At 49.2% G+C, this 57,671-nt stretch carries 47 protein-coding genes, 4 pseudogenes and 1 other annotated feature (2 of these 52 running past the window's edge); of the genes and pseudogenes, 32 read left to right on the forward strand and 19 right to left on the reverse strand.

Annotated features, from left to right (window positions below):
* Nucleotides 1-797 carry the 3' portion of a two-component system sensor histidine kinase CreC gene (gene creC / locus J4685_RS05305; protein WP_001219547.1) on the forward strand. It extends 628 nt beyond the left edge of the window, so 797 of the gene's 1,425 nt are visible here — the last part of the coding sequence; its start codon lies off the left edge, out of view; its stop codon occupies nt 795-797.
* Between the two features lie 57 nt (nt 798-854).
* Nucleotides 855-2,204, forward strand: a complete 1,350-nt coding sequence (creD, locus tag J4685_RS05310; protein ID WP_000920379.1) for a cell envelope integrity protein CreD — start codon at nt 855-857, stop codon at nt 2,202-2,204.
* A 57-nt stretch (nt 2,205-2,261) separates the two neighbouring features.
* Here the strand turns inward: creD and sthE are convergent, their stop codons facing one another.
* The 8 genes and pseudogenes from sthE to arcA all read right to left on the reverse strand — a co-directional run bounded on the left by sthE (nt 2,262) and on the right by arcA (nt 10,532).
* Nucleotides 2,262-3,347, reverse strand: a complete 1,086-nt coding sequence (gene sthE / locus J4685_RS05315) for a fimbrial major subunit SthE (RefSeq protein ID WP_001253778.1) — start codon at nt 3,345-3,347, stop codon at nt 2,262-2,264.
* A gap of 40 nt (nt 3,348-3,387) precedes the next feature.
* Nucleotides 3,388-3,945 carry a fimbrial protein gene (locus J4685_RS05320; protein WP_001056980.1) on the reverse strand — a complete coding sequence of 186 codons (558 nt, stop codon included), beginning with the start codon at nt 3,943-3,945 and terminating at the stop codon, nt 3,388-3,390.
* Between the two features lie 17 nt (nt 3,946-3,962).
* Nucleotides 3,963-6,500 (reverse strand): annotated as a pseudogene (locus J4685_RS05325) (fimbrial outer membrane usher protein).
* 45 nt (nt 6,501-6,545) lie between these two features.
* Nucleotides 6,546-7,229 carry a fimbrial biogenesis chaperone SthA gene (gene sthA, locus J4685_RS05330; RefSeq protein ID WP_000680528.1) on the reverse strand — a complete coding sequence of 228 codons (684 nt, stop codon included), beginning with the start codon at nt 7,227-7,229 and terminating at the stop codon, nt 6,546-6,548.
* A gap of 70 nt (nt 7,230-7,299) precedes the next feature.
* The gene (locus J4685_RS05335; RefSeq protein WP_000482244.1) at nt 7,300-7,845 is read right to left on the reverse strand and encodes a fimbrial protein; all 546 of its coding nucleotides are present in this window, start codon (nt 7,843-7,845) and stop codon (nt 7,300-7,302) included.
* 333 nt (nt 7,846-8,178) lie between these two features.
* Nucleotides 8,179-8,850: a winged helix-turn-helix transcriptional regulator gene (locus tag J4685_RS05340; protein WP_000811638.1), complete on the reverse strand. Its 672-nt coding sequence runs from the start codon at nt 8,848-8,850 to the stop codon at nt 8,179-8,181.
* A gap of 384 nt (nt 8,851-9,234) precedes the next feature.
* Entirely contained in the window at nt 9,235-9,549 is a 315-nt protein-coding gene (locus J4685_RS05345) for a hypothetical protein (protein ID WP_000749515.1), read from the reverse strand.
* Nucleotides 9,550-9,815: 266 nt separating this feature from the next.
* Nucleotides 9,816-10,532, reverse strand: coding sequence for a two-component system response regulator ArcA (gene arcA, locus J4685_RS05350; protein ID WP_001194359.1), 717 nt, complete (start codon nt 10,530-10,532; stop codon nt 9,816-9,818).
* A 95-nt stretch (nt 10,533-10,627) separates the two neighbouring features.
* On the opposite strand from arcA, the gene yjjY reads away from it, so the two are divergent.
* The 6 genes from yjjY (at nt 10,628) to thrC (ending at nt 16,898) form a co-directional block, all read left to right on the forward strand.
* Nucleotides 10,628-10,768 carry a protein YjjY gene (yjjY, locus tag J4685_RS05355; RefSeq protein WP_001541509.1) on the forward strand — a complete coding sequence of 47 codons (141 nt, stop codon included), beginning with the start codon at nt 10,628-10,630 and terminating at the stop codon, nt 10,766-10,768.
* Between the two features lie 399 nt (nt 10,769-11,167).
* Nucleotides 11,168-11,854 carry a tRNA/rRNA methyltransferase gene (locus J4685_RS05360; RefSeq protein WP_001266767.1) on the forward strand — a complete coding sequence of 229 codons (687 nt, stop codon included), beginning with the start codon at nt 11,168-11,170 and terminating at the stop codon, nt 11,852-11,854.
* A 213-nt stretch (nt 11,855-12,067) separates the two neighbouring features.
* Nucleotides 12,068-12,133 carry a thr operon leader peptide gene (gene thrL / locus J4685_RS05365; RefSeq protein WP_001575544.1) on the forward strand — a complete coding sequence of 22 codons (66 nt, stop codon included), beginning with the start codon at nt 12,068-12,070 and terminating at the stop codon, nt 12,131-12,133.
* Nucleotides 12,069-12,189: a sequence feature (Thr leader region), on the forward strand. Its footprint overlaps the gene before it by 65 nt.
* A 25-nt stretch (nt 12,190-12,214) precedes the next feature.
* On the forward strand, nt 12,215-14,677 hold the full coding sequence (gene thrA, locus J4685_RS05370) for a bifunctional aspartate kinase/homoserine dehydrogenase I (RefSeq protein WP_001264676.1): 2,463 nt from the start codon (nt 12,215-12,217) through the stop codon (nt 14,675-14,677).
* Between the two features lies 1 nt (nt 14,678).
* Nucleotides 14,679-15,608, forward strand: coding sequence for a homoserine kinase (gene thrB / locus J4685_RS05375; protein WP_000241685.1), 930 nt, complete (start codon nt 14,679-14,681; stop codon nt 15,606-15,608).
* Nucleotides 15,609-15,611: 3 nt separating this feature from the next.
* Complete coding sequence (thrC, locus tag J4685_RS05380; protein ID WP_000781098.1) at nt 15,612-16,898, forward strand: threonine synthase; 1,287 nt, start codon at nt 15,612-15,614, stop codon at nt 16,896-16,898.
* 93 nt (nt 16,899-16,991) lie between these two features.
* On the opposite strand, the gene yaaA is transcribed toward thrC, so the two are convergent.
* Entirely contained in the window at nt 16,992-17,765 is a 774-nt protein-coding gene (gene yaaA / locus J4685_RS05385; RefSeq protein ID WP_000906175.1) for a peroxide stress protein YaaA, read from the reverse strand.
* A 78-nt stretch (nt 17,766-17,843) separates the two neighbouring features.
* Nucleotides 17,844-19,274 (reverse strand): alanine/glycine:cation symporter family protein, encoded by a 1,431-nt coding sequence (locus J4685_RS05390; RefSeq protein ID WP_001113813.1) that lies wholly within the window; start codon nt 19,272-19,274, stop codon nt 17,844-17,846.
* A 268-nt stretch (nt 19,275-19,542) separates the two neighbouring features.
* Between J4685_RS05390 and tal the strand changes: the two genes are divergently transcribed.
* Both tal and mog read left to right on the forward strand, forming a co-directional pair.
* Nucleotides 19,543-20,496, forward strand: a complete 954-nt coding sequence (gene tal, locus J4685_RS05395; RefSeq protein ID WP_000130175.1) for a transaldolase — start codon at nt 19,543-19,545, stop codon at nt 20,494-20,496.
* A gap of 110 nt (nt 20,497-20,606) precedes the next feature.
* On the forward strand, nt 20,607-21,197 hold the full coding sequence (gene mog / locus J4685_RS05400) for a molybdopterin adenylyltransferase (protein WP_001094676.1): 591 nt from the start codon (nt 20,607-20,609) through the stop codon (nt 21,195-21,197).
* Between the two features lie 56 nt (nt 21,198-21,253).
* Here the strand turns inward: mog and satP are convergent, their stop codons facing one another.
* From satP to J4685_RS05415, 3 genes are all read right to left on the reverse strand, one after another.
* Entirely contained in the window at nt 21,254-21,820 is a 567-nt protein-coding gene (gene satP, locus J4685_RS05405) for an acetate uptake transporter (protein ID WP_000528528.1), read from the reverse strand.
* A 149-nt stretch (nt 21,821-21,969) separates the two neighbouring features.
* Nucleotides 21,970-22,683: an acidic protein MsyB gene (gene msyB / locus J4685_RS05410; RefSeq protein WP_001103477.1), complete on the reverse strand. Its 714-nt coding sequence runs from the start codon at nt 22,681-22,683 to the stop codon at nt 21,970-21,972.
* A 35-nt stretch (nt 22,684-22,718) separates the two neighbouring features.
* Nucleotides 22,719-23,123: a DUF2541 family protein gene (locus tag J4685_RS05415; RefSeq protein WP_001258093.1), complete on the reverse strand. Its 405-nt coding sequence runs from the start codon at nt 23,121-23,123 to the stop codon at nt 22,719-22,721.
* A gap of 349 nt (nt 23,124-23,472) precedes the next feature.
* Here J4685_RS05415 and dnaK point away from each other — a divergent pair, with 349 nt between their 5' ends.
* From dnaK to J4685_RS05435, 4 genes are all read left to right on the forward strand, one after another.
* Complete coding sequence (gene dnaK, locus J4685_RS05420; RefSeq protein ID WP_000516126.1) at nt 23,473-25,389, forward strand: molecular chaperone DnaK; 1,917 nt, start codon at nt 23,473-23,475, stop codon at nt 25,387-25,389.
* An 85-nt stretch (nt 25,390-25,474) separates the two neighbouring features.
* Nucleotides 25,475-26,602, forward strand: coding sequence for a molecular chaperone DnaJ (gene dnaJ / locus J4685_RS05425; RefSeq protein ID WP_001119012.1), 1,128 nt, complete (start codon nt 25,475-25,477; stop codon nt 26,600-26,602).
* A gap of 283 nt (nt 26,603-26,885) precedes the next feature.
* On the forward strand, nt 26,886-27,833 hold the full coding sequence (locus J4685_RS05430) for a LysR family transcriptional regulator (RefSeq protein ID WP_000534903.1): 948 nt from the start codon (nt 26,886-26,888) through the stop codon (nt 27,831-27,833).
* A 126-nt stretch (nt 27,834-27,959) separates the two neighbouring features.
* Nucleotides 27,960-28,304 (forward strand): phage holin family protein, encoded by a 345-nt coding sequence (locus tag J4685_RS05435; RefSeq protein ID WP_000026889.1) that lies wholly within the window; start codon nt 27,960-27,962, stop codon nt 28,302-28,304.
* A 60-nt stretch (nt 28,305-28,364) separates the two neighbouring features.
* On the opposite strand, the gene J4685_RS05440 is transcribed toward J4685_RS05435, so the two are convergent.
* Together J4685_RS05440 and J4685_RS05445 are read right to left on the reverse strand one after the other, a co-directional pair.
* Complete coding sequence (locus J4685_RS05440) at nt 28,365-28,898, reverse strand: glycoside hydrolase family 108 protein (protein WP_001068126.1); 534 nt, start codon at nt 28,896-28,898, stop codon at nt 28,365-28,367.
* Nucleotides 28,899-28,914: 16 nt separating this feature from the next.
* Nucleotides 28,915-29,358 carry a transcriptional regulator gene (locus J4685_RS05445; protein WP_000860683.1) on the reverse strand — a complete coding sequence of 148 codons (444 nt, stop codon included), beginning with the start codon at nt 29,356-29,358 and terminating at the stop codon, nt 28,915-28,917.
* A 380-nt stretch (nt 29,359-29,738) separates the two neighbouring features.
* Here J4685_RS05445 and J4685_RS05450 point away from each other — a divergent pair.
* The 12 genes and pseudogenes from J4685_RS05450 to J4685_RS05505 all read left to right on the forward strand — a co-directional run bounded on the left by J4685_RS05450 (nt 29,739) and on the right by J4685_RS05505 (nt 44,317).
* Nucleotides 29,739-31,838 (forward strand): annotated as a pseudogene (locus J4685_RS05450) (glycosyl hydrolase family 18 protein).
* A 91-nt stretch (nt 31,839-31,929) separates the two neighbouring features.
* Nucleotides 31,930-34,926 carry a hypothetical protein gene (locus tag J4685_RS05455; RefSeq protein WP_000155791.1) on the forward strand — a complete coding sequence of 999 codons (2,997 nt, stop codon included), beginning with the start codon at nt 31,930-31,932 and terminating at the stop codon, nt 34,924-34,926.
* Between the two features lie 280 nt (nt 34,927-35,206).
* Nucleotides 35,207-35,911 carry a winged helix-turn-helix transcriptional regulator gene (locus J4685_RS05460; RefSeq protein ID WP_000738614.1) on the forward strand — a complete coding sequence of 235 codons (705 nt, stop codon included), beginning with the start codon at nt 35,207-35,209 and terminating at the stop codon, nt 35,909-35,911.
* 429 nt (nt 35,912-36,340) lie between these two features.
* The gene (locus J4685_RS05465; RefSeq protein WP_000743355.1) at nt 36,341-36,883 is read left to right on the forward strand and encodes a fimbrial protein BcfA; all 543 of its coding nucleotides are present in this window, start codon (nt 36,341-36,343) and stop codon (nt 36,881-36,883) included.
* A 100-nt stretch (nt 36,884-36,983) separates the two neighbouring features.
* Nucleotides 36,984-37,670, forward strand: coding sequence for a fimbrial biogenesis chaperone BcfB (gene bcfB / locus J4685_RS05470; RefSeq protein WP_000742559.1), 687 nt, complete (start codon nt 36,984-36,986; stop codon nt 37,668-37,670).
* A 4-nt stretch (nt 37,671-37,674) separates the two neighbouring features.
* On the forward strand, nt 37,675-40,296 hold the full coding sequence (bcfC, locus tag J4685_RS05475) for a fimbrial usher BcfC (RefSeq protein ID WP_001245843.1): 2,622 nt from the start codon (nt 37,675-37,677) through the stop codon (nt 40,294-40,296).
* Nucleotides 40,297-41,304: a fimbrial protein BcfD gene (locus J4685_RS05480; protein WP_000701249.1), complete on the forward strand. Its 1,008-nt coding sequence runs from the start codon at nt 40,297-40,299 to the stop codon at nt 41,302-41,304. It begins immediately after the preceding gene.
* The gene (locus tag J4685_RS05485; protein ID WP_001082042.1) at nt 41,305-41,850 is read left to right on the forward strand and encodes a fimbrial protein BcfE; all 546 of its coding nucleotides are present in this window, start codon (nt 41,305-41,307) and stop codon (nt 41,848-41,850) included.
* A gap of 15 nt (nt 41,851-41,865) precedes the next feature.
* A pseudogene (locus J4685_RS05490) lies at nt 41,866-42,384 on the forward strand (fimbrial protein BcfF).
* Nucleotides 42,350-43,081, forward strand: a complete 732-nt coding sequence (gene bcfG / locus J4685_RS05495; protein WP_001135023.1) for a fimbrial chaperone BcfG — start codon at nt 42,350-42,352, stop codon at nt 43,079-43,081. Before J4685_RS05490 ends, bcfG begins: the two are co-directional and overlap by 35 nt.
* A gap of 64 nt (nt 43,082-43,145) precedes the next feature.
* Nucleotides 43,146-43,991, forward strand: a complete 846-nt coding sequence (locus J4685_RS05500; RefSeq protein WP_000291399.1) for a DsbA family protein — start codon at nt 43,146-43,148, stop codon at nt 43,989-43,991.
* Nucleotides 43,992-44,029: 38 nt separating this feature from the next.
* On the forward strand, nt 44,030-44,317 hold the full coding sequence (locus J4685_RS05505; RefSeq protein WP_000839833.1) for a hypothetical protein: 288 nt from the start codon (nt 44,030-44,032) through the stop codon (nt 44,315-44,317).
* Nucleotides 44,318-44,416: 99 nt separating this feature from the next.
* On the opposite strand, the gene J4685_RS05510 is transcribed toward J4685_RS05505, so the two are convergent.
* Nucleotides 44,417-44,866 (reverse strand): transcriptional regulator, encoded by a 450-nt coding sequence (locus J4685_RS05510; protein WP_001250359.1) that lies wholly within the window; start codon nt 44,864-44,866, stop codon nt 44,417-44,419.
* Nucleotides 44,867-45,235: 369 nt separating this feature from the next.
* Between J4685_RS05510 and J4685_RS05515 the strand changes: the two genes are divergently transcribed.
* Nucleotides 45,236-46,231 (forward strand): LysR family transcriptional regulator, encoded by a 996-nt coding sequence (locus J4685_RS05515; protein ID WP_001247397.1) that lies wholly within the window; start codon nt 45,236-45,238, stop codon nt 46,229-46,231.
* Nucleotides 46,232-46,247: 16 nt separating this feature from the next.
* Here J4685_RS05515 and J4685_RS05520 read toward each other — a convergent pair whose 3' ends face one another.
* Nucleotides 46,248-46,685 (reverse strand): transcriptional regulator, encoded by a 438-nt coding sequence (locus J4685_RS05520; protein WP_000158345.1) that lies wholly within the window; start codon nt 46,683-46,685, stop codon nt 46,248-46,250.
* A gap of 522 nt (nt 46,686-47,207) precedes the next feature.
* On the opposite strand from J4685_RS05520, the gene J4685_RS05525 reads away from it, so the two are divergent.
* Complete coding sequence (locus J4685_RS05525; protein ID WP_001035852.1) at nt 47,208-48,926, forward strand: aryl-sulfate sulfotransferase; 1,719 nt, start codon at nt 47,208-47,210, stop codon at nt 48,924-48,926.
* Nucleotides 48,927-48,971: 45 nt separating this feature from the next.
* On the opposite strand, the gene J4685_RS05530 is transcribed toward J4685_RS05525, so the two are convergent.
* Together J4685_RS05530 and J4685_RS05535 are read right to left on the reverse strand one after the other, a co-directional pair.
* Complete coding sequence (locus tag J4685_RS05530) at nt 48,972-50,543, reverse strand: bifunctional metallophosphatase/5'-nucleotidase (protein WP_000262866.1); 1,572 nt, start codon at nt 50,541-50,543, stop codon at nt 48,972-48,974.
* 98 nt (nt 50,544-50,641) lie between these two features.
* Nucleotides 50,642-51,403 carry an outer membrane protein OmpK gene (locus J4685_RS05535; RefSeq protein WP_000791534.1) on the reverse strand — a complete coding sequence of 254 codons (762 nt, stop codon included), beginning with the start codon at nt 51,401-51,403 and terminating at the stop codon, nt 50,642-50,644.
* Nucleotides 51,404-51,996: 593 nt separating this feature from the next.
* Between J4685_RS05535 and J4685_RS05540 the strand changes: the two are divergent.
* From J4685_RS05540 to J4685_RS05555, 4 genes and pseudogenes are all read left to right on the forward strand, one after another.
* Nucleotides 51,997-53,469 (forward strand): annotated as a pseudogene (locus J4685_RS05540) (sulfatase).
* A 98-nt stretch (nt 53,470-53,567) separates the two neighbouring features.
* Nucleotides 53,568-54,758: an anaerobic sulfatase maturase gene (locus J4685_RS05545; protein WP_000971148.1), complete on the forward strand. Its 1,191-nt coding sequence runs from the start codon at nt 53,568-53,570 to the stop codon at nt 54,756-54,758.
* 18 nt (nt 54,759-54,776) lie between these two features.
* A complete protein-coding gene (locus tag J4685_RS05550) occupies nt 54,777-56,030 on the forward strand; it encodes a hypothetical protein (RefSeq protein ID WP_001055828.1) in 1,254 nt (417 codons plus the stop codon).
* Nucleotides 56,031-56,156: 126 nt separating this feature from the next.
* Nucleotides 56,157-57,671 carry the 5' portion of an aryl-sulfate sulfotransferase gene (locus J4685_RS05555; protein WP_001094804.1) on the forward strand. 201 nt of this gene lie beyond the right edge of the window, so 1,515 of the gene's 1,716 nt are visible here — the first part of the coding sequence; the start codon lies at nt 56,157-56,159; its stop codon lies beyond the right edge, outside the window.

Below are 57,671 nucleotides of genomic sequence, written 5' to 3' on the forward strand. Positions count from 1 at the left end.
TCGCCCGGTTGACGCGCTATGCGGATTCCGTCACCGAAAACCGCCCGCTTGCGTTACCTGCATTAGGCAGCAGCGAGCTGCGTAAACTGGCGCAGGCGCTGGAGAGTATGCGCATTAAGCTGGAAGGCAAGAATGAGATTGAGCAGTACGTGTATGCGTTGACTCATGAGCTGAAAAGTCCACTGGCGGCGATACGCGGCGCGGCGGAGATTCTGCGTGAAGGACCGCCCGCGGATGTGGTTACCCGCTTTACAGAGAATATACTGGCGCAAAATACGCGAATGCAGGCGCTGGTAGAAACCCTGCTGCGCCAGGCGCGGCTGGAAAACCGGCAGGATATCCCTCTCGCGCCGGTTGCTGTTGATGAGCTATTTACGCAGCTTAGCGAGGCACGCAGTATTCAGTTGGCGGCAAAAAATATCACCCTTACTCTACGGCCTTCCTCGCTGGTTGTCGTCGCCGACGCGGAGCTTCTGGCGCAGGCGCTGGGCAATGTGTTGGACAATGCCATCGACTTTACGCCTGAAAATGGCGTTATCACATTAAGCGCTCAGCCGATGGGAGAGAAAGCGATCCTGCAGGTGACGGATTCCGGCTGTGGTATTCCTGATTTTGCGCTGCCGCGCATTTTCGACCGATTCTATTCGTTGCCCCGTGAAAACGGGCGTAAAAGCAGCGGGCTTGGGCTGGCGTTTGTCAGCGAGGCGGCGCGGCTCCTCAACGGTGAGGTGACGTTGTGCAACCGTCCCGAAGGCGGCGTGCTGGCCTCGTTGACACTTCACCGTCACTTCACATAACTTCAAATTCTCCCCACATCGCGTTCTTACACTGCTGGCATTGCAAAGGAGAACGCTATGTTGAAATCCCCCCTGTTGTGGAAAATGATTACGTTAGGCGGCGCCATGATCCTGCTGTTAATTCCCCTGATGATGGTACGGCACACCATCGTGGAGCGTGCTGATTATCGAAGCCATGTAGAAGCCGCTATTCGTCAGAGTACCAGCGGCCCGCAAAAGGTTGTCGGCCCGCTGGTGGCGGTTCCGGTGACAGAGCTCTATACCGTGCTGGAAGAGGAGAAAGAGGTCCAGTATAAGCGCAGCTATCTCTATTTTTGGCTGCCGGAGTCGCTATTGGTCGAAGGCAATCAAAACGTTGAAGCGCGAAAAATAGGTATTTATCAGGGGCAGGTGTGGCATACCGATATGGCGATAAAGGCGGAGTTTGATGTGGCCCGTCTGCATGAGCTGAACAGACCGAACATTACCCTTGGAAAGCCCTTTATCGTCGTGGGCGTCGGCGATGCGCGCGGTATCAGCGCAGTAAAAGCGCCGCAGGTGAATGGTGAAATGCTCACTGTAGAACCGGGGACCGGCTTACTGGAAAGTAGAGAGTGCATTCATATCCCGCTGCCGGACAGTCAGTGGGCGACGCGTAACCTGACGTTGGCGATGTCGTTAAATTTAAGCGGAACCGGCAGCTTTTCACTGGTTCCCGTCGGGCGTAGCAGTGAAATGACCCTGACCAGTAACTGGCCGCATCCGAATTTTGTGGGGGATTTTCTTCCCGGTAAACGCGAAATCAGCGGTTCAGGATTTCAGGCCCAGTGGCAAACCAACCAGTTTGCCACGAATCTCGGCGAACAGTTTGCTGATGCGCAAAAGGTGGATTGGGACAACTTACCGGCGTTTAGCGTCGCTGTATCGACGCCAGCCGATCAGTATCAACTGACGGACAGAGCGACGAAATATGCCATTTTGTTGATTACGCTAACGTTTATGGCTTTCTTTGTCTTCGAAACCCTGACGGGACAGCGGTTACACCTGATGCAGTATCTGCTGGTGGGGTTATCGCTGGTGATGTTCTACCTGCTGTTGCTGGCACTGTCGGAACATATCGGTTTCACGCCAGCCTGGATCGCCGCCAGCCTGGTGGGCGCGTTGATGAATAGCGTTTATTTGCAGGCGGTGCTGAAAGGATGGCGCAATAGCGTGCTGTTTACGTTAGCGTTATTGGCGCTGGATGGCGTGATGTGGGGATTGCTGCGTTCGGAAGATAGCTCGTTGCTTCTGGGTACCGGCGTTCTGCTACTGGCGCTTGGCGGCGTGATGTTCCTGACGCGCCATCTGGACTGGTATTCGCTCTCTTGTCAGCAACGTAAGTCATTACCGCCAGTAAAAGATGACGAATTACGTTTGTGGAAATAAATCTAACGGGCGCGCGCGTTAACATTTTCCCGCGCAGCGCCAGAAAATGTGATGCCGTTAGTTATAGGTCAGGTTTAATGTTGCCGTGGCATTCGCTTGCCCGGCCGTTACCGTGGCGGCGGTTTTATAGTAGCGCGCGCTAATTTTCAGGGTGGTCGACATATTCATGGTTCCGCCGTTAACCGTCTGGCTGCCATCGGCATTGGTGGTAATCGTGTGAGTAAAGAGATCAATTTTTTGATTGATTGGCAAACTGTCGGTAAAGAAACCGGCGTCCGGCGCCTGAATACCCAACTGTACGCCAACGCCGGTTGCGCTGGTTGGCGCGCTTGCATTGCTCAACTGGATGACTGAATTATCAGGATTATTTCCGCTGGCCGGTTGGGCGCTTAACGATGCGGAAATAGCGGTGCCTTGTTCGCAGGTCAATAAGATATCCTGCTCGCCTGTGCCCGCGGTTTGACTGTTAGCGAAACTGCCTAAATTGACGCTGCCTAAATCCACGGTGATGGCAGGTGTTTCTACCCGACATCCCATCGCTTTCATAATCAATTGCGTATTCCCCAAATACAGATGGGTCAGGATATCGCCGCCGGAGTCTTCCGTTGCGCTATCGCGGAAAGATACGCGCGCCAGTGGGCTTTGGAATGTCGCGGTATCGGAGGTGATCGGACCGCCTAAGGCGACCAGTTCAACATTGTAGGCGGGAGCCATCGCATGGTGTGTTTTATTGCCATCGCCATTATGGTAGGTATTATCGATTGGCATAACATTATCGTAAGGGCCAGCATTCGTTTGGGTTTTAATCGCAATGTCCACGCCGGAAATCCCTGTGCTAAATACCGGCGTGTTGTTCCCGTCATTCGCATTGATTGTCGCTGATGTATTTGACTGCGCGCTACCGGGTTCATATAAAAAACCGACCTTATAATCGCGACTACAGCCATCCATTGTGACTTCGGAGGTGGAAACCCAGCCCGATTGCCACAACACTTCGCCTGCGGTATAGGCGTGGCTATCCACCACAAGCTGCGACGGCGGGGTGATAGTGATCGCGCCTTCATTACCGGAACGCCGACAAGAGGCGTAACCATGACTGGAATACGCGAACAGCAGAATAAGCGCCAGATATAACCTTCTCATGAAAAATTCCTGCTTTTATATCAGGTGAAATAGAAAGATGTTATTGCCATGCGATAGTGATCGTCACAACGGACGTGAAATCCCCTGCCGTGACTTTTCCATACGGGGTATACATCCTTGCGGCGACAGGCAAATTGGCTTCATGGGTATTACTGTTGATATCCACCGTGTAAGTGACATTGTTGGCCAGATTGACCAGACTTTTGCCGTCCAGGTTAAAAAGCTGTAATCCTAAATCCTGCGCCGGATTGGCCGCGCTGTTTGCATAAATCGCAGAAGCATAATTCGGATCGGGATAAGGTACGCCATTAAATGAAATCGCGGCTTTTGTGGTCGTTGCCGGGCAATTCGTCATTTTTATGGTGAAAGGAATGGTGGCGGTATTGCCACCGGCCACGGCGATATCCGCCCGGGCATATTGTCCAAGAGAGATCGTGTCGGGGACCGTCACGGTACACGGATCGGCATAAATTAATCCCGTAACGTTAATGTCTACGGCATCTGCGGTATTGTATGCCGCGCTGATCGAGGGCGACCATAATGCCAGACCCGTGAACGTTAACAGGGCGGCTAATGCAGCAAATCTGTTCATATTCATCTTTTATCCCACCAGAATCACTGGCATTGCTCGTGTAAGATTTCTACGCCAGAAGCGGAGGGGGAGCTCGGTATACGATAAGAGACCTGACACCGGTCTGCTGCTGTTGGCCCCCACTTCACTAATAACCGCCCTTGTTTTTCCAGTCCGGTTAACCAGGCTTGCCCCGCATCACCAACAAAACTGCTGTGATTGTCTGGTTTTGTTAAAGACGAGACGGTCGCGCCAAAAGGAACAGGCAGATTGTTTATGCGGGTTAATACCATCAATGCCTTGTAGCCAATATTGGTTTTATATTCAGCCCTGACCACCGCGCCACGGGTAGGCACCAGCGTTTTACTGGTATCAATGAGCTCAATATTTTTTCTAATACCTGTCGTATCTAAAGACACTTCATTACGATGGTAAGGCGAAGCATAAGGTACGACGGCATAACCCCGAAAATCGGTGTCCACGCCCGTTTCGTTATTCACGGGGACACCCGCTGCGCCAGGGGCTTTAACCAATATGATGGCGTCGTCCATTGGCTGGGATAGTGTCAGGCCATTTCGATGTAGCAGTACGCCGCCCTGAACGCCATAATTCAGGCGACGAATATGATTATCGTAGCTATACCCGCCGTTAATATCCGCATACGTCCCGTTATAGGTTGCGCTCACATTACCGCTGGTGGCTTTCTCTTGAGAGGAATAACCTTCCTGAACGCTCCATGAGAGATTTTTCTGTGCCAGCGCAGTGCCGTTTAAACCGACAGTATGCGTGGTATCGCCGTCTTTCGCGGAGTTCATATTGTAGGTGGCATACGTTGACGGCATAAAGGCATCTAACGGAATACTAATATTGATTGAAATTTGCTGGTCATTACTGTCTTCCGTATCGTCGTCTTCATCCTGAGAATTATCGGCGTTCAGCGTATAAGAATAGTTAATGCCATAGCTTACGTTATGCCATGTGTTGTTATAGCCAATACCTAATGATGTGGTATGAGTGTCATTCCAGTAATCTTCATTATATAAAGTGAGTGAAATGGAACCGTAGATAATGTCTTGCGACAACGACAGGTCGGTGCGATTACGTACATGATCATAGTGACTATTATCGCTATAGGTATCCAGCACATCCTCAAGAGCGTAGTAATCTTTGGTCGAATAACGGTAACCGGCGACAGTGAAATTGGTGCCTGTTGACTGAATATCTTTGCTGTAACGAATACGCTAGGACTGTCCGGTAAGCGTATCGCTAACCACATCGCCTGCTTTAATTTTTGACCATGAGTTGGTGACGTCTAAAGACAATGCGCCCAGATCGCCAAGGTTTAAACCTGTCCCGATGAGCGCCGCATGATAAACATCATTGCTCAGCGTACTCTCTATTCCGCCATAGGAGGTTATGCCGCCTGCTAATCCGTATAAGGCCGTCAGTTCTGCGAAATTTTGTTGTGCGGAATGCGTATCTGATGAACGCGTGCGGCCTACCGTCAGGTCGTATTTCAGGTGGCCTTCACGCTGTAAGACCGGAACGCTGGCGTAGGGCACAATGAAATGCTGTTCAGAACCATCGGATTCTTTGATGGTGACGTACAGGTCGCCCGAACCGCCGGTTGGATAAAGATCATTAATGGCGAATGGACCCGCCGGAACGTTAGTTTTGTAGATGGTATAACCGTTTTGTTCAACGGTTACCTGCGCGCTGCTTTTGGCCACCCCGCGAATGACCGGGGCGAACCCTTTCATACTGTCCGGCAACATATCGTCATCAGAAGAGATCTGTACGCCCTTAAATGAAATACTGTCAAAGACGTCCGCGGGCGTGTTATTTTCCCCGGCGATCAGCTGTCCTTTTAAAAATTCGATATCGCGAGAAACATAGGTGTAGGCAGAATCCCAGCTATTTTGCCCATCGCTATCATGATTCCAGGTTGAGTAGTTGCGAAAACGCCATGCGCCAATGTTAATACCAGGGCGCAGGTTAGCGTATTCGCTATTTTCCGTCCGGTTTTCATCAATATCGTGATCCTGCGATCCGGTAAAACTGTAGTTCAGCAAAAAAGCATTAATGCCTTCATCCCATTCGCTGGTAGGGACGAATTCTCGCGGGTCGGCGATCAACGCAATTTGAGGGATCGCTAAATCCAGCCGGTTACCGATGACATTAAACTTTGCTACAGCGCCAGCCAGCAGACTAAGATCGGTACACCCGTTTGGGTCATTTTTAAGCTCGGGGAAGTTTTCTGTTTTTACGCCCCACTGCTTGAGTTGTTCAACGCTAAGACACGGCTGTAGGGAGAGCTTATTATCTGCTGATTTTTTATTTTTAAAGGCAATATTTTTTGTTTCAACACTGGTGTTATTAATATAAATATCAACATTATAGGTGCCTTCTGCCTGCCCCCCCTTTTCGAAAACCGATAGATCGACATTCTCCACGCCCGGTTCATCATTTTCCAACGATAATGGATTAAAATGATCATGCGCTAACGCTGGTTTTATGGAACAGCATATAAAGAGAAACGATAACGCTAATTGAGAACGGGGCTCTACTCTGGAGAATTGCACAGTAAAAGTCCTGAAAGGGTAAAAGTAAAGTGAAGTCGTTAATGGCTAGAATGAACCGGAATGCGGCTCTAAACTCATCCCATAATCGCTGATTAATCGCCACGTTACCGTGCCATGAGGGGCGGCAGTAGAACCCAATTTAAATGACGCTGATGATTTTGGCGGAACGAAGGTCGCTGATTTCACTTCATGGCTGTTAAGCGTCACACTGGCAAAGTTCATATAATAGGGAGTGGGGTTATTTACGGTAATAACATCACCTGCCGTCTGCCATTTTAATTGTTGGCTCTGGCTATCAGGCGTTGATTTTGTTAATGCTGGCGGTCGATATATAAGCTTTATTTGGGTATTAATGGAGATTTCCACGCGGTTCGCGGAGGCATTATCATCAATAGAAGGAATACCCTTAATATTGAGCCAGTACATAGACTCCCGATCTGCAGGTAGGGGGGCGCCAGAGCGAATAACCCGAATACTGTTCTTTTGCCCGGCATCAAGGCGAAAAAGAGGCGGGGTGATAATAAACGCCTGCTTATTTGTGACCTGGGGATCGACAACCGATAACCATGACTGAACAAGATTCGCTTTGCTGTCTTTATTCTCTACATTGATTGACGACTCATCATTATTGCCGTCGAAAACCAGTCGGGTTCCGCCAACAACAATGCTGGCATGGGCAACATGGCTTGTCAGTAATACGACCAACACGGATTTCTTTATGTGTTTCATTTTTTACTCTGTAAAGATGTTTTACGCTATGGACTGGCATCCTGCCTGTCCACATCAGGATGAGAATGCCTTACTGATACGAAACGGTATACGTAACCTGAGTGCTAACATCTCCACCGGTTACGGTTGCGGAACCATCGTTTGCCATGGCGGCGTAATAGGTAAAGGCTGCTGTCGATCCGTCGGTTGGCAGGTTTACTGCAGCATCATCCGTGTTATCTGTCACATCGCTATGTGAAGCGTTCTGAATAGAAATACCGACACCCGCGGCGCCCGTTTCCGATCCTTCGTCCGCGTTTTTGAAGTACGTTGGGTTGGAATCATCTGTTGCGCCGTGGAAGCGGAACATGGCCTGGGTTGGTACGCCAGTCCCTGCTTCCGGGCAGCTAACCAGGCTTACGGTAAACGGCACGTAATCGGTGGTGGCGCCTTTTTCCGCGATGCGTTCTTTGCTGTAATTACCTAAATCAATGGTGGTATCCGTGGAGCCATTAACCTGAACCGTACACGCCTGATCGTAAATTTTGCCATTGAACGTAATCGTGTTCTGGGCAAATACCGGTGCGGATGCTACGGAAGTTAACATTGCCAGGATGATAATTTTCTTATTAAACATATTAATTGCTGCCTGATTCTATTCGCTGAAAAATAAAGATAGCTATATAAAATATTATATTTTACTCTGTATGCGCTTCTTTCTGTTCTGTAGATAAGCAGGCGGCTATTCTACGTATATCAACTATGAACTCAATAAAAATTCTGATGCAATATTGAACGGCAGTCCAGTTTCGGACCCGGTAACAAAGTTTAATAAAATACCACTAAAGAAGTATGGTTGATGACTGGATTTATAGAGCAAGATCTCTTTTTTGATAATAGTTATTATTTCCTGGAGGATTTATTTAACTCTATATTGCTTTATTTTTAAGAATATACGACGCTTGTCCGTTTAAAATGAAACCGGCAGGTTTCGAAGCTCTAACAGTCTTCCATGCAGTATTTTTATATAGTCCCCCGCTTTTAGTTCTGAAAGTACCTGCATGATACGGCTGCGTGAAAGCCCGGTTCTCTGCTGTATGAAGTTCTGTGCGTTGATCTCAAATCGTGAGCTTTCAGGATACGACCACAGTTCAAGTAACAGCGCTTTTATCTGGCTATAGGCGTCCTGCCCGATAAGGTTTCTGTCACGGTTAGTCATGAAAGCAATGCGGTACATCAGGATGTTCGAAATGTCACGCCAGAGATGCTTTTCATCGGCTATTTCCACAAAATCTTTTACTGGGACAGGATAATATTCACAGGTGGTTTCGGCGATAAAAAAGACGTCTGAATTCTCTTCTAACTGGTATAAGTCAGCATAGGCATCTACAAGGCCTAAAATCATTGGTGAGACACCGCAGCCCATTACAATGCTGTCGATACGCCGACATACTTTAATAGCGCCTTTAGTGATTAACAGGATGTGGGATCGATTATCAATCTTGATATCCAGTGTTTTACCGGCCGTAATAGTGACAGGGGAGATGTTTTGAATAACGTGCCGATGAATATTTAAAATGGCTTGCAGGTTTTTTTCTTTCCCTGTGGGACGATACACATTCCCGCCGTTTAACTGCTTCATATCTTCCCCATTATTATGGCTGATAAAGTGGTTGACTATTAAAAGGTAAACATAAATTTAATATTCACTTAAAATTATAATTAAGTAAATTAAAATAGCCAACAAGAATATTTAAGTCAATGTATTCACCTTATCAATGCATGAGCGACAACGCTGTTTGTAAGGTTAACCATAGTAAATGTGATGATTTTATTTGCAATCATTTTATGACAGCTATCATAGGTACCGTGCTTAACGAGCGCGTAGAGCGTACAGGATAGCGAAGCGATGAACATCGCTGTTGGAGGATACGAATGAGAGAAAAGTACAAAATGCAGGCGGGCGGCGTTTTACTGAGCGCAATCGCCGCCTGCCGGAACTCCTCCCGGCGGGAGCCATAAGCGGTTAGCGGTACTGGACGATCAAACTTTGAATCTCCGGATGATCTTTTAACGACACGTGTCGTACCGTGGCGATTCCATTCATCAACGAAATAGCGTTTCCAGACGGTGTGGCGACTGTCTGCAAATGGGGGATATTATTCCGCAAACATGATACCTCGATATTGCGATCGTGAGGCGCAAGATTACAACCATATTCGACAATCTGGCCTTTGAAATGAATAACGCCTGCGGAGACCGGCGCGGTAGCAGCCAGCGCGGCTGATGAAGCTGACATCGCTGCACAAAACAGGTAGCAGCATAATGGTGATTTTTTCATCCTTTGAAACCTCACGTCCTGTGAGCATCCCCTTATTTTTTGGGGACTAACAAATCCCGTGTATTACTCTTTAATGTAAATACACAAACTACCTTAACTTTCGCAAGCTGAGATAAACAGCGCTATACGACAATTTTTATGTAAAAGAGTACGTCATAACGGCAGGTCAGGAGGGAAAGCGAGGCCGCTTAGCGGAAGGGGGACATAAGAAACAGCCAGTAAGAATAACTTACCGGCTGTTTTTACGGTTTGGCGCCTGGGCCGAATTAATCCTGCAGGTCGCCGCAGAAGCGATAACCTTCGCCGTGAATGGTGGCGATGATTTCCGGCGTATCCGGCGTGGATTCGAAATGCTTACGAATACGACGAATGGTAACGTCAACAGTACGGTCATGCGGCTTCAGCTCGCGGCCGGTCATTTTCTTCAACAGCTCTGCGCGCGACTGAATTTTGCCAGGGTTTTCGCAGAAGTGCAGCATCGCGCGGAACTCGCTGCGCGGTAGTTTATACTGCTCGCCGTCCGGGCCGATCAGTGAACGACTGTTGATATCCAGTTCCCAACCGTTGAACTTGTAGCTTTCAACGCTACGACGCTCTTCGCTGACGGTACCCAGGTTCATGGTACGGGACAGCAGGTTGCGGGCACGGATGGTCAATTCGCGTGGGTTAAACGGTTTGGTGATGTAATCATCCGCGCCGATTTCGAGGCCGAGAATTTTGTCGACTTCGTTATCGCGGCCCGTCAGGAACATCAGCGCAACGTTAGCCTGTTCACGCAGTTCACGCGCTAACAGGAGACCGTTTTTCCCTGGCAGATTGATATCCATGATCACCAGGTTGATGTCATACTCAGAGAGGATCTGATGCATTTCCGCGCCATCTGTCGCTTCGAATACATCATAGCCTTCCGCTTCGAAAATACTTTTCAACGTGTTGCGTGTTACCAACTCGTCTTCAACGATAAGAATGTGCGGGGTCTGCATGTTTGCTACCTAAATTGCCAACTAAATCGAAACAGGAAGTACAAAAGTCCCTGACCTGCCTGATGCATGTCGCAAATTAACATGATCGGCGTAACATGACTAAAGTACGTAATTGCGTTCTTGATGCACTTTCCATCAACGTCAACAACATCATTAGCTTGGTCGTGGGTACTTTCCCTCTGGACCCGACAGTGTCAAAAACGGCTGTCATCCTAACCATTTTAACAGCAACATAACAGGCTAAGACGTACCGGACACCTAATAAAACTACGCTTCGTTGACATATATCAAGTTCAATTGTAGCACGTTAACAGTTTGATGAAATCATCGTAGCTAAATGCTAGCTTTCATCACAAATTTGCAATATTCCAACTAGTTACGTAAGCCAACTAATAAATGTGATGAATCCAAAGAACAGGATCTATTTTAAATTAAATTATCCTAAATAAACAGCAGGATAACGATGTTCTGTTAACATAAACAGCAATAGTACAGATACGCAATAGTGTAGCGTCTTTTACGAAATCAAAAATGCTTTTTCAGTGATATCCGTTAAAATTTTGTAAATTTGCGAAGCGTAATATGCTTACAAACGCCAGCTAATTTCCTGTAAATTAGTCAAAAAGAGTAATGAAATGCGTGTAACAATCGTTCTTGTCGCTCCCGCCAGAGCGGAAAATATCGGCGCAGCCGCCCGGGCTATGAAGACCATGGGATTTACTGACCTGCGTATTGTCGACAGCCAGGCGCACCTGGAGCCCGCCACCCGTTGGGTCGCACATGGATCTGGAGATATTATTGATAATATTGAGGTTTTCCACACCCTTGCCGACGCGCTCCACGATGTGGATTTTACCGTAGCGACGACAGCCCGCAGCCGGGCAAAATTTCATTACTACGCTTCGCCCGCTGAACTGGTTCCCTTATTACAGGAAAAATCACGCTGGATGCGTCATGCCGCGCTGGTTTTTGGCCGTGAGGATTCCGGTCTGACCAATGACGAGCTGGCGCTGGCGGATGTATTGACCGGCGTGCCGATGGCGGCGGATTACCCTTCGCTCAATCTGGGACAGGCAGTCATGGTGTATTGCTATCAATTAGCAGGTTTAATGCAACAGGCCACTGAATCCGTTGATATTGCTGATGAATCGCAGTTACAGGCGTTACGCGCGCGCCTTTTACGTCTGTTAACGACTCTGGAGGCGGCCGATGACCACAAATTAACCGACTGGCTACAACAGCGAATCGGCCTGCTGGGACAGCGAGATACGGTAATGTTGCACCGTTTGGTTCATGATATTGAAAAAAAACTAACAAAATAACGTGCTGTAATTTTTAAAATAATAAGAGATTACGTCTGGTTTCAAGAGATCATAACAGAGGGAATTGGTTGAAAATAAATATATCGCCAGCAGCACATGAACAAATTTCGGAATGTGATCAATTTAAAAATTTATTGACTTAGGCGGGCAGATACTTTAACCAATATAGGAATACAAGACAGACAAATAAAAATGACAGAGTACACAACATCCATGAACCGCATCAGCACCACCACCATTACCACCATCACCATTACCACAGGTAACGGTGCGGGCTGACGCGTACAGGAAACACAGAAAAAAGCCCGCACCTGAACAGTGCGGGCTTTTTTTTCGACCAGAGATCACGAGGTAACAACCATGCGAGTGTTGAAGTTCGGCGGTACATCAGTGGCAAATGCAGAACGTTTTCTGCGTGTTGCCGATATTCTGGAAAGCAATGCCAGGCAAGGGCAGGTAGCGACCGTACTTTCCGCCCCCGCGAAAATTACCAACCATCTGGTGGCGATGATTGAAAAAACTATCGGCGGTCAGGATGCTTTGCCGAATATCAGCGATGCCGAACGTATTTTTTCTGACCTGCTCGCAGGACTTGCCAGCGCGCAGCCGGGATTCCCGCTTGCACGGTTGAAAATGGTTGTCGAACAAGAATTCGCTCAGATCAAACATGTTTTGCATGGTATCAGCCTGCTGGGTCAGTGCCCGGACAGCATCAACGCCGCGCTGATTTGCCGTGGCGAAAAAATGTCGATCGCGATTATGGCGGGACTTCTGGAGGCGCGTGGGCATCGCGTCACGGTGATCGATCCGGTAGAAAAACTGCTGGCGGTGGGCCATTACCTTGAGTCTACCGTCGATATCGCGGAATCGACTCGCCGTATCGCCGCCAGCCAGATCCCGGCCGATCACATGATCCTGATGGCGGGCTTTACTGCCGGTAATGAAAAGGGAGAACTGGTGGTGCTGGGCCGTAATGGTTCCGACTATTCCGCCGCCGTGCTGGCCGCCTGTTTACGCGCTGACTGCTGTGAAATCTGGACTGACGTCGATGGCGTGTATACCTGTGACCCGCGCCAGGTGCCGGACGCCAGGCTGTTGAAATCGATGTCCTACCAGGAAGCGATGGAGCTCTCTTACTTCGGCGCCAAAGTCCTTCACCCTCGCACCATAACGCCTATCGCCCAGTTCCAGATCCCCTGTCTGATTAAAAATACCGGCAATCCGCAGGCGCCAGGAACGCTGATCGGCGCGTCCAGCGACGATGATAATCTGCCGGTTAAAGGGATCTCTAACCTTAACAACATGGCGATGTTTAGCGTCTCCGGCCCGGGAATGAAAGGGATGATTGGGATGGCGGCGCGTGTTTTCGCCGCCATGTCTCGCGCCGGGATCTCGGTGGTGCTCATTACCCAGTCCTCCTCTGAGTACAGCATCAGCTTCTGTGTGCCGCAGAGTGACTGCGCGCGTGCCCGCCGTGCGATGCAGGATGAGTTCTATCTGGAGCTGAAAGAGGGGCTGCTGGAGCCGCTGGCGGTTACTGAGCGGTTGGCGATTATCTCTGTTGTCGGCGACGGTATGCGCACGCTACGCGGCATTTCAGCGAAATTCTTCGCCGCGCTGGCGCGGGCCAATATCAATATCGTGGCGATCGCTCAGGGATCTTCTGAGCGTTCCATTTCTGTGGTGGTGAATAACGACGATGCCACCACCGGCGTGCGGGTAACGCACCAGATGCTGTTCAATACCGATCAGGTGATTGAAGTATTTGTCATTGGCGTCGGCGGCGTCGGCGGCGCGCTACTGGAACAGCTTAAACGTCAGCAAACCTGGTTGAAGAACAAGCACATCGATCTACGTGTGTGCGGCGTGGCGAACTCAAAGGCGTTGCTAACCAATGTGCATGGCCTGAATCTGGACAACTGGCAGGCGGAACTGGCGCAAGCGAACGCGCCGTTCAATCTGGGACGCTTAATTCGCCTGGTGAAAGAATATCATCTACTCAATCCGGTGATTGTTGATTGTACCTCCAGTCAGGCGGTGGCCGACCAGTATGCCGACTTCCTGCGTGAAGGATTCCATGTGGTGACGCCGAACAAGAAAGCGAACACCTCGTCGATGGACTACTACCATCAGCTACGTTTCGCCGCCGCGCAATCACGGCGCAAATTCTTGTATGACACCAACGTCGGCGCCGGTTTGCCGGTAATCGAAAACCTGCAAAACCTGCTGAATGCGGGTGATGAACTGCAAAAATTTTCCGGCATTCTTTCCGGGTCGCTCTCTTTTATTTTCGGTAAACTGGAAGAGGGGATGAGTCTCTCACAGGCGACCGCTCTGGCGCGCGAGATGGGCTATACCGAACCCGATCCGCGCGACGATCTTTCCGGTATGGATGTGGCGCGTAAACTGTTGATCCTCGCCCGCGAGACGGGTCGCGAGCTGGAGCTTTCCGATATCGTGATTGAACCGGTGTTGCCGGACGAGTTTGACGCCTCCGGCGATGTGACCGCCTTTATGGCGCATCTGCCGCAGCTTGACGACGCGTTTGCCGCCCGTGTGGCGAAAGCTCGTGATGAAGGTAAGGTATTGCGCTATGTGGGCAATATCGAAGAGGATGGCGTGTGCCGCGTGAAGATTGCCGAAGTTGATGGTAACGATCCGCTCTTCAAAGTGAAAAACGGTGAAAACGCGCTGGCGTTCTACAGCCACTATTATCAGCCCTTGCCGTTGGTGCTGCGCGGCTACGGCGCAGGCAATGATGTGACGGCGGCGGGCGTGTTTGCCGATCTGTTACGGGCCCTCTCATGGAAGTTAGGAGTTTAACATGGTGAAAGTGTATGCCCCGGCTTCCAGCGCGAACATGAGCGTCGGTTTCGACGTGTTGGGCGCAGCCGTCACACCCGTTGACGGCACGTTGCTGGGCGATGTGGTATCCGTTGAAGCAGCGGACCATTTCCGTCTGCATAACCTGGGGCGATTTGCCGATAAACTGCCGCCGGAGCCGCGTGAAAATATTGTTTATCAGTGCTGGGAACGTTTTTGCCAGGCATTGGGGAAAACCATCCCGGTGGCGATGACGCTGGAAAAAAATATGCCGATTGGTTCCGGGTTAGGGTCCAGCGCCTGTTCCGTCGTCGCCGCGCTGGTCGCGATGAATGAGCACTGCGGCAAACCGTTAAACGACACGCGTCTGTTGGCGCTGATGGGCGAGCTGGAAGGCCGTATCTCCGGCAGCATCCATTACGATAACGTCGCGCCGTGCTTTCTTGGCGGTATGCAGCTGATGATTGAAGAAAACGGCATTATTAGTCAGCAGGTGCCGGGCTTTGATGAGTGGCTATGGGTACTGGCTTATCCGGGCATTAAAGTTTCCACCGCAGAAGCACGGGCCATTTTGCCTGCGCAGTATCGCCGTCAGGATTGCATTGCGCATGGACGGCATCTGGCCGGTTTTATTCACGCCTGTTACTCGCGGCAGCCGCAGCTTGCCGCCGCGCTGATGAAAGATGTTATTGCCGAACCATACCGCGCGCGTTTACTGCCGGGCTTTAGCCAGGCGCGGCAGGCGGTGTCGGAGATCGGCGCGCTGGCGAGCGGGATTTCAGGATCGGGGCCGACGCTGTTTGCGCTATGCGATAAACCGGAGACGGCGCAGCGCGTCGCGGACTGGCTGAGCAAACATTATCTGCAAAATCAGGAAGGCTTCGTTCATATTTGCCGGCTGGATACGGCGGGCGCACGAGTAGTGGGATAATCAATGAAACTCTATAATCTGAAAGACCATAATGAGCAGGTCAGCTTTGCGCAGGCCGTCACGCAAGGACTGGGCAAACAGCAGGGACTTTTTTTTCCGCACGATCTGCCGGAGTTTAGCCTGACGGAAATTGATGAGATGCTCAACCAGGACTTTGTCAGCCGTAGCGCAAAGATCCTCTCGGCATTTATTGGCGATGAAATACCGCAGCAAATTCTGGAAGAGCGCGTCCGCGCGGCGTTTGCTTTCCCGGCGCCGGTAGCGCAGATAGAGAGCGATGTCGGCTGCCTGGAGCTGTTCCATGGTCCGACGCTGGCCTTTAAAGACTTCGGCGGGCGTTTTATGGCGCAAATGCTGACGCATATCAGCGGCGACAAACCGGTGACGATTCTGACCGCAACGTCAGGCGATACCGGCGCGGCGGTGGCTCACGCGTTCTATGGCCTGGAAAATGTGCGGGTCGTCATTCTCTACCCGCGCGGTAAAATCAGTCCGTTGCAGGAAAAACTGTTCTGTACGCTGGGCGGCAACATTGAAACCGTGGCGATCGACGGCGATTTCGACGCTTGCCAGGCGCTGGTGAAACAGGCATTTGATGACGAAGAACTGAAAACGGCGCTGGGGCTGAATTCGGCTAATTCGATTAATATCAGCCGCCTGTTGGCGCAAATTTGCTACTACTTTGAAGCCGTGGCGCAACTGCCGCAGGGGGCGCGTAACCCACTGGTGATCTCCGTACCCAGCGGCAACTTTGGCGATTTGACGGCAGGACTGCTGGCGAAGTCGTTAGGCCTACCGGTGAAACGCTTTATCGCCGCCACCAACATTAACAATACGGTGCCGCGTTTTCTGCATGACGGGAAGTGGGCGCCAAAAGCGACGCAGGCGACCCTGTCGAATGCGATGGATGTCAGCCAGCCGAATAACTGGCCGCGTGTGGAGGAGCTATTCCGCCGTAAAATCTGGCGTCTGACTGAGCTGGGCTATGCGGCGGTGGATGATTCTACGACACAACAGACGATGCGCGAGCTGAAAGCGAAAGGTTATATCTCGGAACCTCATGCGGCGGTGGCGTATCGGGCATTACGCGACCAGTTAAACCCTGGCGAGTATGGCTTGTTTCTCGGAACGGCGCATCCGGCGAAGTTTAAAGAAAGCGTGGAGTCCATTCTGGGAGAAACGCTGGCATTGCCTGAAGCGCTCGCCGAACGCGCCGATCTGCCGCTGCTTTCACATCATCTGCCTGCGGATTTTGCCGCCCTGCGTAAGCTAATGATGACCCGCCAGTAACCATTGCGCCCGGTGGCGCTGTCGCTTACCGGGCCTATGGGGTGGCGCCGATTTGTAGGCCGGATAAGGCGTAACCGCCATCCGGCGATGTCGTTACTGCTCGTAGCGTTTAAAGACCAGCTCGTCTTGAGTGGAGGTTTCTTCATCAAAGAAATACCCTTCACGGTCAAACGCGGTAAGCTGTTCCGGCTTCGTTAAGCGGTTTTCAATAATAAAACGACTCATCAGTCCGCGCGCTTTTTTGGCGTAGAAGCTTACCACCTTAAACTTGCCGTTTTTCTCATCAAGGAATACGGGCTTAATCAGTTCGGCATTCAGTTTCTTCGGCTTCACTGATTTAAAATATTCCTCGGAGGCCAGATTCACCACCACCCGATCGCCCTGCGCTTCAAGCGCTTCGTTGAGCTTATCGGTAATGATATCGCCCCAGAATTGATAAAGATCTTTGCCGCGCGGATTCTCCAGGCGAATCCCCATCTCCAGACGATAAGGCTGCATTAAATCCAGCGGGCGCAATACGCCATACAAGCCAGAGAGCATGCGCAGATGCTGTTGGGCAAAATCAAAATCCGCGTCGTTGAACGTTTCCGCCTGTAGGCCGGTATAAACATCGCCTTTGAACGCCAGAATCGCCTGGCGTGCATTATCCGGCGTAAAATGAGGCTGCCAGTCATGAAAACGCGTGGCGTTGAGATCCGCCAGTTTGTCGCTAATTCCCATTAGCCTGGAAATTTGCGGCGCCGAAAGCTGGCGGGCCTGTTGAATAAGCTGCTGGCTGTGATCCAACAGCTCCGGCTGGGTATAGCGGGTCGTGGCCAGCGGGCTTTGATAATCAAGCGTTTTTGCAGGTGAAATCAGAATCAGCATATCCAGTCCTTGCAGGGAATTTTCTGCGACTTTAGCAAAAAAACGCCGCAGAGTTGACCGATGGTTGCGATTGTCGGCTTAATCGCGCGATGTCGCATCCCAGGTATCTGGCGCCAGTTGTGGTTCGATATCCGGGAAGCGCCGCGGATCGAACTGCGGTCTTACGCCCAGTTTCCGTTGTCGCAGATAATCGCCGGCAAGGGTATACACCACCGGTGAGAGCAACAAAATCGCCGTCAGATTGGTAATGGCCATACAGGCCATGATCATGTCAGCGAGCTGCCATATCAGCGGAAAACTGATAAGCGTACCGGCGATAACCATGCCAAGCGTCGCAAGACGTAATAGCCAGATAGCCTTTGCGTTATGTAACCGCAGAAAAAACAGATTGTTTTCGGCGTAAATATAGTTGGCGACGATAGAACTGAACGCGAACAGAATGACGATAAGCGCGACAAAACTGGCGCCCCATTCACCGGTCAACGAAACCATTGCATGTTGGAGAAGCTGAATGCCTTCTGTTGACGAGTGGGACGCGTGATTCCCCGCCAGCAGGATAATCATCGCGCTGGCGGTACAGATGATAATGGTGTCGCTGAATACGCCAATCATTTGCACAATCCCCTGCGCGACAGGGTGAGGGGGATACGACGTTGCCGCTGCGGCCGCATTAGGCGTTGACCCCATTCCCGCTTCATTAGAGAACATCCCACGCTGAAAACCGCTGGTAATAGCCTGGGTGAGCGTATATCCGGCTGCGCCTGCCGCGGCTTCCTGCCAGCCAAATGCGCTTTTGACTATCGAGGCGATAACGCCAGGCATTTGCTCAATATGCCAGAGGCAAATGAATACGCTGCCAGCGACCCACAATAACGCGATGATGGGAATCAGCCATTGCATCAGGCGGGCGACGCCTTTTATGCCGCGGATGATAATTAACAGGGCACAGAACGCCAGAGCAATGCCGGAGATAAGCGGCGGAATGTTGAAGGCGAAATGGAGCGCGCGTGAGACGGCATTCGCCTGCACACTATTAAAAATCAACCCGTAGGCGACGAGCAGAAAGAGGGCGAAAACCACGCCCATCCAGCGCATTCCCAGCCCGCGCGCCATATACCACGCCGGGCCGCCGCGGAACTGGCCTGTCGGGTCACGTTCTTTATAAAGCTGGGCAAGCGAACACTCGGCGAAGGAGGTCGCCATACCAATGATGGCCGAGACCCACATCCAGAATACTGCGCCGGGACCGCCTGCGGCGATAGCCAGCGCCACGCCGGCCAGATTACCGCTGCCAATCCGCGCCGCGAGGCTGGTACACAGCGCCTGAAATGACGTCAGGCCGCCTGGCTGCGGGCTAAGGCTGCCTTTCAGACTGCGGCTAAATTGGCGAATATAACGAAACTGAATGAATCCGGTACGCCAGGTAAACCAACATCCTGCGCCGAGCAGCAGGTAAATCATTACCGAGCCCCAGAGTATTTCGTTAATAAAACTGAAAAACTCAGGCATTAACGTCCCTCTTGTTGATGCCGACACGCTTTGATGATCCTGTATAAGCGTGACCCATGATGTAGATGACCTTGTCAGGCTAATATTAACGGTAGCTTACCATAAATACGGCGGTATCCTTTAATTGCGCATCAACCGTCGGCAGATACGCAAACAGTTCACAAGGGCAGCCAGGTGCATGTAGGCGGTTGCGCTGTGAGTGCGTCGTGTTATCATCAGGGTAGACCGGTTACATCCCCTAACAAGCTGTTTAAAGAGAAACTCTATCATGACGGACAAATTGACCTCCCTTCGTCAGTTCACCACCGTAGTGGCTGATACCGGAGATATCGCGGCAATGAAGCTGTACCAGCCGCAGGATGCTACAACTAACCCTTCTCTCATTCTTAACGCAGCGCAAATCCCGGAATATCGTAAGCTGATTGACGATGCTGTCGCCTGGGCGAAACAGCAGAGCAGCGACCGCGCGCAGCAGGTTGTTGACGCGACCGATAAGCTGGCGGTGAATATTGGCCTGGAAATCCTGAAGCTGGTGCCGGGGCGTATTTCTACCGAAGTTGACGCGCGTCTGTCTTATGACACTGAAGCGTCTATCGCCAAAGCAAAACGTATCATTAAACTCTACAATGATGCGGGTATCAGCAACGATCGTATCCTGATCAAGCTGGCGTCCACCTGGCAGGGCATTCGCGCAGCCGAACAGCTGGAAAAAGAAGGCATCAACTGTAACCTGACGCTGCTGTTCTCCTTCGCGCAGGCGCGTGCGTGCGCCGAAGCGGGCGTCTACCTGATCTCGCCGTTCGTAGGTCGTATTCTTGACTGGTATAAAGCCAATACCGACAAGAAAGACTATGCGCCAGCTGAAGATCCGGGCGTGGTTTCCGTAACGGAAATCTACGAGTACTACAAACAGCATGGTTACGAAACCGTCGTTATGGGCGCAAGTTTCCGTAACGTAGGCGAAATTCTGGAACTGGCGGGCTGCGACCGTCTGACTATCGCGCCGGCATTGCTGAAAGAACTGGCGGAAAGCGAAGGGGCGATTGAGCGTAAGCTCTCTTTCTCCGGCGAAGTCAAAGCGCGTCCGGAACGCATTACCGAAGCCGAGTTCCTGTGGCAGCATCACCAGGACCCCATGGCGGTGGACAAACTGGCGGATGGTATCCGTAAGTTTGCGGTAGACCAGGAAAAACTGGAAAAAATGATCGGCGATCTGCTGTAATCATTAACGCGTGGCCCTGATATGGGTCACGCTACCTCTTCTGAAACCTGTCTGTCCTTCCCTTCGCAGTGTATCATTCTGTTTAACGAGACTGTTTAAACGGAATAATCATGAATACTTTACGCATTGGCCTGGTTTCCATTTCTGACCGTGCTTCCAGCGGCGTTTACCAGGATAAAGGTATCCCGGCCCTTGAAGAGTGGCTGGCATCTGCCCTTACCACCCCTTTTGAGCTGCAAACGCGATTGATCCCGGATGAACAGGCGATCATCGAACAGACCTTATGTGAACTGGTTGATGAGATGAGCTGTCATCTGGTGCTGACCACTGGCGGTACCGGTCCGGCGCGTCGCGACGTCACGCCGGACGCGACCCTTGCCATCGCCGACCGTGAAATGCCAGGTTTTGGCGAACAGATGCGCCAGATCAGCCTGCGCTTTGTGCCGACCGCCATTCTTTCCCGCCAGGTGGGCGTTATCCGTAAACAGGCGTTAATTCTTAATCTGCCTGGACAGCCAAAATCGATCAAAGAAACGCTGGAAGGCGTAAAAGCGGACGATGGCAGCGTTAGAGTGCCGGGCATTTTTGCGAGCGTGCCGTATTGTATACAGCTGCTTGACGGGCCGTATGTCGAAACCGCGCCGGAAGTGGTTGCCGCTTTCCGTCCGAAGAGCGCCAGACGTGAGAATATGTCGTCCTGACCGGAGGATACTGATAGTAGGGTTATTCCTCCCGGTGCGGGAGGAATAAAAGAGATTTAGTGCGCCTCGCCGATTGGCAGAATAGTGCGGCCAAATTGCTCGTTTAGCACTTCACCCATCGCCAGATAAATAGCGCTGGCGCCGCAAACCAGACCAACCCAGCCTGCGATATGGATAATGGCTTCGTTACCGGTGATATTGCCGACCGCCAGCAGAGCGAACAGTACGGTCAGGCTCAGGAAAACAAATTGCAGCGCGCGGGCGGCTTTCAGCGTACCGAAGAACATAAACAGCGTGAACACGCCCCACAGACCTAAATAAGCGCCGAGTAGCTGAGCGTCAGGCGCATCCGACAGACCCATTTTCGGCATCAGCAGGATAGCGACCAGCGTCAGCCAGAACGAACCGTAAGAGGTAAAGGCCGTTAAACCAAAGGTATTGCCTTTTTTGTACTCCAGCAGACCGGTAAAAATTTGCGCGATACCGCCGTAGAAAATCCCCATCGCCAGAATAATACCGTCCAGGGCGAAAAAACCGGCATTGTGCAGGTTAAGCAGAATGGTGGTCATGCCGAAGCCCATCAGGCCCAGCGGTGCCGGATTAGCCAACTTAGTGTTGCCCATAATTCCTCAAAATCATCATAATTGAATGGTGAAATAGTTTCCCAAAATAACGAGTTCCGTATTCGGGGCGCGGCATAATAATCAGGGGGAAGAGGACTGTCTATGATCTAATAAGGGGGAAAAGAAAATATTTCCCCCTGTGAGGGCATTCACGCCTGAACGGCTGCCATCATTCGTCGCAGGCAGGCTATTTGCAATACCGCCGGAATAGTCACGCGATACGCGCTGCCGCTCATCGCTTTGACGCCGTTTAACGCCGCGCCGACCGGGCCGCCAAGACCTGCGCCGCGCAGCAATCCGTGACCCAGGATGCTCATTGCGGCATGGGTACGCAAAATGCGGGTAAGCTGGGTGGAAAGCAGGTGGGAGACCCCTTTTGCCAGACTGCGATCTTTCATGAGCAGCGGCAGCAGTTCTTCCAGTTCAGAAACTTTGGCGTCTACGGCTTGCAGAAATTCCTGCTTATGCGCCGCGTCCATCTTCTGCCAGGTATGACGTAAAAAATGCTCCAGCAGTTGCTGTTCTATTTCAAACGTCGACATGCTTTTATCTGCTTTGAGTTTTAGCCGTTTTGCGACATCCAGCAGAATCGCGCGGTACTGTTTTCCGTGTCCGCGCAATTTGTTGGCGATACTGTCGCCGCCGTAATGCTGAAACTCGCCGGCAATGAGCTGCCAGTTACGGCGGTGTTGCTCCGGGTGACCTTCCATCGCTTTGAACAGCTCGTTATGACTAAGGACGCTCGACAAGCGAGCCTTGCCCTTTTCGTTATGCGTCAGCAAACGGGCGAAATCGGCGAGTTGTTCTTCGCTGCAATGCTGAAGAAAGTCTAAATCCTCGTCGTGTAAATAGGTGACGTTCATTTTCAGTCTGGCTTTTGGAATAGAAATAACAGCGATTAATCGTCGCCAATGACTTTAAGTCTCGCCATATCGGAAGAATTTACCGTATGACCTGAGAAGGTAATCTTTGATACGCAGCGTTTGTTGTCGTTATCGCTATTAATATTGATCCAGCCTGTCGTCTGGCCTTCTTTGATTGAGGAAGGGACGTTCAGGCTTTGGCTGGCGCTACGCGCAGTTTTAAAATAGACGGATGCGCCGCTAAGTTCGATATCGCCGTGATCCGCCGTGAGTTGAATGCGCTTCACGATGCGGCAGACGGGAATTTTCAGCGCGAGATCGTTCGTTTCATTTCTGGGCATGGCAATAACACCCAGTATTTTATGGTCGTTCGCGTGCGCGACGCTACTTAACGCCAGGCCGAAAAGCAGGCCGACGGAAATCGTTAACACAGATCGCATGAAATTTCTCTTTGACGGGTTCAATAAGCAATTACCGTCTATCATACTCTGCTCATGACAACGATTCAGTTTTGTAATCTTTTCTTTTTATTACAATTTTTACGTGAATGATATTCGTTGTTTAATTTATTTTATGAATGTTTTATCTGTCTGGTTTTCCATCGCGCCCTCTCGTCGCTAAAAAATTTTTTCATCTCCCCCTTGATGACGTGGGTTACGACCCCATCTTGTAGTCAACCGCAGTGGTGAGTCTGAAAAAAAACGATTCAGGGTAGTTGAAACCGCACGTTTCGCCCTTATTACAGATTCACAACCACATGATGACCGAATTTTTAGTGGAGACGTTTAGATGGGTAAAATTATTGGTATCGACCTGGGTACTACCAACTCTTGTGTAGCGATTATGGATGGAACGCAGGCACGCGTGCTGGAGAACGCCGAGGGCGATCGCACTACGCCTTCTATCATTGCTTATACCCAGGATGGTGAAACTCTGGTTGGTCAGCCGGCTAAACGTCAGGCAGTGACAAACCCGCAAAACACCCTGTTTGCGATTAAACGCCTGATTGGCCGCCGCTTCCAGGACGAAGAAGTTCAACGTGACGTTTCTATCATGCCGTACAAAATCATCGGCGCCGACAACGGCGACGCATGGCTTGATGTGAAAGGTCAGAAAATGGCGCCGCCGCAGATTTCTGCCGAAGTGCTGAAGAAAATGAAGAAAACGGCTGAAGATTATCTGGGCGAACCGGTAACTGAAGCGGTTATCACCGTACCGGCTTACTTTAACGATGCGCAGCGTCAGGCTACCAAAGATGCTGGTCGTATCGCGGGGCTGGAAGTTAAACGTATCATCAACGAACCGACTGCCGCAGCGCTGGCTTACGGTCTGGATAAAGAAGTCGGCAACCGTACTATCGCGGTTTACGACCTCGGTGGTGGTACTTTCGATATCTCTATTATCGAAATCGACGAAGTTGATGGCGAAAAAACCTTTGAAGTTCTGGCAACCAACGGTGATACCCACCTGGGTGGTGAAGACTTCGATACCCGCCTGATCAACTACCTCGTTGACGAGTTTAAGAAAGATCAGGGCATCGACCTGCGTAACGACCCGCTGGCGATGCAGCGCCTGAAAGAAGCCGCAGAAAAAGCCAAAATCGAGCTGTCTTCTGCGCAGCAGACCGACGTGAACCTGCCGTACATTACCGCAGATGCCACCGGTCCGAAACACATGAACATCAAAGTGACCCGTGCGAAACTGGAAAGCCTGGTTGAAGATCTGGTGAACCGTTCTATCGAGCCGCTGAAAGTCGCACTGCAGGACGCTGGCCTGTCCGTGTCTGATATCAACGACGTGATCCTCGTCGGCGGTCAGACCCGTATGCCAATGGTGCAGAAAAAAGTGGCTGAGTTCTTCGGTAAAGAGCCGCGTAAAGACGTTAACCCGGACGAAGCTGTGGCTATCGGCGCAGCGGTACAGGGCGGCGTATTGACCGGTGATGTGAAAGACGTACTGCTGCTGGACGTTACCCCGCTGTCTCTGGGTATCGAAACGATGGGTGGCGTGATGACTCCGCTTATCACCAAAAACACCACCATCCCGACCAAGCACAGCCAGGTGTTCTCTACTGCGGAAGACAACCAGTCTGCGGTAACCATCCATGTGCTGCAGGGTGAGCGTAAACGTGCGTCTGATAACAAATCTCTGGGTCAGTTCAACCTGGATGGCATCAACCCGGCGCCGCGCGGTATGCCGCAGATCGAAGTCACCTTCGATATCGATGCTGACGGTATCCTGCACGTCTCCGCGAAAGATAAAAATAGCGGTAAAGAGCAGAAGATCACTATCAAGGCGTCTTCTGGTCTGAACGAGGAAGAAATTCAGAAAATGGTTCGCGATGCAGAAGCGAACGCTGAATCCGACCGTAAGTTCGAAGAGCTGGTTCAGACCCGTAACCAGGGTGACCATCTGCTGCACAGCACCCGTAAGCAGGTTGAAGAAGCAGGCGATAAACTGCCGGCTGATGACAAAACCGCTATCGAGTCTGCGCTGAGCGCGCTGGAAACTGCCCTGAAAGGCGAAGATAAAGCCGCTATCGAAGCGAAAATGCAGGAGCTGGCGCAGGTTTCCCAGAAACTGATGGAAATCGCTCAGCAGCAACATGCGCAGCAGCAGGCTGGCTCCGCTGACGCTTCTGCAAACAACGCGAAAGATGACGACGTTGTCGACGCTGAGTTTGAAGAAGTAAAAGATAAAAAATAATCGCCCTTTGAACGGGTAATTACTGGCACGGGCGAAGAGGTTTCCTCTCCGCCCGTGTATGCATGTTAAGGGCAGATAAAAAGAGATGGCGAAAAGAGATTACTACGAGATTTTAGGCGTTTCCAAAACAGCGGAAGAGCGTGAAATCAAAAAGGCGTATAAGCGCCTGGCCATGAAATATCATCCGGACCGCAATCAGGGTGATAAAGAGGCCGAAGCTAAATTTAAAGAGATTAAAGAAGCCTACGAAGTGCTGACCGATGCGCAAAAACGCGCAGCCTACGATCAGTATGGTCACGCCGCGTTTGAACAAGGCGGGATGGGCGGCGGCTTTAATGGCGGCGCTGATTTCAGTGATATCTTTGGTGACGTTTTTGGCGATATCTTTGGCGGCGGGCGTGGTCGCCAACGTGCGGCGCGTGGGGCTGATTTGCGTTATAACATGGATCTCACCCTGGAAGAAGCGGTGCGTGGCGTGACCAAAGAGATCCGTATTCCGACGCTGGAGGAGTGCGACGTTTGCCACGGCAGCGGCGCGAAAGCTGGTACGCAACCGCAAACCTGTCCAACCTGTCATGGTTCTGGTCAGGTACAGATGCGCCAGGGATTCTTTGCTGTACAGCAGACCTGCCCACACTGTCAGGGCCGCGGTACGCTGATCAAAGATCCGTGCCATAAATGTCACGGTCATGGGCGTGTTGAAAAGAGTAAAACTCTGTCCGTTAAAATCCCGGCGGGCGTGGATACCGGCGATCGTATTCGTCTGGCAGGCGAGGGCGAAGCGGGCGAGCATGGCGCACCGGCAGGCGACTTGTACGTTCAGGTCCAGGTGAAACAACACCCTATTTTCGAGCGTGAAGGCAATAATCTTTATTGCGAAGTGCCGATCAACTTTGCGATGGCGGCGCTCGGTGGTGAAATTGAAGTGCCGACGTTAGATGGTCGCGTGATGCTGAAAGTACCGAGCGAAACACAAACGGGCAAGCTGTTCCGTATGCGCGGCAAAGGCGTGAAGTCCGTACGTGGTGGCGCGCAGGGCGATTTGCTGTGCCGTGTGGTAGTTGAAACGCCGGTCGGTCTGAGCGAAAAACAGAAGCAATTGCTAAAAGATCTTCAGGAAAGTTTTGGCGGCCCGACGGGAGAGAAAAACAGCCCGCGTTCAAAAAGCTTCTTTGACGGCGTGAAAAAATTCTTTGACGATTTGACTCGCTAACCTTTTTCCCGTTGTATTTTTCTTCAGCCCGGGTGTATGTATATCCGGGCTTTTTTCTGCCTGTACGCGCCCAGGCTTCTGCTAAACGCATCGTATCCTCTCATTTGTTGGTATTTTGTTTTACTGATAAACAAATTGATGTTAATCAGCAGGTTTGCATACGCTCATTTTTAAAAAAAATGTAATGTGATGACATTAACGATTGCTTTTTTAGACGCTGTGAATTGATTTATCTTGAGTATTATCTATATTGCTTTTTTTAGTTTCCGGAGGCAGACAGCGAATGGGATCGAAAGGTGCCAACAAGAGCTTTGATTATAATTTAATCAAAATTCTTGACGCTGTTATTTTGTCAGGAAATGCGGCTATGGCGGCAAAAAAGTTAGGCATTACACCGGCTGCCGTTTCTCTGGCGTTAAAGCGCCTGCAGAGTTATTACCCGGAAGAACTGTTTAGCAGAGGGAAAGGCGGGCTCATCCCCACAGCTAAGGCTGTCGACATTCACCAAAATTTCAGTCAGGTGATGAAACTGGTGGATGACACATTTCTCTGTAATAGCAAAAAAGATGAAGCGTTCCAGATAACGTTATTAGGCAGTGATATTGTTGAAAGCTATTATCTTTCTCAGCTCTATAACAGCGATATATTTGACCGTATTTTGATAAATCATTTCTCCGTCAGAAATATGAGTCGGGAGCATATCAGCGAACTTCTGTTTACTGCGCAAGGCGATCTGTTGATTAGTGCCGAACCTTTGCTGGAGTCCGGCATAGAGAATCAAATTATTGATAGTTTTAAATCATTTGTTTGTATCTGTAGCAGTAAACACATGCTGAGTACCCTCTCGCAACTGTCGCTACATCATTTTTATTCTTCGCGTCATGCGTTATATCAGCCGGGGATGGGGGCTTCAGTGATATATCATGATAGCGAGTTATTTAAGGATGAGCTTTACTATACTGGCAAGCGTATTGTCGGCTATCGTAGTGATTCACTTAACGGTTTGATGAGCATGATCGAACGAACCTCATTGATTGCATTGATGCCTTTGAAATTAGCGCTTTTTTATAAAAATCATCGTAAATATGACATTAAATTTATTCAGCCTCCGCCCGAACTGGCTTTGAAGTCAGTTCAGGTCTATGCATCCTGGAAGAAAAATAGTAGAAATATATCGACGATTAATGAGATGGTAAGTATGTTACAAACGCTTTCCTCCTTCCGTCGTTAATACACCTCATTTTTACGCTTTGATTTAATATGGTTTTAAATGATGTACTTTGATTTTTACCCTCCTGACAGGGCGCTTACACTCCTTGTGTTAATTATTCATTTATAATGATTTCGGAGTGTTAAAATGTCTATTCCCAACCATGTGTCGACAACGGAAGTTGTGCTATTGGAGCTAGAGATCTTACTCACTATTATTTCGATTGGCGCGTGGGGAGGCTTTGTCAGCTATCTTTTACGCAAAGATAAGACAGAATATAATAGTTCTCATGAAAGTATTAAATATTGCTTAACACAGATCGTGATTTCCTGCTTCACCAGTTTCTTGTTAAGCGCGATTGCGATCGAAAAAGAATGCAGTTTCAACATTGTTCTGTTGGCGGCAGGCTTAGGCGGTGTTTTCGCGAGTCCGATCTTAAAGATTCTTGGACGGCGGATTAAAAAAATTATCGAAGGAAATAATTCAGACTAATTATCATTCGCAGTATCAGGCTCATCCGTGAGCCTTTTACGCGTCTTTTTTCAGCCTGGTCTAGGTCACTCTATTTTTGATCCAGCCATAAATAAATTGTTCGTTATTGTGGTTTTTCTCAGCAACGTTTAAGTAGTACATGCCCTGACTGCAGTTGAGGGCTTTCACCAAAACGGCTTCCCCTTCCTGGCCTTGCCAGGCCAAATAATGTTCGAGAGCGGCAAACGTCCGCGGGCCAATATTGCCATCCACATGAACATCCGGGTAGCGTTTACCTTCGTGATTAAAGACGTTCAGCCAGCGTTGCAGCCACGCGCTGGGGTGGTAAGCGCCTATGTTGACTGCCGCATCGCACAGCTCGAATGAGACTGGCCACGATAGCGTCGAGATGACATCAAAGCCTGGTTTGATCCAATAATCCGCTTCGAGAATCGCGTAGGCTTCAGCGTGGGTCAGATCCCGCATATCGCCAGCATAGCCATGTGCTCGCGCCGTGGCTTCGGTAATGCCCCAATGGGTGGCGCCGCCTTTATCTTTAGGGTTAAATACGTAACCGCCTTCAAGCGCAATAATTCCATCTATAATTGGATTCATCTTCCCTTTCCTTCGCTTAGTGAATATGCAGATACATGAGAGAACCTAACGTTACTGAAAATACGGTCGTCAGGGCAGCGATGGTTTGCCGTACAATCTGTTTTTTTCTTCCCTTTGTTTCGCTATCCGTCGCGATAATGGTGATATCACTATTAACTTTGAGGCCTTGTCTTGGAATGGTAATAAAAAGATCGTTAATACTAAGCGCTTTAAGGTCACGTCTGATTAAATAGAGAATCTGCGTTAGATTTGCATCATTAACATAATGGCTTCGACTTCCCCATAACGCAGTGGTTATTTTTTGTCGCTCGATAATCTCCAGATGAGCATTCTCGATGATGAAACTGAGACATTTGGCTCTCATCGCAGTCATTTTAATAACCTGTGAATTTGAGACCGTCCTCAGTTCATATTTACCTTCATTGTAAATGCAATTGCTATTAATGATATAAGTTTTCATAACGTCTTCCTTTAGAAATGTACATCCTGGTTGTCTGTGGTGACTATATTGTATGAGAAATGTCTTAATCCAATAAATGTCACTGGTTTTATTGTATTGTCATTGTCTATAGCGAGTGTAATCACATTATTTCATTGTAATTAAATGATATTTAATTACATGATAAATGATATTTACTATGTTCTCACCAGAACGGAGTAAGCGGGCGCTGAGAGGTGTTGTTTTCTCTTCGTTAGACGGTGTTGTTAACCTCATTTTTATGATTTTTATATCATCTAAAAAGATGATGTTTTGTGATTAGCTATTTTTTATGCCTGTAACGATTATGGACCCCGCAGAACGAGCTGCGACAATTTTGAAACGTAAAAGGAAATTTGAAAATGGCTACAAGCAAACTGATTCAAGGCGATACAATTACTGAAACTACTCATGCAGCGAATGGTTTTGACCCTGCAACAAGCGATGATAAAATAAGCTATACTTCCGCTCGTGTTGCGAAACCGGTATACAATAAATATAAAAATTCCACGACTAAACCGAAGGTATTCGGTTATTACACCGACTGGTCACAGTATGACAGCCGTCTGCAAGGCAATATGTCCCAACCGGGCCGTGGTTATGATTTAACCAACGTTTCACCGACGGCTTATGACAAACTGATTTTTGGCTTTGTTGGCATCACCGGTTTCAGAAAAATTGATACAGAAGACCGCGATGTCGTAGCAGAAGCGGCAGCGCTGTGCGGCAAAGTGAAATATGAGCCGACCTTCCTCGATCCGTGGGGCGATTTCCAGTCTTATATCAACCTGGGTTTTGAAACCAGCGGCTGGGATGTTGATCCGAAAACCGTGACCCAGGCTAACGCCAAAGGTATGCTGGGCGCGCTGCGTGATATGCAGGCAAAAGCGAAAGCTGCAGGTCACACGCTGGCGCTCTCCATGAGTATCGGCGGCTGGAGCATGAGTAACGGGTTCCACGAAACCGCCGCTTCTGACTCTTCTCGTAAAACCTTCGCCAAAGGCGTGGTGAAACTGTTCAAACAGTTCCCGATGTTCAGCGAAGTGGATATTGACTGGGAATACCCGAACGATGAAGGGGCGGGCAACCCGTTTGGCGCAGAAGATGGCGCTAACTACGCGCTGCTGATTGCCGAACTGCGTTAACAGCTGGATTCCGCGGGTCTGAGCAATGTGAAGATCTCTATCGCGGCCTCTGCGGTGACCACGATTTTTGATCACGCTAAAGTAAAAGATCTGTTGGCTGCTGGCCTGTACGGCATCAACCTGATGACCTATGACTTCTTCGGTACGCCGTGGGCGGAAACGCTGGGCCACCACACTAACCGCAAAGCGCTGGAAGAGGGCGGCTGGGCTGTCGAAACCATCGTTGATCACCTGCTGGCGGAAGGTTTCTCCGCTGACCGTATCAACATCGGTTATGCCGGCTATACCCGTAACGCTCGTCAGGTAGAAATTGAATCCCTGTCGCCGCTGAAAGGTTCTTACAACCCAGGTTCAGGCGATACTACCGGTTCCTTCGAATCCGGCACCAGCGAATGGTATGACGTCATTTATAGCTACCTGGATCTGGAAAACCAGAAAGGCCGTAACGGTTTCAACGTTTACACCGACCAGGTCGCTGACGCTGACTACCTGTATAGCCCGGAATCCAAACTGTTTTTATCCCTGGATACGCCGCGTACTGTCAAAGCAAAAGGCGAATATGCAGCGAAACTGGGCCTGGGCGGCGTGTTTACCTGGACTATCGATCAGGACAACGGCGTGCTGGTTAACGCCGTGCGTGAAGGTCTGGGTTATGAAATCGAATCTGAAGTTATCGATATGGAACCGTTCTACTTCGAAGGTATCAATGTAGAAAAAGATGACGAGCAGAGCGATAGCGACGACGCGCAGAAGGTCAACCACGCGCCGAAAGCGGCGATTGAACTGATGGTCGTAGGCGGATCGACGGTACAGCTGTCTGGCGCAGGTTCTTCTGATGAAGATAACGATGAGCTGTCCTTTAGCTGGGGCGTGCCTTCTCAAATCGATGTGGCAGACAAAACGGCAGAAATCATTGAGGTTGTGGTACCGGAAGTTAGCGAAAAAACAGCCTTTCAGTTCACCCTGTTTGTACGCGACTGCTACAACGAACCGTCCTCTCAACAGCGCTTTGTTCTGACGGCGGTGCCTGCGCTATCTCAGGTTCAACCGGAACCGAAAGAGGAAGAAGAGATTATCGTTCCTGTACCGGACGAGGAAGAAGAGACCACGCCGGCTGAGGATGATACGTCAGCAGATGACAAAACGTCACCTTACGCGCAGTGGGATGCTTCTACCGTTTATGGCGCAAACTGGGGTTCTTTCGAAATCGTTAGCTGGAAAGGCCATAACTATCAGGTGAAATGGTGGTCTATGGGCAACCAGCCTGACCTGAACTGTGGTGTCGGCGGTGCATGGACCGATCTTGGCGCTTACTAATACACGGTATTAAGCCGATGTATTGGGCTTCATGATTCAAGCCCCGGTTTACCGGGGCTTTTCTCCACCAGGGACAGAGGAAGAGCAGACCATGACCATTTCCATTCACGCCAGCGCATTTGACGTCAACAGCTGGTATCAAAAAATCACCTTAACCTTCATCAATGAGAGCGGTAATGCGGTCGATATGAACCATGCCGCAATATCATTCACGGCTTCCGGGCACATCGATCCATGGGGAAATAGCGGCGGTACGCTCAAAGGGAACCTGCCGCTTACGCTGAATGAGAGTTCGTATGGCACGCTGGAAACTAACAACATCATCATTAATAACAGCGATGCATTACTTCTTCATCCGGGCGAACGCGGGACGCTCTCTTTCAGCCTCGCGGCGACGCAGGTGCCGGTAAAAATGTCCGCCATCACCTTGACGCTGGCGTCATCGTCATCCGAAGACGCAGAGTCTGAAACCCCATCCGATCAGGAGACGCCAGCGATACCCGCCGCAGACGAACAACTCGCCGAACCCGATGTGCCGGAAAAGGACAATGATCTTCAGGAACGCGGCCTTACGCTTAACGTTAGCGAGTTGAATACCGCGAGTTGGTATCAACGCGTCACCTTTACGCTGACCAACCTCTACGCTCAGGCGGTAGATCTCAATCAGCTTCAACTGAATTTTACGGCCAGCGCGCACCCCGATCCCTACAGTCCGTTTCAGGGAACAATGCTGGGGAATCAGGCCGTGACGCTGGCCAGCGATGGGGGATGGCCCATCGAGAAGAATACCATCACCATTAATCATGACGGCGCGCTGATGCTGGCGGCGGGGGATACCGTCGAATTACAGTGCTATCTGGCCGCCACGCAGATGCCAGTTGCCATCAGCGATTTGAACGCGACGTTGGCCCATGACCCTGCCCGCCAGGGAAAAATTTGCGTTCACTTTCCTGCCATGACGCAGACCGTGGCGCTCAAACCGGTGATTGAGCTACTGTTTCCTGCCGGCGAAACCCGGCGCTTTGTCGGTGAGTGGGGAGAGGTTCTGACAATAAGCGATCTTAGCGCAGGAACGTATCGGCTTATCGTACCGGTACTGGCGAATGATGAGATGCAAATCGCGCCAGTCGAGTCCTCTTTTACCGTTACGCTGCAATCCGGAGATGCCGCCGCGCAGGTCCAGGTATCTTGTTTACCGATTGTCCATTATGCCAGTGCGCGTCTGATGATTGATGCCCCTGCGCTTGGTAATGCGAAATTGACCGTTGATATCGCCGATGCTACGCAAGCGGATGAGCGTACTATCACGCTTATCGCCAACCAACCGCAGTTAATCACCCGGCTACTGGCGGGGCATCATTATACGGTCAATCTGCAGCCTGCAATGATTAATAACCGCTTTATATCGGCACCCATACAGCTTACGGGTTTTATCCCTGCTGCGGCGCAGGTTGCCGAGGTTGCGGTCGCTTACCAACAGTCAGCGCTCGACACGGCGAGCTTCGTGACGGTAGATGCCACTATACTGGGCCTGCCCGATGGCGTCGCGCCGCAGCGTTATCTGTTCAGCAGCGGTAAATATCAATACTCATTAATGCTGGAGAGCGGCAGCGATCGGCAGACGTTGGCATTACGCTTTGCGCCCGGGCTGTATGATGTTCAGACGGACGATATTTTCATCGACAGTGTGCCGTGGCGTTGTGAACAGGCCGGGCCGCTACGCTTGTTGCAAAAGGTCAACCATGTGGCGCTGGAGTTTCTGCCCGGCGTGACGCTACAGGTAAAAGGTTGGCCTGATTACCTTGTTCATGGCGGTGTGACGGTTAACGCGCCAGAGACGGTTTCTCTTTATCGCGATATACCGTTTAGCGCGTTGTTTAAATACGACGGTTTTGACGGCGGCGGCGATCCGGTGCCGGCCGCAGAGGTTGACGTGAACGGGGATGGTTTTCTGGATTACGCGACATTACCGATCCATAAAACCGTTGCGCTGGTGCGCCAGATCGAAAAAGAAGCCGGGCGTAGCGTCATGCCGGTAATGGTCATTTATACCGCGAATGCCAGCGGCGGCAGCGCGCTGGCGGATTTACAGGATGCGCAAAAGCTACGTAACCATTTTGGTAACTTTATTACCCAGTGTCTGGCGGCGCAGTCATACAAAGATGAGACGCATCCTGTCCCGGCCACCTTTGTGCTTAACCCGGATTTTCTGGGTGCGCTACAGCAAGAACCGTATGGCTACACCGTAGTACGGCAAAAAAACAGTGTGCCGGTGAATGCCCAACTGGCGGCGGCGATACAAGCATTACCGGCGATGGCTGGCTTTATCGCGCCTTCGTTGCCGACGTTTAGCGACGATCTCTACGGCTATATTCAGGCGGTGAACTATCTTGTTCGTCAGTTTGCCCCGGATGTGGCTTTTGGCTGGCAGACGAATGTCTGGGCGACAGGAACGGCGGACTGGGTGCTGCGCGATACCGCTGATCCGGTAGCTGAAGGGCAGGCGATCGCCGGATTTATTCATGAACTGGGCGTTTATAGCGGAGAATATGCGCCGGACTTTATTGCGTTTGATAAATTTGAGCGTGACTGTTTCAGTCCTGATGCGCTTGCTCACTATGGCTGGAATGCGACATGCTGGCTTAATTACCTGGCGATGGTCAAACAGGTGACAAAAGCGCTGCTGACGCCCGCCATGCTGTGGCAAATCCCTGGCGGCCATATGCCTACAGTAGAAGAGGGCGTCAGTAAAATCACCGCTGCGCACTTCGCATCCGGCGGAACTTTTTTTATGGGTGACGCCCGCATTGGCAGCGATCCTGACACGCTCTCTTTGCAGTTACTCAATACGGCCTTAAATAGCGCGACTTACGGCGTCCAGACCGTTGGCGACTTTTTACGTAAAGATAAAGGGTATGACTGGAGCCAGATGCAGGCGCTGAATCTACCGGACTTTAACGTCTTTTCGATCTTATGGGGCGGTGGTTCTACTATCAGTATTACGACAATCCATTCTAACGGTGAAGACGGCGGCTGGCTGGCGGATAAAATGGTAGAGTATTATGCTTCTCCACGCTATTTCAGATAATATCACTGCTTATTTGCATTAATCTGGACTATTAGTTTGAGATTCGAAGGCGCGTTCTTTCGAATCTCTTTTCCTGCGCCCCCTGACCTCTCATTCTTTATGCGTAATTCGTTATTAATTTTCTGTAATCAATTTGTATTAAGAATCGTCTTAATCTTAAAAATATTGCGTATTAGTGCGTTGTGAATACAGAAATACTGCATAGCGATGTTATTTATTATTAATTTAAGTACTTTTTGAGAGGTTATACTGTGGCGCTACATTGAGTAGACAACCGTTAATGAAAAAAATGATGAACGATGCTTTTGCTAAAGATAATAATGAGAATTCATTACACTCTTTTCTTTTTTCTCAGCAGGCTAAACCTCACGCGGCGATTGATGCCTTATTTTCGGCCTTGTTGCCATTTGGTCAACCGTTTACGCTGGGTATCGGCGATGAGTTTTATTTACAGGCCAATGATGAACACTACATTGTATTACTGGAGTCAGGAATTGTTTCTTTCTGTCGTGATGACAACCGACTCCATATATCTTCATCGTTTGCGCCATCGGTCGTGGGTATGGTTGACAGCTATGGCGCTACCTATAACGTTCCCGCGCGACCGGAACACTTTTTGCTCGCAGAAACGGTTTGTACCGGTAGATTTGTTCGCCTGCCGGATTTTATAAAAATCGCCGATGAATGCGATTTGTGGCACGACGTGGCCCGTTGTCTGGCTTACCGTCTGATGGTGATGAGCGCGCGCGATCGTGAATTAGTCGGCGTCAATTCTTATCTGAAAGTTCGGGCGCTGCTGATTGAAATCTGGGCTTATCCACAGGCCTACCGGGAAAACATTATCGTATTGAATTTTATTCAACGGCGTACCGGGATATCGCGCAGTCGGACTATGAAGATTCTGTCTGAACTAAAAAAAGGCGGGTATATCCATATTGATAATGGGCGGCTGACGGCGCTCGGAAAACTGCCAGTGGCGTATTAATGCACTATACGCAACGATATATTTACATATCTCAACTGAATTTGCCTGTTATCGTTAATAAAATGTTTTATTGAAAATTGTTAAGAAGATTATTTTAAAAAAGTCAATATGACTAAAGGGGATAGGCCGAACGGCTGGTGTAAAGTCAATATAAAACAACATGTTACATCTAGTCCTTTAAAACCAAATGTCGATGATTGCAACTTGCCGTTGGCTTGCTAATAATTAATAACATCGTTATCTCATTATAACGTAAAGATTAACTCACGACGTTGAGTAGCTGTTTTATTGCCTCTGACATTTATATCAGAACAAGAAGACACTTTTTTTCGCATAAGAAAAAGTCGTGATATTGCTGTGAAGAAATATCAGCAGCCGTTTCGTTAAAAAATCTGATTACCCTCATTTTTATATTTAAAAGGAGCTTGAATGAAAAAGCCTGTACTAGCATTAATGGTCTCTGCCATTGCCTTTGGCGGAATGTTGTCCACCGCGCAAGCGGATACTACAACCGTCACTGGCGGTACGGTAAATTTTGTCGGACAGGTCGTTGACGCCGCCTGTTCTGTTTCCGCTGACTCTGTCGATCAGACCGTGACATTAGGCCAGGTTCGCGCCAGTAAATTAACCGAGGCCGGTATGGCGGCGAATCAAAAAGAAGATTTCACCATTAAACTGGAAGACTGCGATACTCAGACCAGCCAGAATGCGGCGGTGATTTTTAATGGCCAGCAGGACGCAAACCAGCCGGGTTCGCTGGCGAATACCGCTGGGGCAGGTTCGGCGACGAATGTGGCACTACAACTTTATGGACCGGATGGCCAGGCGCTGAATATTGGTGAATCGTCCAGTACTGTTACCTTGAACGATGGCGAAAACGTTATTCCGCTTAGCGTGGATTATATCGCTACCGGTACGGCGACTGCCGGTAATGTTACCGCGACGGCGACATTTAGCATGGTTTATTCCTGATTCCTTATCGGGATTTTTTTCTCGTCTGTTGGGAGGCGAGAAAGGGGCGTTACGCGCGTCACTGCGCGTAACAAACCGACGGCATCAGGATATTACGCAGATGAAAAAAAACGTACCGATTTTCCTTCGATTATTGCTACTGCTGTCGGCGGCCGGCCTGTCGTTTGCCGTGCAGGCGGGAGGCATTGCGCTGGGCGCGACTAGGGTGATTTATCCGCAGGGAAGTAAGCAAACCTCCTTGCCGATTATTAATTCTTCTGCCAGCAATGTTTTTTTAATTCAGTCGTGGGTCGCCAATGCCGATGGTTCACGCTCGACGGATTTTATCATTACGCCGCCTCTCTTTGTGATCCAGCCTAAAAAAGAAAATATATTACGTATTATGTATGTCGGGCCGTCATTACCGACCGATCGCGAAAGCGTGTTTTATTTAAACAGTAAAGCGATACCCTCTGTCGATAAAAATAAACTGACCGGCAACTCCCTGCAAATTGCGACGCAAAGCGTGATTAAGCTATTTATCCGCCCGAAAAATCTGGCGGAGGCGCCAGCCCATGCCCCGGTAACGCTTCGCTGCCGTAACGAGCGCGGCCAGCTAACGATTACTAACCCTTCGCCGTACTACGTTTCGATGGTTGAACTGTACAGCGCGGGGAAAAAACTGCCGAATACTATGGTACCGCCGAAAGGCGCGATCACTATCCCGGCGACGCCTGGCCAGGTATCTTTGCGCACGGTAAACGATTTTGGCGCAACGACGCCAGCACGCGTTTGTCCAGCTTCATGATGTTATGCGTAATCAGCTTTTCATGACGCGATATTACTCCAGCGTAGCTAAACCCGTATTAACTCCGCTGGCGTTGGCTATCGCACTGGCGCCTGCGCCTGGGTGGGCGGAAAACTATTTCAACCCGGCATTTCTGTCTGACGACCCGTCTGCGGTGGCCGACTTATCGACCTTTTCCCGTAATGCCCAGGCGGCGGGAATGTATCGCGTTGACGTTTACCTGAACAATACGTTTCTCGCGACCAGAGACATTGCCTTCCAGGCGGTGAAGACGACGGGAAAAAGCGCGCCCACCGATGACAGCGGATTACGCGCCTGCCTGACGCCTGAAATGCTTAAAAATATGGGGGTAAACACCGGGGCATTTCCACTGTTGGCGAAGGCGGCGGCGGGAAGTTGTCCGGATCTCGCCAGTGCGATACCGGCCGCCCGGACCCGCTTTGATTTTGCGCAGCAACGTCTCGACATTAGCATCCCGCAGGCGGCGATGGTTGCCAGCGCCAGAGGCTATATCCCACCGCAATACTGGGATGAAGGTATTAACGCGTTGCTATTTAATTACACCTTTACCGGCGCGAATAGTCAGGATCGGAGCCCTGGCGGCAGTGCGGAGAACAGCTATTTTCTTGGATTGAATAGCGGCCTTAATCTGGGGGCCTGGCGGTTACGCGACTACTCCACATGGAACGCGAATAGCGGCGATCAGAATAGCGACAGCGACTGGCAGCACATCAGTACTCATCTGGAACGTGATGTGGTCTTTTTGCAGGGAGAACTGACGGCAGGCGATAGTTATACCCCCTCCGCATTATTCGACAGCCTTCCTTTTCGCGGACTACAACTGGCGTCTGACGACAATATGTTGCCAGACAGCATGAAGGGCTTCGCGCCGACCATTCACGGCATTGCCAGAAGCAACGCGCAAGTGACCATTCGGCAAAACGGCTACATCATCAATCAGCGCTATGTGCCGCCCGGGGCATTTACTATTAATGATCTCTATCCTACCGCCGCCAGCGGTGATTTGACTGTGGAAGTCAAAGAGTCCGACGGTTCTATTAATCGCTATAACGTGCCCTATTCCGCCGTGCCGATTCTACAACGAGAAGGGCGGCTGAAGTATGCGGCGACGGTGGCGGAGTATCGCAGCGATAGTAGTCAAAAAGAGAAGGTGAAATTCAGTCAGGCGACCTTGATATGGGGGTTACCGCATGGTTTTACGCTGTATGGCGGAACACAACTTTCCAGTCATTATCACGCGCTGGCGATCGGCAGCGGCGCAAATCTGGGCGACTGGGGCGCGGTGTCGCTGGATGTCACCCAGGCTACCAGTACGCTGGCGGATAATAACACCTACCAGGGGCAATCGCTGCGTTTCCTGTATGCCAAATCGCTTGCACAGTCAGGAACCAATTTACAGCTTATGGGTTATCGCTATTCAACCTCGGGCTTTTATACGCTGGATGATACCACGTGGAAACGGATGAGCGGCTATGACGATGACAATCGGACTGACAGCGATAAAAGCAGGCCGGAATGGGCGGATTATTACAATCTTTATTATACCAGGAGGGGCAAAGTACAACTCGATATCAATCAACAGCTAGGCGGGTTGGGATCGCTTTTTATTACCGGCAGTCAGCAAAGTTACTGGCACACTGATGAAAAGGATTCTTTGTTGCAGGTGGGATACAGCGATACGCTGGCGGGTATTGCATGGAGCGTTTCTTACAACAATAACAAATCCGCAGGCGATGCGGAGCGCGATCAAATTTTCGCCCTGAATATCTCGGTGCCGCTAAGTCAATGGCTGCAACATGATGATGAGGTCACGCACCATCACAATGTTTACGCTACCTTTAGCACCAGTACGGACAAACAGCATAACGTTACGCAGAATGCGGGCCTTAGCGGCACACTACTGGACGAAAACAATCTTAGTTACAACATACAGCAAGGCTATCAGAATCACGGTATTGGCGAAAGCGGCGCCGCCAGCCTGGAATACGATGGGGCGAAAGGCAACGCCAATATTGGCTATAACGTTAGCGATAACGGCGATTACCAGCAGGTGAATTATGGCCTGAGCGGCGGCCTGGTGGCGCACGCGCATGGAGTGACGCTAAGCCAGCCGTTAGGCAATACCAATATTTTGATTGCCGCGCCGGGCGCAGCCAATGTCGGCGTTGTCGACCAGCCGGGTATTCATACGGACGCGCGTGGCTATGCGGTGGTGCCGTATGCGACGACATATCGCCAAAACCGTATGGCGCTGGACGTTAACGCCATGGCTGATGATGTCGATATTGATGACGCGGTGACTCGCGTTGTGCCGACCGAAGGCGCGCTGGTTCTGGCCCGCTTTAAAGCGCGAGTCGGCGTGCGTGCCCTGGTAACGCTGAATCATAATGGTAAGCCTGTACCCTTTGGCGCAACGGTGACGGTGAATGATCGCCATGCGGAGGCGATTGTTGACGAGGCCGGGGAGGTCTATCTTTCCGGGTTGTCAGCGCAAGGCGTTCTGCACGTTCGCTGGGGGAACCTGCCGGATCAACAGTGCGTCGCGTCCTATCATCTCTCTTCCTCCCGTCAGATTCTGAGTCGACAACATGCGGAGTGTCATTAAATGAAAATACCTCTTTTATTTGCTCTGCTGGCGGGGAGTGTCGTATCGCAGTACGCACACGCAGACGTGTGTAAAAACGTTAACGGCGTGCCTTCCAGTATTAATTACGATTTAACGACCACTCTGACGGCAGAACAAAACCAGGTGGGAAAGACGGTTCAACTGGAAAAAAGCCAGGAAGTTAATGTACAGGCGGTGTGTCCCGCCGGCGCGTCGACCTATAGCCAGACTTATCGCTCCTATGTGTCGCCATATCCGGTCGTAGAAACGAGCGGTAACTGGAAATATTTAAAGCTGGACCCGGACTACCTTGAAGGCGGAATGCGAATTGAGGATTCTTCGGCGGGCGATATCTATCCGCCAATGAACAATGTCCTGATGGGATATGATGAAAATGTGAAAGCGGGTCAACCGTTTTACGTTCGTGACTCAAATCTGGAGTTTCAGCTCAAAATTGTTAAACCGTTCGTCGGCACGGTGAATATTAGTCCTAAGACTATGTTCAATGTTTATGTCATGACCGCCGCAGGCGATCCGCTGACAGATGTCGTGTACAGCATTCTTTATAGTGGAACGGTGACCGTACCGCAAAGCTGCGAAATCAACGCCGGACAAACGATTCTGGTGAATTTCGGCGCATTATACAGCGGCAATTTCAACCATGCAGGCCAAAAGCCGGAGGGGGTACGAGCGAAAAAATTCAGCGTACCGGTAAAGTGCAGCGGTCTGGATTCGCAGGTCAATTTAACGATGCGTCTTATCGCTACGCCGGATAGCCACTTTCCCCAGGCTATCGCTTCGGATAATGCCGATGTCGGTGTAGTGGTCGAAACCGATGAAGGAAACGCGCTTATTCCCAATGATGTACAGAGCGTCGCGCCTTTTATCACCGATAGCGCCGGACGCGCTAACATCACATTGCAAGCCTACCCGGTGAGTACAACAGGTGAAACGCCAGCGGAAGGGGCGTTTACCGCCCTGGCCAGCCTGCGAGTGGACTTTGACTAAATGAACAGATCACACTGCGCTCTTTTTGTCATGGGACTAATCCTGTGTCCACAAATCAATGCCAGCGCTGACGACCTCGCTTATAACCTCGAATTTACCGGCACTATTGTGGCGCAAACTTGCGACATAGATATTTCCAGTCTCAGTCAAAGTATTGATTTAGGGCAGTTTGCAGTTGGCGATTTTCCTTCGACAGGAACAACGACAAAATTTAAGCCCTTTAATATCAACCTCAAAAATTGTTCCCGAGGAATTACCGGGGCGAAGATCTGGTTTACCGGCGAACCCGATCCGGACAATCCCGCGCTACTGGCAATAACCGATACCGGAATGGGAAGCGGAAACATGTTAGCAAGCGGGGTAGGGGTGGAAATTCTGAATGATGATCAGGATACCATCAGTATCAATAATGCCGACTCAGTGGTCTATCCGTTGAAAGCCGGACGCAACACGCTGTCTTTTTATATTCGCTATAAATCGACCCGGCCGACGGTCACGTCCGGGAACGCGACGGCGGTCATGTATTTCGATATGCAGTATGAATGAGGAGCCATCGTAATTATGCGTAACGATATCCTGTACGGCATCGGGATGCTGCTGGCGGCATCCGGCGTCCAGGCGCACGATGGCCGGGTCTATGTCTCCGGAACCATCACGGACAATACGTGTTCGCTCTCTCCAGGCTCGGAAAATATTAACGTGGCGATGGGCGCGGTTTCTCAACGGCAGTTTTATCGCGCGGGCGACGGTTCCGCCTGGCAACCTTTTGCTATCGATTTACAGAACTGCGGCAGCACTGCCAGCGGCGTAACGGTCAGTTTTAGCGGTGCAGGGGATAGCCGTAATACGGATTTATTGGCGCTTACCGCAGGGGAAAGCGACGCTTCAGGCATTGGGATTGCGCTTTATGATCAAAATAAAACTTTAATCCCACTGGGGCAGGAGAGTGATGTGGTGACGCTCAGTCCGGGCTAGGCGTCGGCGCATCTGCAATTTTACGCGCGTTATCTTGCCGATGGCGGCACGGTAACGCCCGGGGACGCCAATGCCTCCGCAACCTTCATTCTTGCCTATGAATAAGTTCTTTTTACACTGCGCGATATATTGGTGCTTGCTTCCCATATCATGGGCGCAGGCTGGCGTGGTAATTGGCGGTACTCGCTTTATCTATCATGCGGGCGCCCCGGCATTAAGCGTACCGGTAAGTAACCATTCAGAAGCGTCCTGGTTAATTGATACGCATATTTTACCTGGTGGCCGCTGGCCTGGAACCAAAAACGAAGGGAATATCACGCCCTTCGTGGTCACGCCGCCATTATTTATGCTTTCAGCGCGCCAGGAAAACTCAATGCGGGTGGTTTATACCGGCGGACCGCTACCCGCCGACAGGGAAAGTCTGTTTACCTTGAGTATCGCCGCTATTCCCTCCGGTAAACCGGAAGCGAACCGTGTACAAATGGCGTTTCGTTCGGCTTTAAAATTGCTCTATCGCCCTGAGGGACTCGCCGGCAATCCGCAGCAGGCCTACCGGCATCTGATCTGGTCGCTTACCCCCGATGGCGCGACGGTACGCAATCCGACACCCTATTACGTTACGCTCTTTTTATTACGCGCTAACGAGCGCGCCCAGGACAACGCCGGGGTCGTGGCTCCCTTTGCAACGCGTCAAACGGACTGGTGCCGGCACGCGGTTCGCTGCACTGTGCGTTGGCAAAGTATTAATGACTATGGGCGGGTAATGACAGCGCAAACCGTGGATCTGACGCGTATTCATTAACCTATTTTTCAGGCGTCTCCCGATAGCGGGAGGCTTTCCGATCTTATCGAACGAGACTTTTATTATGTATTATCACGCGTTAAAACTTTCCCGACTGGCGATGTTGACGTTGGCAGGCGTTGCAGTATCCGCCTCGGCAATCGCCGCCGATTCTGCCCCGACGTCGCAAATTGGCCCGACGGCGGAAGCCTACATCGTCAGTCATCCGGATAAAGTGGGAGAGGTGGTGGCAACGTATTTGGCCGAACATCCGGAATTTTTGGTCGCCGCCAGCGAGACGTTACATCAGCGTCAGCAGATTGCGCAACAACAGGCGTATGTTCAACTGGCATTACAGTATCGTGCTGAGTTGCTCAGTAGCAGCAGTCCTTCCGTTGGGCCCAGCGAGGCAAAAGCGGCGGTGGTAATGTTCTTTGATTACCAGTGCTCGTGGTGCAGCAAAATGGCGCCTGTGGTCGAAAACCTGATTAAGGCGAACCCGGATACTCGGTTTATTTTCAAAGAGTTTCCTATTTTTTCCTCCCGCTGGCCGGTATCCGGACTGGCGGCAAGAGTCGGCGAACAGGTATGGCTTACACAGGGCGGGGCGAAATATCTCGACTGGCATAATGCGCTTTATGCCACAGGGAAGGTGGAAGGCGCGTTAACGGAACACGATGTCTACACCCTGGCGCAACATTATCTAACGCCGACGCAGCTGGCCGCCGTAAAAGAAGCGCAAAGCAGCGGTGCAGTACATGATGCGCTCCTCACTAACCAGGCACTGGCGCAGCATATGGACTTTAGCGGCACGCCTGCTTTTGTCGTCATGCCTCAGACGCAAAACGGTGATGTAAAACGGGTGACCGTGATCCCGGGAAGCACGACTCAGGATATGTTGCAAATGGCGATTCAGAAAGCGAAGGGGTGATATTCGCTCAGAGGAGAACGCACAGGAGTGAAAGTAAAATGAAGTCTATGCGTTGCGTCATACCGGTGATTTTACTTTCCTTTATCGTTCATGAAGGGACAGCGAAACCGACCGCTCAGATTCATTTTATGGGATCGGTTGTTGAGGCAGGCTGCTGGAATGACGTGGGAACCTTAGAAATTCAATGCCATAATAAAGAGGGAGTTGAACGTTATATTATTGTCGAGAATATTATCACGCCGATATCGTCTCCTCATGCAACGGTAAAACGAGATTATTTGGATGAAGATAAGCAATTAACAGTGCTACGCATTGTCTATGACTGAACCGCGTAGCAGACCGCAGGTGGTGTCCCGTCAGTGTCGTGTGAGGATATTATGAAAAATGTTCTCACCTTCCCGGGACACGGTCTACAGACTTTATCTTCAGATAAACGGCGCTAAAAAGAAAAGTACGATCAATAAAAAAAGAGTGGGAATACCAATAGATATAATTTTATTACATCGGTGAGTATGATATTGAATAGCTTGTGGCGGTATGTCAGCAGCGTCAATGATAAATCTTTCATCGATTTTTATCCCCTGCCTGGGGAGCGTAACGAACAGTTCGAAAAGCCCGATTTGTTGTAAATCTCGTCGCAGCAGATAAAGAAGTTGCGTCAAATTAGCATCGCTAACAAATTGACTTCGCTCTCCCCAAACTGCGTGTGAAATCATCTCCTGCGTAATCAGTTTCTTGTAGGCATTTTCAAAAAGATAGCTTAAACAACGCGCACGCATTAGCGTCACCTTTAGCACTTTTTTATCATGTAATGATATTATTTCTCTTAACGACTCATTATAAATAAATTCGTTATTAATAGTATATTGTCTCATGAATTCACTCCGTTTTGATATTCATAAGGTACGTTTCACACTGTCAGTGTGTTCACTGGCGGTAAAGTACTCCTTACATCAGTACGGATAAGCGTAGAGAACCGCAAAGAAATAAGAGAATCATTTGTGATTAAACGGGATAATATTATGCTTTTTTACTTTTTTATAAAATGTGCCAGATGTTTTTGATGTTTTTTATAAAATAGCATCATGTGTTTTTATTTTACACAGGCTGAAATGATATCAATAAAATTATAATTTAATAACAAACAGATAGAGGAAATGATTTACTTATTGAAATAAGTGTGGTGCAAGGTTAATCTGCGCCTTAAATGATGGTGCCAGATTATACCAGCTAGGATAACCTATATGCGGCCAATAAAAAATGCTAAAAAAATTGACTACAATCTGATCAAAGTGTTCGATACGGTTATTACTGAAGGAAATGCAACCAGGGCTGCGAGGAAACTGGATGTCACGCCTGCGGCGATCTCTCAGGCTCTTCTTCGTTTACAAAATCTTTATGGCGAAGAGTTATTTATCAGAACCCGCAAAGGATTAGTCCCGTCCAGCAAAGGTAAATCGCTTCACCAGGTATTTCGCCAGGCAATTGAATCTATAGAAAGCACACTGTGCGATAAAACAGATGCGCAGGAGAGTAATGAACTCATTGTTCTGGGAAGTGATATCACTGAAAATTACTATTTTCCGGCATTGCTGGATACTGTGTTGATGAATCGATATATTATTAAACACTATGCGATTAAAAAAACAGGGGAATACTCGCCAGCCTCCATGCTGACGCATGGCTATGCGGATATCATCATGGGAATTCTGGAAATTAAGAATGAGATGATCGAAAGTTTTCTTATTGATAATTTATCTGACTTTGTTTGTGTTTGTGGTGAAAAAAGTCCATTGGTTGGGCTTGAAAAAATGTCTTTATATAATTTTTATGCTGCCAGACATGCTGTCTATCATTCAGATATGTTCTCTTCTTTCAATGCTGATAGCATTGATTTATTCAAGAGCAGTACGCCTTATGCGGGGCGCAGGGAAATAGGTTATTATAGTGATTCACTATTTGGCGTTATCGGTGTTGTTGAAAAAAGCGATATGGTTGCGATTTTGCCAGGAAAAATTGCTACTTATTTTAGAGATGTGCGGCGTTATAATATAAAAATACTACGTATGCCTGATGAAATAATTTTTCGTACATTACCCGTTTATGCTTATCTGGCTACAAATAGCACCCATTATAAAAATGCCAAAAAACTGATATCAACATTTCAGTCGACCTTTCTTTTTAGCCAGGAAAAACAGCCTGACGCTTTGGTTGAAGGAAGCACATCCTTATGCGATTGATCAGTTTAATATCAAATTACTGTATTAAATAAATAACCATTATGACCATGGTCAGTAAAGCAAAAAATAATGCTATATATTTATTCCCTTCTTTTTTTAAAGAAGAGGGGAGGTTTTTGTTTTCATTGCTGATAATAATGTTGGCATCTACTTTAATACCCGTTCGAGGCACCGTGGAAAAAAACTGGCTCAAGCCAAAGCCTTTAAGGTCGCGCCGCAGTAGATATAAAATCTGGGTCAGGTTGGCGTCGCTGATAAATTGACTTCTTTCCCCCCAAAGTTCATTAGTGAGTTGTTTTTTATAAATAATCTCTTGTTGTGCATGATTCAGCATATATTCCAGACACTTTATGCGCATTGCGGCAATTTTTATCATCTTTCCCGTTTTTATGTTTTTTAGCTCATTGGTCTTATCATTGTAAGTGTGCGTGCTGTTAATTAAATAAATAGTCATGATGTTATTTAATGGGTTTAATTGGGGTAGCGATAATAATATGCATATTAAATTTGTGGATCAACTGGCGTGATTGTAATAGCGTCTTTTTTCCAGAGAAAATCGTATCGTGTCACAAAAATGATGGTTTTTTAGAAAAACTAAAATTTTATTTTTAGTCGTTCTAAAAATAAAATGATAGTAGTGTTAATTTTTATCAGTAGATTGATATGCTTTGATTGATTTATTGTTGACATAAAATAATTTGAATTATGGCGCAAGGCCTATGCCAACCATAAAAAAGGTATAGGCTATTAGTCACAATGCATTAATGCTACATAATTGTTATGCTTTTATATTAGCGCCAGGGAAATAAAATCTTCGGACAATAAAGAATAGTTTTAGTCTGGGTGTTATTTTATGGATATTTTATTTTAAATTATTAAACCGATTTCTCTTGTTGACGTAGGGTTATTTGCTAAGCAACGGGCTGGCTTGTTGTGGCCGCTCGTTGTCTATATCTGAATTAATAAGGAAAAACGTATGAATAAGAAAAATTCGTCAATGGTTAACTTGCCCGCACCGCGTGAGTCGATTAACCAGAAAATCGATACCAATAACGCATTGGTGTTAAATCATAACGCCATATATGAACAACGATTAGCGGAGATCACGCAATCTAATACCTGTGACAAGGCCATTGTCACCGTAAATCCCTACGGGACCGCCCCGTTGAGTCTCTATCTGGGGATTTGGATTGATGAAGCTGCCGCGCTTGAGATCAATGTTGTTGATAGCGAAGCGACGACAGAGGCAGTGCGTTATCAATATGATGTACATCCGGGCGCTAACCTTATTCCTGTGTGTGGGATGGTATCCGCGGTGAATAATCAGATTACCCTACGCCTTGCCTCGCAAATTGTCGGGCAATATACAGTAATGACTGACGCATTACCGCCCACGGATTCGGCTAACGTGAGCCTCGGCTTCCCCATTATTAGCGTCTCCTGTCCTGCGCAGCAGGCCTCGCTGATGGAGGAAGGGCTTTATTTCTCTACTTATTTTGATCGGTATAATCTGGCTTTTGATCATAACGGGATTGTCCGGTGGTATGTAAGTCAGGAAATCCCTTCTTATAATTTTGTCAGAATGGATAACGGCCATTTCCTGGCGACGTCACAGGGAATAAACCATTGTCTGAATATGTATGAATTTGACATTATGGGACGGGTTTATACGGTTTATCTTCTCGACAATGAGTTCCATCACTCCATTCTTCCCATTGAGAACAATCTGGCGATTGCGCCTTCAGAATATAGCAATGGACGGCCAGATGGTTACTCAACCGGGAAAGATGGCGTTTCTATTATTAACTTATCTACCGGACTTGAAGTCGCCTATTACGATATGCTGTATGTGATGGATTATTCCAGATCGCCGCGTCCTTCCGGAAGCGCGCCAGGTCAGGACGTATCAATGGATGACTGGCTGCATATCAACCAAAGCTATATTAATGAACCCAACAATTTGCTGATCTGTTCCGGTCGACATCAGAGCGCGATTTTTGGCGTAAATGTGGATTCCGGCGAACTGCGCTTTATTATGGCGAACCATGAGGATTGGTCTGACGAATTCAAGCAATACTTATTAACTCCTGTCGATGATGATGGCGTCCCGCTGTATGATCTTACCTCGCCGGGAGGGATTGATGCGGCAGATAAGAATTTCTGGACCTGGGGGCAGCATAACATTGTTGAAATTCCAAATGATGAGCCTGGTTTTCTGGAGTTTATGGTCTTTGATAATGGTAACTATCGTTCACGCGAAGATGCGAAAAGTTTGTTGCCGCTCGATAACTTCAGCCGGGTGGTGCAGTTTAAAATAAACCTAAACACGATGACCGTAACGCGTCCGTATGAATATGGTAAAACGGAAGTCGGGAACCGGGGCTATAGCAGTTTTGTGAGCGCTAAGCATTTATTGACTAATGGTCACCTGGTTATTCACTTCGGCGCGACGACGGTTGATGAGTTTGAACATACCATTACCGCGCAACCAGGCTCCAGCGATCTTGTCGATCCGGATGAAGGGCAACAGGCGTTAGGTCGACTGGTATTACAAGAAATCAATAAAGAGACGAAAGAGGTCTTATTCGAAGCGATGGTGACGTCGGGCTATTTCAAGAACGAAGAGACGAATGGCACGAATTATCGTTATGATATTTCTGCATTTCGGGTATACAAAATGCCGCTGTTTGCATAACTAAGTATGTTATGCGGCCGGTTATCGACCGCATAACATTATGGCTTATTTGCTAATATCATCCACGCGCATGGTGTGGTCAGGTTGAATATTGTTAACCTGCTTCATATAGTTAACCAACGCCGGTGCGGTTTGTATCCCTATATATTTGATATTTTTACCTTTAGTGAAGGTAAATCCGCCACCACCTTTACCGATAAAGGAATCCAGCGCGACGGTATAGAGTTTATTGTCTTCTACCGGTTTGCCTTTGATATCAAATTCAACAATACGCTGGCCCAGCGGTTTGGTACTGTCATATTTAAACTGGACGGTTTTAGATACGTGCAGCATACCGTTTTTCAGATCGGCAGCGTGTGACATGATGGATTTCAGGTCCTTACCGCTGATTTCCATGCTCATGACATCGTTGGTGAACGGATACATACTCAGCACATCACCATAGGTGATATTACCTTTAGGCAATTCGGTACGGATGCCGCCAGCATTATAGAAGGAAGCGTCGGCGCCAGGAACGGTAGCCATCAGGGCATCGGTGATTAAGTTGCCGGTTGGCGCGGATTCACCGTAAGAACGGGTCAGCACTTCCGGAGAGTGCGCGACCACTTCATCGGTAATTTTCTTAACCTTGTTATCCCATTCGTCAATTTTGGCCTGCGTGACCGGATCTGGCTTATAAGTATCCGCATACATGGTGATCAACTTACCATTGTAGCTGTCCACTTTTTTGGTTTCCGGGTTCCAGTCAAGCACCAGTTTACCTAATTCGATGGTGTACGCATCCGTGGAAACGACAAGAGTATCGCCCACTTTAATCGGTTCTGGCGTACCTTTATGCGCATGGCCGGTAATCAGGACGTTAAGTCCATAGCCTTCCAGCGATTTCGCCATATCAACGTCGGTTTTCAGTGCGCGTGCGACATCAGCCTCGCCCGCGCTGGACTGCATACCCGGCACGCCTTCGTGGGCGAGCAGCACGGTCAGGTCAACTTTCCCTTTTAACTCTTCCAGCTGTTTTTTCACATAAGGAATCGGATCGCGGCAGTCAACGCCTTCACGCACGCCTGCGGCAATCGCTTCATAGAATGCGGAAACGCCGTGCATACCGATGACGCCGATCTTGAATCCATCTTTTTCCACAATGGTATACGGTTCTTTAATTAATGGCGTATCTGTGCCGCTGTAAAAAACATTATCCAACAATACCGGGAATTGCAATTTGCTGAGCTGTTTAACCAGATTCTCATGGCCATGGTCAAATTCATGGTTACCGACAGAGACGGCGTCGTAAGGCATGGTATTTAAAATATCAATAATAGCCTCGCCTTTGGTCAGCGTACTGATAAAAGGTCCGGTGAAATAGTCGCCAGCATCAAAGAAAAAGACATCTTTCTCTTTCGCTTTTGCATCTTTGACAATTTTCGAGATGGGCGCAAAGCCGCCTACCGGACGTGTCTTGGATACATAGGGGATAATTTCTGGGGTTACATGGGCATGTAAATCGTTCGTATAATAAATTGTGATGTCACGCGCATCGGCTGAAAAGGAAATGGCTGAAGACAAACCAATGCACAGCGACAGTAGGGATATCGAAAACTTTTTGTTCATATAAACCATCCATTTACGCTACATTAAAGAAAAACAATGCCTGTAGTCGTGTCATTCACGACTACAAACCGGGGAAATTAAGTAATATTCATCAAGTTTATTAATTATTAAAACTCGAAGCCGATCAGGTAATTCATACGGTCGCCGTAGCCGTCATACCCCAATTTATTATTGAAGTAACGGTAAGAGACGGAGGCGGTCCATCGCGGCATAAATTTCCATGTAAACGTTACCGCGCCGTTCAGGCCGGTCGTCCCACCCTGTTGTTCGGCGTAGGCATCATTACGATCCATTTCAACTTCGTTCCAGTTTGAAATGACGAACTTTTCATTAAACATATCGAAGTTATAAGCCGCGACCCAACCGAGAACATAACCGTTAAAGCCTGTCGCCTGTCCATACTTTTTAGAGGTATAATCGTTCGATAAGTTATGAACAGCGAAATAGGGCTTAATAAAGCCTGATGGGCTGGTTAAACCCAGATAACCTACCCCGTACATCATGTTTAATTCATCACCGAATTTATTCTCCATCGACATATAGAGTTTCATCATTGCGGTAAAGTTAGAGCCTTCTACTACCCTATAATGTCCCAGAAATTGGGTAACATGGTTACGGCCTTCTACCGGATGGTTGAGCACGTTCATTTCATAAAATGATGCAAATTCGCCCCTGTCAAACACGGCGCCGAAATCGGCTACCGCTTTCCACACTTCGCCGCGATCGACATTGACAAAGCCTTTATTCCAGTCGCCATATCCGAAGCTAAGTTTACCGTATACGCGTTTCAATTCCGCTGCCTGGCCATTAAAGCAAGAGAAAAGAACACATGCGGCGAGTAGACTATTAATATATTTCTTATTTTTCATGCTCAACTCCATGAGGTAAAAACACAGTGAAATGTTGTGTAAAGAAGCGAATTCTAAGGAGTGTCTTTTTATACGTAGGTGATAGATGTCTCAAAAATATCAGCGACATATAATCGTCAAATATTCGTGTCAGATAATGTTGTTTATTACGTGATAACTATTTGATTTATAGTTTATGTCTCTGTTGTAAAAGTCACACCGGATAGCATGAAATTAATGAAACTTCGAATGGGAATAATCTCTCGCAAAGACAACTTACTGCCATTAAATGAGGGTGTTACCGTTCAAACAGCAACATATATTGACATCACAATAGCGGTTCTGACATATGGGCCATATTTGAGATCTGCATCACTCGTTCGCGATTTCTTTTTTTATAGACTGCTTCAGGCGTGTTTTCTTTAGCACGAAATATATTTATGGTATTAATATTATAATGAGTGTGAATAATTTCTACGATAAAACGATGTTAATGGAAGAAATATAAGACAAATCGAATATATATAGTGCAATTAATTTAGGCTGTATTCCGCAGCCGGGTCTATCGGCAAATATATCGTAATCAGACCGTGCGATAACTCAAAGGAGTTGAAATGAAAAGAACAGTCGTTGCCAGTATGATAGGGTTGGCGCTATGCGCTGGATGCGTATTATCAACCGCGCAAGCGGCAACCGCAAAGCGTCCTAACTTAGTCATTATTCTGGCGGATGATTTAGGGTATGGCGATCTCGCCACCTACGGGCACCGCATCGTTAAAACACCTAACATAGACAAATTGGCGCAGGAGGGGGTGAAGTTTACCGACTATTATGCGCCAGCGCCTCTGTGTTCTCCTTCCCGCGCGGGCCTGTTAACCGGTCGTATGCCGTTCCGTACCGGAATCCGTTCCTGGATACCGGAAGGCAAAGATGTTGCGCTGGGGCGTAATGAACTGACTATCGCCAATCTGCTAAAACAGCAGGGCTACGATACGGCGATGATGGGGAAATTACACCTGAATGCGGGCGGCGATCGCACCGATCAGCCGCAGGCGAAAGACATGGGCTTTGACTATACGTTGGTTAATCCGGCGGGATTTGTCACCGATGCTACGCTGGATAACGCCAAGGAGCGCCCGCGCTATGGCGTGGTGCATCCTACGGGGTGGATTCGTAATGGCCAACATATTGGCCGCGCAGATAAGATGAGCGGCGAGTTTGTGAGCTCTGAAGTGGTGAACTGGCTGGATAATAAGAAAGACGATAATCCGTTCTTCTTATATGTCGCCTTTACCGAAGTCCATAGCCCGCTGGCGTCGCCGAAAAAATACCTTGATATGTATTCGCAGTACATGACCGACTACCAGAAGCAGCATCCGGATCTGTTCTACGGCGACTGGGCAGACAAACCGTGGCGCGGCACCGGCGAATATTACGCCAATATCAGCTACATGGATGAGCAGGTCGGTAAAGTGCTGGATAAAATTAAGGCGATGGGCGAGGAAGATAACACCATCGTCATCTTTACCAGCGACAACGGCCCTGTCACGCGCGAAGCGCGTAAGGTATACGAGCTGAACCTGGCCGGGGAAACCGACGGTCTGCGCGGGCGTAAAGACAACCTGTGGGAAGGCGGCATTCGCGTACCGGCAATCATCAAATACGGCAAGCACATTCCACAGGGGATGGTAACGGACACGCCGGTATATGGTCTTGACTGGTTGCCGACGCTGGCCAACATGATGGACTTTAAACTCCCGACCGATCGTACCTACGACGGTCAGTCTTTAGTTCCGCTCCTGAAGGACAAGACGTTAAAACGCCAGAAACCGCTGATCTTCGGTATCGATATGCCGTTCCAGGACGATCCGCGACGGCGACTGGAAGATGATCATCGATCGCCAGAATAAACCTAAATATCTCTATAACCTGAAAACCGATCGTTTCGAGACGCTCAATCAAATTGGTAAACAGCCGCAGATTGAGAAACAGCTTTACGGTAAGTTCCTGAAGTATAAAAGGATATTGATAACGATTCGCTGATGAAAGCCCGTGGCGATAAGCCGACGCCTGTCACCTGGGGCTAATGGAATAATTATAAAAAATTAAGTATGCCACTTAGGGCGATGCCCACCTGATCCGGTCACTCTGTGCCGGATCAGGTTCTTTTATTTCAGGGAAGGTAATGATGTTTGGGAAAAGTTGTCAGGTCATGGTTAAACCAACCGGATCGGTGTGTAACCTTGACTGTAAGTACTGTTTTTATCTGGAGAAAGAAAAGCTCTATCCGGATCGAAAAAACCATTACAAAATGTCGGAAGAGACCCTCGAACTCTTCATCAGGCAGCAGATTGCCGCACAGGATATTGATGAGGTCATTTTTGCGTGGCAGGGCGGGGAACCCACATTAATGGGCATCCCGTTTTATCGTAAAGCCGTTGAATTTCAGCAGCGCTATTGTGGCGGCAAAACCATCGTCAATACCTTCCAGACCAACGGCATCCTGATCAACGATGACTGGGCGACCTTCTTCCGGGAGCATGATTTTCTGGTTGGCGTCTCTATTGATGGCGATGCCGCGTTACACGATGAATGGCGAGTGACGCGCTCCGGAAAGCCGACGCATGAAAAAGTAGAAAATGCGGTGCGTTGTCTGGCGCAGCACGACGTAGAATTTAATACCCTCACGGTGGTTAACCGTACCAATATGCATCATCCTGTTCAGGTCTATCGCTACCTGAAAAGCATTGGTAGCCGCTATATGCAATTTATCCCTTTAGTTGAACGCTGTGGGGAAAATGGGCTGGCGCAGCCGCAGGATAAACATATCGCGATGACGCCGTGGTCGGTCGATAGCCTGCAATTTGGTCAGTTTCTGAATGCGGTATTTGATATCTGGATCCGTGAGGATATCGGCGATATCGGCATCCAGCTATTTGAACAGACGCTGGCGGCCTGGTGCGGCCTGCCGCCGCAGGTTTGCGTTTTTGCTCCCACCTGCGGCAGCGCGTTTGCGATGGAAATGAACGGCGATGTTTATAACTGCGATCACTTCGTATATCCGCAATTTAAACTGGGGAATATCCACCAGAAGACGCTGCGTCAAATGAATCAGGGCGAACAAAATCGCCAGTTCGGCAGCGATAAACAGCGTTCAATGGCGCAGGAGTGTCATCGCTGTCAATGGAAGTTCGCCTGCTATGGCGGCTGTCCGAAACATCGTTTTTTACCCTCTGCGTCAGGCGCAACCAATCATAACTATCTGTGTGCAGGTTATCAGGCTTTTTTCTCGCATACCGCGACGGCGATGAGTGCCATGCGAACCCTGTATGAAAAAGGCATCTCACCTGCAGAAATAAAGTCAATATTTGTTTGAAGGTAGTATTCGCAGGGAGTGAATATGTTTTCTCACATTAATGTCGATGCTTGCAAAACGCCAGGCTGCAAAAATCTGGGGATTCTGGGGAGCCCAGACTATCTACCGCAAGGGAAAAATGTTCTCTGTCGAGCGTGCGGTTTTTTGTTCCCCATTATCTCAGCCAGATCGCTTAATCTTTTTCGCCAGGCGGCGAATCAACCCTGGAAAGGTCTGGTGAAGTCCTGTCCGCATTGTGGCGGGACGTCGCTGAAAAAATATGGATTTTCCACTAAAGGTGAACGGCGTATGTATTGCCGCCAGTGTAATAAAACGTTCATCTCCTATACCGCTATCAGGAGCGACGCCAGACAAGAGAACCTTGCCACGTTGATTGGCGAAGGAGCGTCGCTAGTTGAAATACGCGCGGCGCTGGCGATAGACAGCACGGGTTTTAGCCGCGAATTACAAAAACTGTCCCGTCGCGCTAATCAAGCGGAACGCGATTTTGTGTTTCCCGCGTTTGATATCGCTATGAGCACGCGGGCGTTTCGTGTGAAATTTAACGGCGGCGACAGCAGCTTATACGTGCTGGTGACGGCGGAAGAGGAGAGCGGTAAGGTCGTTGCGATCTCAACGAATTACTCCGCCCAACCGGTGGAAGCGGATTATCAATATCATTCTGATTACGAAGAACGACTTCCGTCCGGCACGCTGGCGCATCTGGTGCAGCGAGAAGAGGCGCTGACCATGCGCCGCAATGTATTATTTGATGTGGATTACGGCCCCGCCATTTTATATAAAAACGATCCGGGGATGTTAGTAAAACCCGTATTACCTGCTTATCGACATTTTGAGTTGGTTCAGGCGTTGACGGATGAGCGCTCCCTGAATGTCCAGCATTATCTCGATCACGAATGCTTTATTCTGGGCGGCTGTATGATGGCGAATTTTAGCTATCTTCGTCAGGGGCGCTGCCATATTTCGTTTGTGCGTGAAAGAGGCGTTACGCCGCCCAAACGCGATCTCCCTCCGCGGTTGTTTTTGAGCGGCGGAATTCGCAACAACGTCTGGCGTACATTTTCCACACGGGATTATGCGATGGCAGTATGCAATCTCACAGGAAATAAAAAGGTGAGTTTGTTACGTCATGCGACGTTAAATAGCGCGACGGCGTTTATTCGCTATGTTCACAACCATCCCTTCCTGCCGCATCTTAACCGGATGTCTCCTGGCAATGTTGTTGCCGTACTGGATTACCTAAAATTTGAATATAACGCTTCATGTAACTGAATTGCTAAAATAAAAAGTGTGATGAGGTGTTGTTGCGGTATTTTATTCGGACGGCTTAAAAATCCAGAGTATTAATTTTCGTGGTCCCCATGAGGGGCGATGAGATTAATACACTGGAGATTTATCATGAATACGTTAACTGCAACGTCTGTTGTCCTTCCTGCGCCGCGTCCGGCGATTAATCAGGGTATCGATATCAATAATGAAATGGTGCTTAACCATACCGCTATTTATGAAAATTGCCTTGCGCAGGTCACGCAAGAGAATACGGTAGAAAATGCGCTCATGTTGTTAGACCCTTACGGCACGGCACCTTTAAGCGCCTATGCCGGCGTCTGGAGTCTGGAACCGGCTGAGATCATGGTCACGGTCCAGGATGCGGCAAAAACGGCGATGCCGGTAGAACATCTTTACACCCTTACGGCAGGCGCAAATCTGTTGCCGGTTCTGGGGCTGGTAGCGGAGACTGAAAACCGTATTGTCTTTTCTCAGGCAGATACGCCGCTTGCCGTCTATACGCTCACCACACAGCCGTTACCGCCGGTAGATTCCGCGGAGGTCGTATTAGGTTTTCCGATTATCAACGTGACGCAACCTGCTACCGATGCGGACAAGATGGCGCCAGGGTTTTATTTTATTACGCATTTCGATCGCTATAATTACACATTAGATCAGAATGGTCTGGTGCGCTGGTACGTTACTCAGGATTATCCGTCTTATAATTTTGTTCGAATTGATAATGGCCATTTCCTCACCACTTCAGAAGCGAAAAATACCTATCTGGATATGTATGAGTTCGACATGATGGGGCGTCTTCACACATTCTATAATCTCGATAACCAATTTCACCATTCTATCTGGCCGTGGGACAGTAATACCATTGTTGCGCCCTCTGAATATACCTCGGGTCGGCCCGACGATTTGAAAACCAATGAAGACGGCGTATCGGTTGTCGATCTGGCTACCGGACTGGAGACGGCTTACTACGATATGGCGAAGGTGTTGGATACGACGCGGGTTTCCCGTCCTTCAGGTACGGCGCCGGGAGAAGACCCGACGGTTAAAGACTGGCTGCACATAAACCAGAGCTACGTGAATGAGACGAATCAGTTGTTAATTGCGTCCGGGCGTCATCAGAGCGCGGTGTTTGGCGTCGATCTGCAAACGCAAGCGTTACGCTTTATTTTGTCAACGCATGAAGACTGGGACGACGCTTATCAGCCTTATCTTTTAACCCCGGTCGACAGTGAAGGTGTGGCGCTTTATGACTTTAGCAAACAGGAGGATATCGACGCGGCCGACCGTGACTTTTGGACGTGGGGCCAGCATAACGTCGTTGAAATCGCCAATAATACGCCGGGTATAGTGGAGTTTATGGTATTTGATAACGGTAACTACCGTTCGCGTGATGACAGCAAAAGCCTGTTACCGCCGGATAACTACAGCCGCATTGTCCATTTCGTGGTGAATATGAATGAGATGACCGTTATGCGGCCATTTGAATACGGCAAGGAGCTGGGCGCGCGTGGCTACAGTAGCTGCGTTAGCGCGAAAGCGATCCAGCAGAATGGCAATATTGTGGTGCATTTTGCCGACTGCACGTTTGATGAAAATGGCCGCGCCATCTCTTGCCAGCCTGGC

This window comes from Salmonella sp. 32100201201700099SM (assembly GCF_017572645.1).
GTDB classification, from domain to species: domain Bacteria; phylum Pseudomonadota; class Gammaproteobacteria; order Enterobacterales; family Enterobacteriaceae; genus Salmonella; species Salmonella enterica.

Coding starts and splice junctions, on each gene's coding strand:
- yaaA (WP_000906175.1), bottom strand. CDS start 17,765: ATGCTGATTCTGATTTCACCTGCAAAAACGCTTGATTATCAAAGCCCG.
- J4685_RS05435 (WP_000026889.1), top strand. CDS start 27,960: ATGTCTATTCCCAACCATGTGTCGACAACGGAAGTTGTGCTATTGGAG.
- J4685_RS05460 (WP_000738614.1), top strand. CDS start 35,207: ATGAAAAAAATGATGAACGATGCTTTTGCTAAAGATAATAATGAGAAT.
- mog (WP_001094676.1), top strand. CDS start 20,607: ATGAATACTTTACGCATTGGCCTGGTTTCCATTTCTGACCGTGCTTCC.
- J4685_RS05440 (WP_001068126.1), bottom strand. CDS start 28,898: ATGAATCCAATTATAGATGGAATTATTGCGCTTGAAGGCGGTTACGTA.
- sthE (WP_001253778.1), bottom strand. CDS start 3,347: ATGAGAAGGTTATATCTGGCGCTTATTCTGCTGTTCGCGTATTCCAGT.
- J4685_RS05520 (WP_000158345.1), bottom strand. CDS start 46,685: ATGACTATTTATTTAATTAACAGCACGCACACTTACAATGATAAGACC.
- J4685_RS05360 (WP_001266767.1), top strand. CDS start 11,168: ATGCGTGTAACAATCGTTCTTGTCGCTCCCGCCAGAGCGGAAAATATC.
- J4685_RS05455 (WP_000155791.1), top strand. CDS start 31,930: ATGACCATTTCCATTCACGCCAGCGCATTTGACGTCAACAGCTGGTAT.
- bcfB (WP_000742559.1), top strand. CDS start 36,984: ATGAAAAAAAACGTACCGATTTTCCTTCGATTATTGCTACTGCTGTCG.
- yjjY (WP_001541509.1), top strand. CDS start 10,628: ATGACTAAAGTACGTAATTGCGTTCTTGATGCACTTTCCATCAACGTC.
- thrB (WP_000241685.1), top strand. CDS start 14,679: ATGGTGAAAGTGTATGCCCCGGCTTCCAGCGCGAACATGAGCGTCGGT.
- J4685_RS05445 (WP_000860683.1), bottom strand. CDS start 29,358: ATGAAAACTTATATCATTAATAGCAATTGCATTTACAATGAAGGTAAA.
- J4685_RS05485 (WP_001082042.1), top strand. CDS start 41,305: ATGAACAGATCACACTGCGCTCTTTTTGTCATGGGACTAATCCTGTGT.
- arcA (WP_001194359.1), bottom strand. CDS start 10,532: ATGCAGACCCCGCACATTCTTATCGTTGAAGACGAGTTGGTAACACGC.
- tal (WP_000130175.1), top strand. CDS start 19,543: ATGACGGACAAATTGACCTCCCTTCGTCAGTTCACCACCGTAGTGGCT.
- J4685_RS05525 (WP_001035852.1), top strand. CDS start 47,208: ATGAATAAGAAAAATTCGTCAATGGTTAACTTGCCCGCACCGCGTGAG.
- J4685_RS05500 (WP_000291399.1), top strand. CDS start 43,146: ATGTATTATCACGCGTTAAAACTTTCCCGACTGGCGATGTTGACGTTG.
- bcfG (WP_001135023.1), top strand. CDS start 42,350: ATGCCTCCGCAACCTTCATTCTTGCCTATGAATAAGTTCTTTTTACAC.
- thrC (WP_000781098.1), top strand. CDS start 15,612: ATGAAACTCTATAATCTGAAAGACCATAATGAGCAGGTCAGCTTTGCG.
- J4685_RS05545 (WP_000971148.1), top strand. CDS start 53,568: ATGATGTTTGGGAAAAGTTGTCAGGTCATGGTTAAACCAACCGGATCG.
- satP (WP_000528528.1), bottom strand. CDS start 21,820: ATGGGCAACACTAAGTTGGCTAATCCGGCACCGCTGGGCCTGATGGGC.
- J4685_RS05465 (WP_000743355.1), top strand. CDS start 36,341: ATGAAAAAGCCTGTACTAGCATTAATGGTCTCTGCCATTGCCTTTGGC.
- J4685_RS05505 (WP_000839833.1), top strand. CDS start 44,030: ATGAAGTCTATGCGTTGCGTCATACCGGTGATTTTACTTTCCTTTATC.
- J4685_RS05340 (WP_000811638.1), bottom strand. CDS start 8,850: ATGAAGCAGTTAAACGGCGGGAATGTGTATCGTCCCACAGGGAAAGAA.
- thrA (WP_001264676.1), top strand. CDS start 12,215: ATGCGAGTGTTGAAGTTCGGCGGTACATCAGTGGCAAATGCAGAACGT.
- J4685_RS05430 (WP_000534903.1), top strand. CDS start 26,886: ATGGGATCGAAAGGTGCCAACAAGAGCTTTGATTATAATTTAATCAAA.
- J4685_RS05390 (WP_001113813.1), bottom strand. CDS start 19,274: ATGCCTGAGTTTTTCAGTTTTATTAACGAAATACTCTGGGGCTCGGTA.
- J4685_RS05480 (WP_000701249.1), top strand. CDS start 40,297: ATGAAAATACCTCTTTTATTTGCTCTGCTGGCGGGGAGTGTCGTATCG.
- creD (WP_000920379.1), top strand. CDS start 855: ATGTTGAAATCCCCCCTGTTGTGGAAAATGATTACGTTAGGCGGCGCC.
- J4685_RS05515 (WP_001247397.1), top strand. CDS start 45,236: ATGCGGCCAATAAAAAATGCTAAAAAAATTGACTACAATCTGATCAAA.
- J4685_RS05530 (WP_000262866.1), bottom strand. CDS start 50,543: ATGGTTTATATGAACAAAAAGTTTTCGATATCCCTACTGTCGCTGTGC.
- msyB (WP_001103477.1), bottom strand. CDS start 22,683: ATGAACGTCACCTATTTACACGACGAGGATTTAGACTTTCTTCAGCAT.
- J4685_RS05320 (WP_001056980.1), bottom strand. CDS start 3,945: ATGAATATGAACAGATTTGCTGCATTAGCCGCCCTGTTAACGTTCACG.
- J4685_RS05345 (WP_000749515.1), bottom strand. CDS start 9,549: ATGAAAAAATCACCATTATGCTGCTACCTGTTTTGTGCAGCGATGTCA.
- dnaK (WP_000516126.1), top strand. CDS start 23,473: ATGGGTAAAATTATTGGTATCGACCTGGGTACTACCAACTCTTGTGTA.
- J4685_RS05535 (WP_000791534.1), bottom strand. CDS start 51,403: ATGAAAAATAAGAAATATATTAATAGTCTACTCGCCGCATGTGTTCTT.
- sthA (WP_000680528.1), bottom strand. CDS start 7,229: ATGAAACACATAAAGAAATCCGTGTTGGTCGTATTACTGACAAGCCAT.
- J4685_RS05510 (WP_001250359.1), bottom strand. CDS start 44,866: ATGAGACAATATACTATTAATAACGAATTTATTTATAATGAGTCGTTA.
- J4685_RS05415 (WP_001258093.1), bottom strand. CDS start 23,123: ATGCGATCTGTGTTAACGATTTCCGTCGGCCTGCTTTTCGGCCTGGCG.
- bcfC (WP_001245843.1), top strand. CDS start 37,675: ATGCGTAATCAGCTTTTCATGACGCGATATTACTCCAGCGTAGCTAAA.
- J4685_RS05335 (WP_000482244.1), bottom strand. CDS start 7,845: ATGTTTAATAAGAAAATTATCATCCTGGCAATGTTAACTTCCGTAGCA.
- dnaJ (WP_001119012.1), top strand. CDS start 25,475: ATGGCGAAAAGAGATTACTACGAGATTTTAGGCGTTTCCAAAACAGCG.